Raw genomic sequence first — 54,911 nt, forward strand, 5'->3', positions numbered from 1 at the left:
CCCCCATCGATGGGTTTTCGGCGTGTCCTGCCGGGCCACACCCACCCGACCAGCCCTCAACTGCCCAGCGCTGCTCAGGGTGTTGACGCTGCCTCTGCAGGTGCAGGGCGCAGCCCTGCCAACCCCCATTCACCCAACATTCGCGGGCGCGGCCGGATCATCCGGCCGCCATGTCCCGTCGCCCCCTCCTGCTCGCGCTGTTGCTGCTGCCCAGCCTGTGGCCCGGGCTGGCTGCCGCGCGCACCGTCTATCGCTGCGTGCAGGGCAACACCGTCAGCCTGGCTACCGCCCCGGAACCCGGCTCACGCTGTACCGCCAGGGAGGTCGACGACAACGCCATCCAGACCCCCAACCTGTGGGGCAACATGGGCGTGTTCAGCGGCGTGCTGTACGAGCGCGAACAGGACGGGGCGCTGGTCTACTCCACGCGCAACCTGCCCGGCTCGCGGGTGTTCCTGAAGTTCACCGTGGCCACGCCACCGGGCGAGCCAGCGCATGAAGGGCTGGGCAAGGTCGGCAAGCCGCAGCTGGCGCAACACGCCAGGCAGTTCAAGGCCGCGGCCAAGGCCACCGGCGTCGATGATGCGTGGTTGCGTGCGATCGCCCACGCCGAAAGCAATTTCGACGCGCTGGCGGTATCCAGCAAGGGCGCGCAGGGAGTGATGCAGCTGATGCCCGATACCGCGCAGGAATACGGGGTGCGCGATCCGTTCTCGCCGCAGCAGTCGATCGAGGGTGGCGCGCGCTACATGCGCGCGCTGCTGCGCCGCTACAACGGCGATCGCCCGCTGGCGGCGGCCGCCTACAACGCGGGCATCGGGGCGGTCACCCGCTACAAGGGCGTGCCGCCCTACGCCGAAACCCTGGCCTACGTGGACAAGGTGATGGCGCTGTACGCGCGCTATCGTGAAGCGATGGGCATCCGCACGGAGGTGCCGGCGCGCTAGCCGGCACTCAGCGCGAGGTGGAGGTACTGACCAGCCCGTAGCGCTCGATGCGGCCGACGCGTGCCACCTCGGCCTGTACGTCGGCACGCTGCTTGAGTGCGCGCCAGGCGGCATCGATGCGCACATCGCCCGGCAATGACGGATAGGTCCGCATGTCCTGCAGGGCAGCCAGGGTTTCACCGCGTTCAACCGGCGAGCGCAGCTGTTCGATCAGCACGGCGGCTGCACCGTCCAGGTTGCCTTCCTCCAGCAGCATTTCGCGATGGAACAGGCGCGCGTCATCGCGCTGGGCCAGGATCACCGCGCGTGCCGCATCGCGCGCCTTGGCATCGCCGCGCTCGCGGGCGGCGGCGAACTGCAGCAGCGCCTGCGCGGCCTTGCCGTAGCCGGCGAGGCCCGGCATGTCATTCACTGCCTGCGCAGCGTCCTGCATGCGCCCCAGCGAACTGAACACGAAACCGACATTCATCTGGTGCTCGGCACCATCCGGGCCGAGCGCGCCGATGCGTGCGGCCAGCTTCGCGGTGGCCAGTGCCTCATCGGTGCGGCCCAGCCGGCGCAGTGCGGTGAGCCGGCTGTTGAGCAGCCAGGCCACCCATTCCGCTTCCGCGGCGGCAGGCGATTCGCCGTTGCTCGCCGCGCCGGCCATGCCGTCGGTCAACGAAAGCACTTCCTCGTTGCGGTCCAGCATCAGCAGGGTAGTGCTGAACTCGGCCATGCGCGCGTCCAGTGCGCGGTCGAGCAGGCCGGAGACGCGCAGTTGATCGAGGTGGCGCTGCGCCACCTGCACCGGATCGAAGCGCGCATCGCCGCGATCGACATAACGGTCGAAGCGTTTGTCGCTGCGCAGGCGGATGATCTCGGCCGGGCTGTCGATGCGCGCCAGCGTGGCTGGGATGTCGTCGCCACGCCCGTTGTCGGCCTGCAGCGTGGCCAGCGCCAGCCACAGCCCGGTGGGTTCCAGGCCGCCACTCTTCCAGCCGTTGTCGAACAGCGCCTGCAGCAGGTCCATGCGCTTCAGCGGCTGGTCACGCAGGCGGTACTGCAGGTAATTGATGGCGTGGTGATCGACCGGCAGCGGTGCGTCGGCATGCTTCAGTGCCTTGACCAGGAACGACGTGGCTGCGGCCGGCTGGTTGTCCGACAGTTCCACCGACACCTGGGTGAGCAGGACCTGGGCATCCTCCGGCAGGGCCTCCTGCGCCCGTTGCAGGTAGCGGCGGGCCTGGTCCGGCTTCTTCTGCATCAGCGCGGTCCAGCCGGCCACCTGCGCGGCGCGGCCACGATGCTCGGCATCGAAGTCGTCCAGCAGGGGATCCTCCATCAGCCGCTCCATGCTGATCAGTGCGCCCAGCGTATTGCCGCTGCGTGCCTGCTGGATCGCTTCGTCCCAGCGTATGGCGTACGCCGCATGCACCGCATCGGCGGTGGCAGAGGGCTTCTGCGGCACCACCGTGATCGAGGCGGTGGCCGGTGTGCTGGCCAGTGCCGCCAGCAGCAGGGCGGCGAGGGGGATGATGCGGGGCATGGAGGCTCTCCATCCGTGGGAACCGCATTGAACCTGCTGCAGGCAGCGAGAACAAGCGCGGCGCATGGAACTCTGGTATCCGGCAGTACGATTGGCCGTGGCGGATCGCAGCTTCACCGTCTATTGTCGGTGCCTCTTCAGGCAGGAGCAGCGCAGCACGATGGCACGGTGGCAATGGATGGCGGCAGGAGTGGCGTTGGCAACGGCGGTGGCATTGGCTGCAACCTGGTGGGAGACGCCGCTGCACACGCTGGCCGAACCTGCGGGCCCGGCGCCTACGCCACTGGCCTGGACCGCACAGATCGAGCCGTTGGCCGGCGATGGCCATCCCGGTGACCGCGACGGTGGATCCGCGCAGGCGCGTTTCGCCGACCCCTACGCGTTGCTGCGCGGCGCCGATGGCAGCATCTACTTCACCGATGCCGGCGATAACAACCGCATCCGCCGCCGCCTTCCCGATGGCCGCGTCGAAACCGTGGCCGGGCAGGGCGAGGGGCGCGTCGATGGCCCTGCGCTGCAGGCCAGTTTCAATACCCCCTCCGGCATTGCCGCTGATGCGCAGGGCAACCTGTACGTGGCCGACACTGGCAACCATGCGATCCGCCGCATCGGTACCGATGGCCAGGTGATCACGCTGGCCGGTGGCGAACAGGGCCATGCCGATGGCCCCGCCGCGCAGGCGCGTTTCGATGCGCCGATGGGCATTGCGGTGGACGCGCAGGGCCAGGTCTACGTGGCCGATACGTTCAACGATCGCATCCGGGTGATCGGTACCGATGGCAACGTGCGCACCCTGGCCGGTGGTGATCGGCCGGGCCTGGCCGATGGCACCGGCGTCGCTGCGCGCTTCGATACACCGGTGGCGCTGGCCTTCGATGCACACGGTGCCCTGCTGGTGGCCGACCTGTTCAACAACGCGGTGCGCCGTGTTGGCGCCGATGGCACGGTCAGCACCGTGGTCGCCGCCGGTGGCGTGATCAATGGTCCGCTGTCACTGGCCACCACGCACGACGGCGTGCTGTACGTGGGCGATCTCGATGGCCGCATCGTGCAGGTGACGCCGCAGGGCCACCAGATTGCGCTGGTCGGCAACGGGCGCCTGCCACGCCTGGCCCGCCCCAGCGGCCTGGCGATGGATGCCGATGGCAGCGTGCTGGTCGCCGACGCCGCCAGCTACCGCCTGCACCGCCTGCGCCCGCTGCCGGTGGGTGACCTGCCGGCGCCGGCGCTGGTTGGCCCGGCCGCCGATGCCGCGTTGCCGAAGACCGGGGGCCGTTGGCCGCTGGCGCCGCAGGAGGGCTGGCATGAAGTGGTCGGTACGCTGGGCGAAGTGCGTGGCAACTTCAAGGGTGAGAGTCGCCACCACCTGCACGGCGGCTTCGACGTGCGCGGTGACGTGGGCCAGACCGTGCTGGCGATCGCCGACGGCAAGATCAGCAGCCCGGTGGCGGCCTGGAGCCTGGGCGAGCAGGCCGAAGGGCTGTCGGTGGATCGCCTCAAGTACATCCACATGCGGGTCGGCCGCACTCCGCGCGACCAGCCGTTTGATGCGCGCTGGCAGGCGCTGTATGACGAGCAGGGCAAGCTGGAGCGGATGCGCGTGCGCCGCGGCATGCGCATCCACGCCGGCGACCGCCTGGGCAGCATCAACAACCAGGCGCACGTGCATCTGGCGGTGGGCACGGGTGGTTTCGAGACCAATGCGGTGGCGCTGGGCTTCCACAACTACGCCGACCACTTCGCGCCGCGCATCACCGATGTGGCCCTGCTGGACGACAACGACCAGCCGATGGCGGCGGGCAGCGACGGCGTAGCGGTGGTGGCGCGCCAGGGCCGCGGCGTGCAGATCGTGATCGAGGCCTGGGACCAGGTCGACAACAACCTGCCGCGCCGTCGCCTGGGCATGTACCAGGTGGGCTACCAGATCCTCGATGCCGCTGGGCAGCCGCTGCAGGGTTACGAGCAGCCGCGCTGGAACATCGTGTTCAACCGCATGCCGCCGCAGAAGGAAGCGGTGCGCGTGGCCTACGCACCGGACAGCGGCATCACCGTGCATGGCAGCGCGGTGACCCGTTTCCGTTACCTGGCCACCAACACCGTGCGTGATGGCCTGATGGAAACCGGGCGCTGGCAGCCGGCGGCGTTGCCGCCGGGCGAGTACATCGTGCGTGCCAGCGTGCGCGACTACAGCGGCAACGAAGGCGTCGGCCCGCGCGAGATCAGGGTACGGCTGCTGCCATAGCGGCAGCCGGGGCGCCGCAGCGTTCGCGCTCGGCGTCCATGTCTTCCAGCGGCCGCACCTCGATGCTGCCGAAGCGCGCCCAGGGGAAGTCGCGGGCGATGCGCATGGCTTCGTCACGGTCGCGGGCGACGATCAGGTTGAAGCCGGCCAGCAGTTCGCGGGTTTCGGCGAACGGCCCATCGAGCACGCGGCTGTGGCCATCGCGCACGCGCAGGGTCTGCGCGGTATCGACCGGCTGCAGCTTCTGTGCGGCCAGCAGCGTGCCTTCGGCCTGCAGTTTGTCGGCGTGGGCGAGGCAGTCGCGCATCAGCGCGTTGAATTCTTCGGTGGGCAGGGCCTGCAGCAGGGCAGGCTCGATATAGATCAGAAGCAGATACTGCTGCATGTCACGGTCCAGGCGGGGGCGGGGTGCCCATGATCGCGCAGGTCTGCGCGGGGGCATGTTGCAGCGCAGAAGCGCGCCTTCGGCGGGGATCGGCGAACGGCGGAGCCCCTCCGTGGTGGGTTTGGGTGGGTCGCTGAAAGCGGGTTTCCTGAGGGTGGGCCGGGCGGGTGGGATTGGCGGGGACGCCGTGAATCCGTCCCTGGAGGCTTAGCCGCGCCATCCATGGCGCGGATACCCCGCCAACCCCACCCGCCCGGCCCCAGACAGATTCCGGCGGCCGATCCACCACGGGAAATCAACAAGCAAGAGCAAAAGCGGGTCGCTTCGCTCGCAAAGCCGAGCCCGCCAGCCAACCGCCTTTGCTTTTGCTTTTGCTGTTGCCTTTTCTCTTGATCTTCCCGTGGTGGGTACCGGAGGCAGGAAACTGTCCAGGGCCGGGTGGGTAGGCGGGGCGGGGGTGTCCGCGGCATGGATGCCGCGGCCAAGCCCCCATGGATGGGTTTACGGCGTCCCCCGACCCGCCTACCCACCCGGCCGAACCCATGAACCCGAGCTTTCAGCGACCCACCCAAACCCACCACGGAGGGGCTCCGCCGTTCGCTGACCTCCGCCGAAGGCGCGCTTTCCGCGCAAGAAAATATTTCCAACCGACGTGTCGATTCCCCGCCCCCTGGTTCGTTGTACCCAGTGAAGGGCACGCACCACGCGTCCCCACGGGAGACCGCAATGAAAGTGATGGTGATCGTGAAGGCCAACGCCGACTCCGAAGCCGGCCGCATGCCCAGCGAACAGGAATTGTCCGAAATGGGCGCCTTCAACGAGCAACTGGTGGCCGCCGGCATCATGCTCGCCGGTGAAGGCCTGCACGCCACCCAGCGCGGCCGACGCATTCACTTCGGCAGCGGCGCGCCCAAGGTCGAGGCCGGTCCGTTCGGCCCCGCCGGTGAGCAGATCGCCGGCTTCTGGCTGTGGGAGGTGCGTTCGCTGGACGAGGCGGTTGAATGGGCGAGCCGTGCGCCGTTCGGCAGTGGTGGCACGCTCGAACTGCGCCCCTTGATCTCCGCTGAAGACTTCGGTGAAGCCTTCACTCCCGAATTACAGCAGCAGGAACAGCGTCTGCGTGCACAGCTGGAAGGTTGACCCGATTCATCTCCCTGCCGGGCACGACCCGGCGCTACCGCCCTGAACCACACCACGGAGTATTGCCATGAAACTGATTCCCTTCCTCGGCTTCAGCGGCCAGGCCCACGAGGCGATGGCGTTCTACGCCAAGGCACTCGGTGGCCAGGTCACCTCGGAAATGAAATACCGCGACATGCCGCCCTCCGATGGCTCGCCGGGCTGCAACGAGATGCCGCCGGAAACACTGGACCACGTCGCGCACAGCCAGCTGGAAATCGGCAACGCCATCGTGATGGCAGCCGACGGCCCCGGCGGCGGCGACGGCGGCTCGACCACCATCAATGTCGACGTCGACAGCATCGAGGAAGCCGAGCGCGTGTTCGCGGCGCTGGCCGAAGGCGGCCAGGTACAGGTGCCGATTGGCGAGACATTCTGGGCGCACCGCTGGGGCATGTTGATCGACCGTTACGGCAAGCCGTGGATGGTCAACTGCATGAAGCAGCCCTGATTCCTCTCTTTCTTTCATCCACAAGGAGCTTCACCGATGAGTGCACCGCAACCGCAGATGATCTTCGTCAACCTTCCGGTGAAGGACCTGGAGAAATCCAAGGCCTTCTTCACCGCGCTGGGCTACACCTTCAATCCAACTTACACCAACGATGACGCGGCGGGCATGGTCATCAGCGAGAGTATCTACGTGATGCTGCTGACCCAACCTTTTTTCCAGCAGTTCACCAACAAGCCGATTGCCGATGCGCATACCCACACGGAAGTGATCAACGCACTCTCGGCACCCAGTCGCAAGGCAGTTGACGAGCTGGTGGACAAGGCCCTGGCCGCCGGCGGCAGCGAACCGCAGCCGGCGCGCGACCTGGGCTTCATGTACCAGCGGGGCTTCCAGGACCTGGACGGCCATCTCTGGGAAATCGCACACATGGACGGCGAGCCGGGCTGACGGCCGCCGCAGGGAGAACCCTCATGGCTTACGTGGATGCTTACGTGCTGCCGTGCCCGCAGGACAAGGTGGCGGCCTACCGCCGCCTTGCCCGCAAGGCCGGCGCGGTGTGGAAGGACCATGGCGCGCTACAGTACATGGAATGCGTGGCCGACGATGTGGAACCGGGCAAGAGCACCTCGTTCCCGCGCGCGGTCAAGGCGAAACCGGGCGAAACGGTGATCGTCGCCTTCGTGGTGTTCCGCTCGCGCGCGGCACGCGACCGTATCAACGCCAAGGTGATGGCCGACCCGCGGCTGGCGTCGCTGGGTCCGAAGGACATGCCGTTTGATACCCGGCGCATGTTCTGGGGCGGCTTCAAGCCGATTGTTGAAGCGTGAGCCACGGCGCTTGTGCGGGCCGGGCGTGCGTGCTGTGATCGGCGCATGCTCGAGCCCGCACTGACGCAGCGTCTGGAAACCCTCTGGCGGATGGAGTCGCCAGTGCTGATCGCGCGCCTGGCGCGGCTGCTCGGTGGCGATGTCGGCCGTGCCGAGGAGCTGGCCCAGGACACCTGGCTGGCCGCGCTGGAGCGTTGGCCGGAGCAGGGCATCCCGGACAATCCCGGAGCCTGGCTGATGACCACTGCGCGCAACCGTGCCATCGATGTGCTGCGCCAGCACCAGCGGGTGGCGCAGCAGCACGCGCAATGGGGCGAGGAACTGCATCCGGCGGCGCTGCCGGCACCGGATGACAGCCAGGCACTGGAAGATGACCTGGGCGATGACCTGCTGCGGCTGATGTTCGTGGCTTGCCATCCCGTGCTGCCGGCCGACGCGCGGGTGGCATTGACCCTGCGCCTGCTTGGTGGCCTGACCACCGCCGAGATCGCGCGTGCGTTCCTGCAGCCGGAGCCGACCATCGCCCAGCGCATCGTGCGCGCCAAGCGCACGCTGGCGCAGAAGCAGGTGCCCTATGAGGTGCCGCGCGCGGATGCGATGCCGGAGCGCTTGGCCTCGGTGCTGGAGGCGATCTATCTGGTGTTCAACGAAGGCTACGCGGCCAGTGCCGGCGACGACTGGATGCGCCCGGCGCTGTGCGAGGAGGCACTGCGGCTCGCGCGCATCCTGGCGCACCGGTTGCCGGTACCGCCGGTGCTGGGCCTGCTGGCGTTGATGGAACTGCAGGCCTCGCGCGCTGCGGCGCGCGCAGATGCGCAGGGTGCACCGGTGCTGCTGGACCAGCAGAACCGCACGCGTTGGGACTGGCTGCAGATCGACCGCGGGCAGCAGGTGCTGGCGCGCGCGTTGGCCCTCGGCGGCGACCAGGACCCCTATGTGTTGCAGGCGCGCATCGCGGCCTGCCATGCGGCTGCGCGTCGCGCTGACGCCACCGATTGGCCGCGGATTGCTGCGCTCTATACACAGCTGCTGCAGGTGCAACCTTCACCGGTGGTGGCCTTGAACCGGGTGGTGGCGATCCTGCGCAGCGACGGTGCCTTTGCCGCGTGGGCGCAGCTGCAGCCACTGCTGGTCGACCCGCGCCTGCGCGATTACGCGCCGCTGCAGGTGGTGCGCGGCGAGCTGCTGCAGGCACTGGGGCGTGAGCAGGACGCGCGTGAGGCTTTTGCCGAGGCCGCCCGGCTCAGCCAGAACCAGGCCGAGCGCGGTCTGCTGCGGCAACGGGCGGGCCTGCCACCCACGGAGTGAACCGACAAAGGCAGCACTTGTCGGCGGGCCCGTGAGCGGCTATGTTTCGCGCCCAGCGGACGCATGAGCGTCTGCGATCCATGCGTATTGACCGAGGAGCGGTTGGATGTATTCAAGGACGAAGAGCGCATCGCGCGCTTTTGCGCGCCTGCTTGCCTGTGCGCTGAGCCTGGCCGCATGGCCGATGGCCGTGCAGGCCGCGGACAAGTCACAGCAGGCCTATTGGGCCGGTTTTGCCTATACCGCTGACGCTGCCGCCGTGCAGGCGACCACGCCGCATGCGCATGCGGTGCTGGAACGGCGTGGCCTGGTCCCGTTGAACCAGACGCTGGCGCAGTCGCTCAAACGCCGCGCACCGGCCCACCTGGAGCTGATCGACCAGCCGGTGGCGATGCTCGACGGCACCACCAGCGCCACCGTGCTGGCCGCAGCGCTGGACCGCGAACTGGTCTCGGTCGAGCCGATCGGCGACCAGTACAAGGTGCTGGTTGAAGTGGCGCTGCAGGCGTTGTTCTTCGACTTCCGCGAGCGCCAGGTGATCGCCTCCTATCCGCTCACCCTGCAGCGCATCGACGTGCAGGACTACCGTCCGGACAACGACGATATCGACGCGATCGTCGCCGATCTGCTGTACGGCGGCGCCGATACCAGCCTGTCGCAGGTACTGGCGGCCAGCCTGTCGCAGGCCCGGCTGCCCGACGCTGCGGTGCGTCGCCTGCAGGTGGGTGGGGTGACCCTGTCCGAGGCGGTGCGCGCCAAGCTGCCCGACCCGAAGTGGGACGCGCCGCTGCGCGCCACCCTGGCCCATGAACTGTCCAAGACGCTGTCGTCCAACACCGGCGTCGGCCTGCTGCCGCCGGCTTCGGGCCAGGCGATCGGTGGCGCGATGGCCGCCCGCTTTGCAGACGGCAAGGTCTACCAGCTGAAGATTCCCGAACCCGACTACGTCATCCACGTGCAGGTCGATGCACTGAAGAACGGCGTGATCGAGGAAACCCCGGCGATGAAGACGATGCTGTTCGGCGCCTTCTTCACCGCCAAGGTGACCGAGCCGTTCTCGGGCAAGGTTTATTTCGAACAGCCGCTGCGCAAGGGTGCCACCAAGGTGGTGCCGGTCACGCAGTGGCAGGTCGACCAGTGGTCGGCCAGCTACGAAACCCTGCTGGCGGGCTTCGACGCCTTCGCCGGCGCTGCCGCCAAGCGCGCCGATTCGCGCGCCTGGCTGGACGAACAGAAGCCGGGCGGCCGCCCGTTGCAGCAGCAGACCCAAGCCCTCCAGGAGTTGATCAAGTCATGTCGTTGATGCGTACCATCCTGCTCATCCTCATCGCGCTGGTGGTGGCCTCGCCGGTCGCTGCGCAGACCGCGAGTTCGCGCGGCACCGGCTCGGCCAGCTACGGCCTGCGCCTGAGTGCCGACACCCGCGCCCAGGCCCTGAACAAGGCCAAGGTCAATGCCCTGGAGGCGTACATCGCCGAATCCGGTGCGGCCAAGCTGCGCCTGTTCGAAGCGCGCCGCGCCGAGTTCATCGGCGAGATCGACCGCTACGTGCTCAGCGCGGTGCAGCTGTCGGATACCGAAGACAAGAAGGCCAAGACCTACAGCGTCACCGTCCGCGCCGAGATCAACACCACCCTGCTGCAGACCAAGCTGGATGCCGGTTCGGCCGTGGCCGGTGCCACCGCCGCGCAGCGCTCGCTGCTGACCTTCCTGTTCATGGCGCGCTCGCAGGACACCGTGCAGTCGTTCCAGGACAAGGAATACCGCCGCGTCGATGCCAGCAGCAGCTACAGCGAGAACACCCGTGAGGGCGACAGCTTCCGCGGCAACTCGGTCAGCACCAACGGCAGCATCAACCAGAACGGTTCGGTGTCGGTCACCAGCGGCGGCAGCACCACCGCGCGCGCCGACAACATCACCTGGAAGGTGGCCAACGCCGCCGAGGTCAACACCGCGATGACCGGTGCCTTCAGCGCTGCCGGCTACGAAGTGGTTGAAGCCGAATACGTGGAAGGCGAGTCGCGCGGCCTGCTCAGCATCGAGCGCATCCGCAAGGACTTCAGCACCGGCAACGACCTGGCCCCGGCCACCCTGCGCGACACCGCCAACGGTATCCGTGCAGCCAACATCCCGTACATCGCGGTGGGCACCCTCGACGTCGGCATGCGCGACCGCGATCCGGCCAGCGGCAACACCCGCGTGTTCGTCACTGTCACCGGCAAGGTGCTGGATGTCACCGGTCGTTTCCCGCGCACCGTGTCGTCGGTCGGCCCGGTGCAGTTCTCCGGTACCGGCCCGAATGAAACCGTGGCCCGTACCAATGCGCTGCAGCTGGCAGCCGAAAAGGCCGCCCAGCAGATGATCAACGAACTGAACGTCAAGGCGGTCCGCTGATCCGCCACCCCGGTGGGTGCCGAGCTCGCTCGGCATCGCCCCGGGGTTACCGATTTCCCACGTGCCGCACCGCGGCCGTCTCTCCCAAAGGACTCTCACATGATCCGCAATACCGCTCTTGTCCTGGCCATCGCGGCCGCCACCCTGTCGATGCCGGCCCACGCTGGCCTGGGCAAGCTGAAGGACCTGACGGGCGCCTCCACCGGCTCCTCCGGCAGCACTTCCAGCGCCGCCGCGCCGAACGAAGCCGCGCAGGAAGCACTGGTGCGTCGTTTCGTCAGCTCGCAGTCGCACTCGCTGCAGGCCCAGACCTCGTTCGCCCGTGCCTTCGGCCTGGCCGAGCAGGTGCAGCTGCTGGAAGCCGAGCGCCAGGCGCTGTCGTCCGGTTCGGTCAGCGTCGATGCGATGAAGAAGTCGGTGTCGGTCAGCGAAGCCGCCCAGGCCGCGATCGACGAGCGCCAGGCCGCGCAGCCGGAGCTGAACGCTGAATCCAAGCAGCACTACGCCGAAGGCCTGGTCTCGCTGTTGTCCTCGGCTGCCGAAGCGCAGAAGCTGGGTGGCGAAGCCAGCAACTTCACCGCCGGCATGAAGAACCTGGGCGCCACCCAGATGGCCACCGTCGGTCGCAAGCTGGCCGCTGGTGCATGGGTGGCCAAGGAATCGCCGGGCTTCATCCAGGGCCTGTACGGCTCGACCAAGTCGGCCGTGACCTTCGCCAAGAAGAGCAAGGTCAAGGTGCCGTCCAACGCCGACTCGATGCTGGGCCAGCTGGACAAGATGAACTGATCCGAGGCGAATCCCCATGCGTACGACCTCCCGTTTGATCGGCCTGGGCCTGGCTGCCGCGCTGCTTGCAGCCTGTGGCAAGCAGGACACTCCTGCCGAAGCGCCCGCACCCGCCAAGGACAAGGCAACCAGTGCACTGGCCAGCAATGCGCCAGTGGACGCAGCGCCCCTGCGTGGCACGCCGGATTTCGGCGGCACCACCCAGGTCGCGCGCGAGGCCGACGGCATCGGCAGCACCCCGGAACTGGCGGTGCTGGCGGCGCTGCAGTCGGCGGTGGCGCAGGTCAACGGCGTACGCGTGGCCAGCCAGATGCAGAGCCTGCGTGCAGGCCTGCATGTGGATGTGGATGACGAACACGTCGGCGATATCCGCGCCGACGCGTTCACCCAGCAGATGATCTCCGGCTCGCAGGGCGCGGTGCTGGGCTATGAAATCCTGTCGCAGGACGAAGTGCGGCAGCTGGACGAGGAAACCATCGCCCGCGTGCGCGCCAGCGATGAAGGCTGGAGCTTCAAGGGTTCGGCGTCTACCAGCGCTTCCGGCGAAGCCACGGCCAAGGGCGCCGGCGGCTCGGCCAGCGTCAGGGAAAGCTACGACGAGAAGGTCAGCGTCGATGCCAAGCGTGGCGCCAGCTCGTTCGACTCCGACGTGACCCATCGCAGCATGCGCAGTTACTGGAAGGTGCGCGTGCGTGCACAGATTGCCCAGTACCGTGCGCCGGACGAGCAGGGCAAGCCGAAGATCGTGGTCGCGCTGCCGCGCACCAAGGCCGGCAGCTATGCCGTGGGCGATGGCCGCGTGAGTACCGATGAAGTGGCCGACGCTATCCGCGCGCGCCTGTCCGACACGCTGACCCAGACCCAGCGCTTCATCGTGCTGGACCGCGAGTTCGGCGACGAACTGCAGGCGGAGATCGACCACATCAACAGCGGCAACGTGCGCCTGCAGGACACCGCCCGCGTCGGCCAGCAGCTGGCGACCGACCTGATCCTGATCCCGACCATCGAACGCTTCGAGTACCCGCGCAGCGTGCGCAACCTGCGCATGTCCGACCGCCAGGTGACCTCGTACGCCGGTGGCGGCCGCATCACCCTGCGCCTGATCAACGCCACCACCGGCCAGGTGGTGATGTCCGACAGCTTCGATCACCAGCTGGCCTCGACCGGACCGAGCACCCTGCCGCGCGTGGTCAACGGCCGCAACATGGCCGCGGCGATGATGGAATCACTGTCCGGCCAGATCGGTACCACCATCGTTACCACGCTGTTCCCGGTGTCGGTGGTTTCGGTGGACGGTGACCAGGTGGTGCTGAGCCAGGGCGGCGAAACCCTGCAGGCCGGCCAGCGCTGGCAGGCCGTGCGCCTGGGCGAGGAACTGAAGGACCCGCAGACCGGCCGCTCGCTGGGCCGCAGTGAACACCCGTGCTGCACCATTCGCATCGACCGCGTTGCTGCACAGACCTCGTACGGCACCATTGAGGACGGCGTCGACGCGCTGCGCGGCGGCTTCCGTCCGGGCCAGATCGAACTGCGCCAGAAGCTCGGCAGCAAGCCGGCTGCCGCCGCTGCTGGCGCAACGTCCTCGGCTGCACCGGCCGCCGCCGCGCGCCCGGCGGCCAAGCCAAAGCCCAAGCCTGCCGCCGCCCCGGCCGAAGATCCGAACTGGTAACAGGCCCAAGCAACACACCGATGGGGTCAGAGACCTTTCCCGCAGGGAAAGGGATCTGACCCCTTCTTGTTTCCGTTCGTGTCGACCAAGGTCGACACCCACCAACAGCAGCGTCCCCCGCAACCGGACCCACCCCGCCATGCCACGGAATGCCTGCGTCTGCTGTTGTTGTTGCTGTTGCTTCGGCCGTTGCCGTTGTTTCTGCGGGTGCAGGGCGCAGCCCTGCCGAACCCCTTACACTCCAGAAGGATTTCCCTGCTGGAGAGAGCAATGAAACGAGTGGTACTGGGCGTGCTGGCCCTGTCGGTGTCGAGCGCACTGATGGCGGCCACCCCGAAATTCGATGGCGCGCGGATCTCCGCCGACGTCAAGGAACTGGCCTCCGACGCCTACGAAGGCCGCTCGCCGGCCACTGCCGGCGAAGAGAAGACCATCGCCTATCTCAGCAAGCAGTTTGCCGACGCCGGCCTGCAGCCGGGCGGCGACCTCAAGGACGGCAAGCGCCTGTGGACCCAGGCCGTGCCGCTGCGCAAGGGCGACATCGTCGGCGCACCGCAGCTGGCGCTGCACCAGGGCGGCAAGACCGTTGCGCTGGAGCAGGGCAAGCAGATCGCCGTGCGTGCCGCCATGAACGGCGCCAGCAACGTCGACATCAGCAAGGCCCCGCTGGTGTTCCTCGGCTACGGCGTGAAGGCCCCGGAGCGCAACTGGGACGACTTCAAGGGCGTGGACTTGAAGGGCAAGATCGCTGTCGTGCTGATCAACGACCCGGACTTCGAAACCGGCCAGGGTGATTTCGACGGCAAGGGCATGACCTATTACGGCCGTTGGACCTACAAGTACGAGGAAGGCGCCCGCCAGGGTGCGCTGGGCGTGCTGATCGTGCACGAGACCGCGCCGGCGTCGTATGGCTGGGCCACCGTGGCCGGTTCCAACACCAACACCATGTTCGATGTGGTGCGCGACAACCCGGCCGAGAGCCATCCGCTGCTGGAAGGCTGGATCCAGCGTGACCTGGCGGTGGAGCTGTTCCGCTCCGCCGGGCAGGACTTCGAGGCGCTGAAGAAGAAGGCGCAGCAGCGCGACTTCACCCCGGTGGCGCTGACCGGCGCCAGCCTGGACGCGAAGTACGCGGTGAAGACCGAAGTGATCACCTCGCACAACGTCGCCGCGCGCCTGGAAGGCAGCAGTCACCCGGACGAGACGATCATCTACAGCGCGCACTGGGACCACATCGGCGTGGGTGAGCCGGACGCACGCGGCGACCGCATCTTCAACGGCGCACTGGACAATGCCAGTGGTACCGCCTCGCTGATCGAACTGGCCCGTGGCTTCGCCAAGGAAAAGCGCCCGCAGCGCTCACTGCTGTTCCTGGCGGTCACCGCCGAGGAGAAGGGCCTGCTGGGTTCGGAGTACTACGCCACCCATCCGCTGTATCCGCTGGAAAAGACCGTGGCGGTGATCAACATGGACGGCATGGCGCCGTTCGGCCCGTCGCGTGATTTCGGCATCTACGGTGCCGCGCGCTTCGAGCTGCTGGACCAGCTGAAGGACGTGGCCAAGGGCTGGGACATCCGCTACACGCCGGACCCGAAGCCGGAAGCGGGCCTGTTCTTCCGCTCTGATCACTTCCCGTTCGCCAAGCGCGGCGTGCCGGCACTGTCCTGGTCGGCTGGCCAGGACTGGGTGGACGGTGGCGTGGCCGCAGGCAAGAAGGCCTCCGAGGGCTACACCGCCAAGCGCTACCACCAGCAGGGCGACGAGTGGCAGCCGGACTGGGTGTTCGCCGGTGCCGCCCGCGACCTGGAAGTGCTGTACACGCTGGGCAACCAGCTGGCCAACGCGCGCAGCTGGCCGAACTGGAGCAAGGACGAGTCGTTCCGCGCCGTGCGTGACGCCAGCGCCGACCAGCGCAAGTAAGGCGCCTGCAACCCGCAGTAATCGCCCCCTGAGTCAGGGGGCAGCGCCGGAGGCGCGGGGGTGTGGAGGCTGCTGAGAGGGGCCCACGGCTTGCGCAGGCGAGTCCCCGGCTCTACCAGATGGCCTTCCATCCCCGCTTTCCAGGCCTTCGTCGCAGCCCGCTTGCTTGCCCGATGGGCCGCCCTATGCTCGGCTCACCCCCTTCCACCAAGGCGCCGCCGTGATCGCCAGCCTCTCCCTCATCCTCCGTCACTTGCTGGCCTGGGCCGCGGCACTGTTCGTGGCCGGCATGGTCTGGAGCGGTATTTTCAGCGGCATGAACGATGGTCCCGGCTGGGTATTCGGGCTGCTGGTGATGTTCCTGATGATCTCCGCGCTGGGCAGTGCGGTGACCCATGTGCGCCGGGTCTGGCTGGTGGCGGGCCGCCTCGATGGTGCCACCCTGTCCGGACGCCAGCGCCGGCAGATCGAACTGCCGATGGATGCCGGCCACGCCTTTGCCGTGGTCGAGGCGGCGGTGGGTGAACTGCCGCGGGTGGAAGAGGTGGAAAGCTCGGCCGGCAGCCTGCAGGTGCGCGCCTATGTACGCCGCGTCGACCTCTGGAACGGCCGCCAACCGTCGCGCTGGAACCTGCCGGCGCGGCTGGCGATCAAGCGCAACAGCGTGCTGGCCACGGTCACGCCAGGGCAGGGCACCAGCACCGTCACCCTGTTGTTCGAACCGGACGCCGGCTGGTGGGCCGACCTGCTGGCGCTGGACGAGGGCAGCAACTACGAGAACGCCGAAGCGGTCACCCGCGCGATCAGCCGCCGTGTTGCCGACCAGCGCCGCGACGAGCAGGCCGCGGCCGAGCAGACCCAGGTGGAAAAGGAACTGTCGGTGGCGCGGCTGAACCTGCTGCACGCGCAGGTGGAACCCCACTTCCTCTACAACACGCTGGCCAATGCGCAGGTACTGACGCGCACCGACCCGGCGCGTGCCGAACAGATGCTCGGCCACTTGATCCAGTACCTGCGCAGCTCGTTGCCGCAGGTGGACGAATCGGTATCCACGCTGGGCGTGGAGCTGGAGCGCACCCGCGCCTACCTGGAAATCCTGCGTATCCGCATGGGCGCACGCCTGGCGGTGGAAGTGCAGGTACCGAACGAACTGCACGGCGTGCACCTGCCGGCGATGGCACTGCAGACACTGGTGGAGAACGCGATCAAGCACGGCCTGGAACCCAAGCCCGGCGGTGGCACGATCTGGATCCTGGCGCGCGGCTTCGATGACCACGTGACCGTGACCGTGGCCGACGATGGGCTCGGCTTCGGCCAGGGCACCAGCGGTACCGGCATCGGCCTGAAGAACCTGCGCGAGCGCCTGCGCCTGACCTGCGGTGAGCAGGCCGGCGTGGCGATCGTTGCCAACTTCCCCAGCGGCGTGGCCGCGACCATGACCCTGCCGCAGTCGCACAAGGAGCGCAGCCATGCCGCTTGAAGCCCTGATCGCCGAAGATGAGGAACTGCTGCGGCAGTCACTGGTGGAGCAGCTGGGCCGGCTGTGGCCGGACCTCAAACTGGTGGCCCAGTGCGAGGATGGTGCCAGCGCGCTGGAGCAGCTGGCCGAGACGCAGCCGGACATCGCCTTTCTCGACATCCGCATGCCCGGCATCAGCGGCATCGAAGTCGCGCGCTCGCTGTCCGAGCTGAGCCCGCGCACCCAGGTGGTGTTCGTCACCGCCTACGACCAGTACGCCATCGATGCGTTCGAGCAGGGTGCGATGGACTACCTGCTGAAGCCGGTCAGTGACGAACGCCTGCTGGCGACCCGCGAACGCATCCTGTCCCGGCTGCCATCGACGCGCCAGGACGATGCCGTGCTGGAGCGGCTGCTGCAGCGGTTGGGTCCATCGCAGGGCGCTGCCGAGCGCCCGCCCTTGGCCTGGATCACCGCCAGCAACGGCCGCGAGACGCAGCTGATCATGCTGGAAGACGTGGCCTACTTCCGCGCCGACAACAAGTACACCACCGTGGTCACCGCCGCCGGCGAAAGCCTGCTGCGCACACCGTTGCGCGAATTGCTGGAAGTGCTCGATCCGCAGCACTTCCGCCAGATCCATCGCTCCACCATCGTCAACATGAAGGCGGTGGCGGCAGTGAGCCGCGACGACACCGGGCGCGGCGTGCTGCGCCTGCGCGGGCGCACGGAGACGCTGGTGGTCAGCCAGCCGTTCATGAGCCTGTTCCGCGGCATGTAGCCGCAGCTGCATCACCCCTGCACCGAGGAACGAACATGCCCCGTCTGCTGATTGCGTGCGTCGTCGTGCTGGCGCTGGCCGGCTGCGAAAAATCCCGCAACACCTCGATCACCCGCACCCAGGCCAACGGCGTGGATACGCTGTACAGCAAGGGCACCGTCGTCGATGGCGAGGCACGCTTCCAGTGCATTGCCAGCAGCAGTGGCGCCTGCCACTACCTGGTGCTCGATCCGGCCTGCAGCCCCGATGCCGCGTGTGCCACGCCGCCGCTGCGCCGGTTCGCGGTGGCGGTGGGAAAGACCGAGGCCATGCGTGGCCTGCCCGACGGCTTCCGCCAGTGCGTCAGCCAGGACCCGATAGAACAATGCCACCGTGAGTGATCACGGTGGCATTGTGGGTCCCCCCGCTTCCCTGAAGGGTCAGTAGGCAGGTTGCAGCGTCAGGTCGTGATGGTGTTCGGTCTCGCCCACATGGTTCAGGCGGCCGACCAGTTCGGAGTGCTGCTTCATCCGCCCGATCTCGGTCATGATGCGGATGTCTTCATGGCGCAGTTCGCGCTTGGCGGTAACCGCCTGCTTGTAGTCCAGCACTTCCGGGTAGTGCTCGGCCAGGTCCAGCGCCTCGGCCACGTGCTCGACGCTGTCAGCCTTGGAGCTGATGCGGGCGCGGCTGTTGAAGGCCTTCATCCAGCGCTCGAAACCGGCGGTACGGTCGAACATGTTGGCCATGAACCAGATCACGAACAGGATCGAGATCCACGAACCGAACACCACGACCACGCGGGTGAAGGTGATGTGGTAATCGTCGCGCCACAGGTAGTTGGTGATCAGGCCGAGGATCAGCAACGAGGCCGCCTGCCAGCCGACGATCGAGGCGATCAGCCACTGGCACTTGGCCTGGGCCAGCACAGCCACTTCATCGCGGATCTGCTGCTCGCTGAGGCTGCGCCAGTGCGCGACCTGTTTTTCGAACGGGCTGCTGTAGAGCTCGTTGTCGCGAAGCAGTAGTCCCAAACCCTTGAACAAAGCAATCATGGCTGGCTCCTTGTGGAACGTGCGTCGATCAGCGTTGGACGGTGTGGCGGGTTCAGTTCTAGCACTTCCAGCGAGCCGTGCAATGGGCGCAATGCCAAGCGGCGCAAGGGTTTTGTCTGAATGGGTGAATCTTGTTGCATGGCAGCATCGCGGTCGTAGCCTGCGACAGGATGTCGCAGGGTGAAACGTGCTGCAGTCGCACATGAAATCGTAGCTGAGCGCGGAGACTCGCCGCCGCCGTCGTGATCGCCCAGAATCGGTGTCGACCGCGCAACGTGCGGCCGTTCCTCCGCCTTTCCTGGATCTGCAATGCCGGCTCTGCTGCAGCGACTCTCCCGCCCCGTCACCGCGCCGATCCGGCGTTGGGTACTGGAGGCCTTCCCGCGTGGCCAGAGCGGCATCGATTACGACCATCCGCAGGGCGACCCGGGCTGGTTCGGCCCGGACAGCGTGACCTGGCGGCTGCACGCCGAATTCCCCTCGATGCTTGCCGGTGGCCTGTGCGCGCTGATGCTGCAGACGCTGCACCCCCGCGCGCTGGCCGGGGTCTATGACCACTCCAATTTCCGCCAGGACCTGGTGGGGCGCCTGCGCCGTACCACGGCCTTCGTTGCCGGCACCAGCTATGCGCCCACCGGCGAGGTGGAGGCGCTGGTGGCCAAGGTACGCCGCATCCATGCGCAGATCCGCGGGCAGACCGCGCAGGGCGAACCCTACGCCGCCGATGATCCGCAGCTGCTGACCTGGGTGCACGTGACCGAAGCATTCGGGTTCCTGCAGGGTTTCCGTCGTTACGGACGCGAGGTGCCGGCACCCATCGCCGATCGCTACTACGACGAATACCGCTGCGTGGCCGAGGCGCTGGGCGCGGTGGATGTGCCGCGCAGCGAAACGGAAGTGGCGGCGTACTTCTGTGCACGGCAGCCGGAGCTGCGCGTCGACGAACGCTCGCGCGAGGTGCTGGAGGTGCTGTCCGGGGTGCGCCTGCCGGTACCGGTGCCGGGGTTGTCGCGCGAAGTGTTCCTGGGTGCGGGCGCGGCACTGCTGCCGGACTGGGCCGAAGGCATGCTTGAACGCAATGCGCGCCAGCGCGCGCAGGCGGCAGCTTCAGCGAAGCTGATGCAGGGCATGGCGCCGCTGTTCCGCCGCGCGCTGCCCGATGGCCTGGCCAGCCGCGCCTGTGCGCGCATGGGCGTGCCGGTAGACGTCCTGCGCGAGTGGCCCGCGGTTGCCGGGTAGGTGCCAACCTTGGTTGGCACGTGTTTCACGCGGTGCCGCAGAAGCGAGCGGCTTCCGCAGTAGATCCACGCCATGCGTGGATGGGCGTTACCCGGCCACCTTCAACCCACGCAACAGCATTCCCAATGCCGTCGTTGCTTTGCGCAGGCGCGCATCACCGTCCTCGCCGTCGGCGATCCAGAACGCGGCCTCGGCCAGGCTGCCGTAGATCAGCGATGCCAATGCCTGCGCATCCACGGGTGCCACCACGCCCTGCGCGATCAACTGTTCGATCAGCTGCTGCATCGAGTGCACGCAGTGGCGCTGCGATTCCGGTGAGGCGCCACCGAGCACCGCGCGCGCGTCGCGCAGCACGATGCGCTGGATCTCCGGTTCCAGCGCCAATTCCAGGTAGGTGCGGCAGCGTTGCACGAAGCCGTGCCAGGCATCGTCTGCGCCGTCGCTGATCGCCTGCAGGCGCAGGTCGGTCTCGGCGTCGAGCTGGGCGACCACGGCTGCCAACAGGCCCTTCTTGTCACCGAAGTGGTGGTAGAGCGCACCCCGGGTCAGACCGGCCTGGGCAGTCAGGTCATCCATCGAGGTGGCGGCATAGCCATGCGCGCTGAATACCCGGCGGGCGGTGGCCAGCAGGCTGGCGCGGGTTTCTTCCATCTCGGCGCGGGTGCGACGGACCATTCGGAGCTCCTTACATACGCGGTGCATGATTATTTACATACGAGACGTATGAATGTAGCCTCTTATTCATACGCTCTGTATGTATTGTCGTGGCGCCGCGTGCGCCAGGCAAGCCGCTGCCCTGGAGAATTCGATGGCCACCCCCTACCGCGACCTGTTCGCCACCCCCGGTACCGCTGGCCTTGCCCTCGCGGGTCTGCTGGCACGCCTGCCATTGCCGATGACCGGCATCGGCATCATCACCCTGCTGTCGCAGCTGCGCGGCAGCTATGCACTGGCCGGCGCGGTGTCGGCCACCTTCGTGCTGACCTACGCGCTGCTGTCGCCGCAGGTGTCGCGCTGGGTCGACCGGCGTGGGCAGGGCAGGGTCCTGCCCTGGGCCACGGCGGGCAGTGCCACCGGGTTGCTGGCTCTGCTCGCCTGCACGCTGCTGGCCGCGCCGGACTGGAGCCTGTTCATTGCGGCGATGCTGGCCGGCTGCATGCCCAGCGTGTCGGCGATGGTGCGTGCGCGCTGGACCGCGATCCACCGCGGTCGCCCGCAGCTGCAGACTGCGTATTCGCTGGAAACTGTTTTCGACGAGGTCACCTTCATTGCCGGGCCGCCGTTGTCAGTTGGATTGTCGGTGGCGGTATGGCCACAGGCCGGCGTGTTGGCGGCCGCCCTGTTGCTGGTGGTCGGCGTCGCCGCACTGGTGCTGCAGCGGGGCACCGAGCCACCGCTGCGGCACTACGAAGGCGCAATACCCTCGCGCTCGCTGCTGCGGCAACCGGAGATCCGCCTGTTGGCGTTGCTGATGCTGGCGATGGGTGTGATCGTCGGCACTGTCGACATCACCAGCGTGGCCTTCGCCGAACAGCGGGGGCAGCCGGTGGCCGCCAGCGCGGTGCTGTCGGCCTATGCGCTGGGCAGCTGCGCAGCGGGCCTGCTGTTCGGTGCGTTGAAGCTGCAGGTGCCGTTACCGCGCCTGTTGCTGACCGGCGCTGCGGCCACCGCGCTGACCACGCTGCCGTTGCTGTGGGTCGGCAGCCTGCCGGCGCTGGCCGTGGCGGTGCTGCTGGCCGGGTTGTTCTTCGCGCCGACGATGATCGTGGCGATGTCGCTGGTCGAACAGCGCGTGCCCGAATCGCGCCTTACCGAAGGCATGACCTGGTTGCTGGCCGGACTGAACATCGGCGTGGCGCTGGGCGCGGCGCTGTCCGGGCAGAGCGTCGATGCGGGGGGCGTGCGCAGCGGCTTTGTCGTTGCGCTGGTGGCAGGCGGCGGCGTGCTGCTGTTCGCCGTGCTCGCGCAACGTGCACTGCGCCCGTCTGCCGCATCCACATCCCCTGAAGGAATCATCCCGTGAGCGCATCATCGCCTGCGCACGCCGCGCCTGTGCCCCGTCCGCCGTGGTGGGCGGTTTCCGCCGTCGGCCTTGCCACGTTCTCGGTGGTCACCACCGAAATGCTGCCGGTGGGCCTGCTGACCCCTATCGCCGACGATCTGGGTGCCTCCACCGGCACCGCCGGGCTGATGATCTCCCTGCCGGCGATGCTGGCGGCGCTGTTCGCACCGCTGGTGGTGATCGCAGCCGGTGGCATCGATCGTCGCCGCATCCTGTGCGTACTGCTGGGCCTGCTGCTGATCGCCAACCTTGCGTCGGCACTGGCACCGGGCATCGGCTGGCTGCTGGCCGCGCGCGTACTGGTGGGGTTCTGCATGGGCGGCATCTGGGCCATCGCCGGTGGGCTGGCAGCGCGCCTGGTACCTGCGCAGCGCATCGGCCTGGCCACCTCGATCATCTTCGGCGGCGTGGCCGCAGCATCCGTGCTGGGCGTGCCGCTGGGCGCGCTGATCGGCGACGCACTGGGCTGGCGCTGCGCGTTTGCGGCGATGGCGCTGTTCAGCGCGGCGGTGATGCTGCTGCATCTGCGCGTGGTTCCGGCGTTGCCGGTCACCACGTCGGTGCGGCCGCGGCAGTTCGTGCAGCAGCTTGGCCAGCACGACCTGCGGCGTGGTCTGTGGCTGACTGTGCTGCTGGTGTCCGGGCACTTCATCGCGTTTACCTATGTGCGGCCGCTGCTGACATCCGTCTCCAGCGTGGAACCGTCGTGGATCGATGCACTGCTGTTCGCCTACGGCCTGGCCGGCATCGCTGGCAACTTCATCGCCGGGCCGATGGCCGCGCGGCATCCACGTGGCACGCTGCTGCTGATCGCATCGGGCCTGCTGCTGACGCCGCTGTTGTTCCTGTGGCTGGGCGGCACGCCGGCCGGCGGCATTGCGGTGCTGTTGCTGTGGGGCCTGGCCTACGGCGGCGTGTCGGTCGCCCTGATGAGCTGGATGATGAAAGCGGTGCCGCAGGCCGTGGAGATCGCCACGGCGTTGTATGTCGCAGTGTTCAACATCGGCATCGCACTGGGCGCATGGGGCGGTGGCCGGCTGCTCGATGGCATCGGGCTGCACGCCACGCTGTGGGCGGCGGCGGTGTTGGCTGCGAGCGCTCTGCTGATGGCGGCCACCACCCGCAGGTAGATCCATGCCGTACCAACCAAGGTTGGCACCCACCAGAGCGGGGCATGTGCCAACCAGGGGTGGCCGCTACCGGGAAATGAAACGGGCGCCTTGCGGCGCCCGTTCGATTCACATCACCACACCTTGACCCGCTTGTCCGGGGCCAGGTACAGCTTCTGGCCTTCCTTCACTTCGAACGCCGGGTACCAGGCGTCGATGTTGCGCACGGTCAGTGCGCGGAACTGGCCCGGTGCATGCACATCGGTCAGCAGCGAATTGCGCAGGGCCTGCTCGCGGCTCTTGCTGCGCCACGCCTGGGCGAAGCCGAGGAAGAAGCGCTGGTCCGGGGTGAAGCCTTCCAGGGTCTGGCCCGGCTTGCCCTGCAGCGACAGCTGGTAAGCGTCGTAGGCGGTCCCCAGGCCGGCCACGTCGGCGATGTTCTCGCCCAGGGTCAGCTTGCCGTTCACGTGCACGCCGGGGAACGGCTCGTAGCTGCTGAACTGCGCGGCCAGCGCATCACCGGCCGCGTTGAACTGCTTCAGGTCTTCGGCGGTCCACCAGTTGTGCAGCTTGCCGGTCTCGTCGAACAGCGCGCCGGCGTTGTCGAAGCCGTGGCTGATCTCGTGGCCGATCACCGCGCCGATCGCACCGTAGTTCACCGCATCGTCGGCGGCGCCGTCGAAGAACGGCGGTTGCAGGATCGCGGCCGGGAACACCAGGCGGTTTTCCAGCGGCACGTTCATCGCGTTGATGGTCTGCGGCAGCATCGCCCACTCACTGTGGTCGACCGGCTTGCCCAGCTTGGCGATGTTGCGCTGGTACTCGAACAGCTCGGCGCGCTGTGCATTGCCCAGCGGGTCATCGCGGCGGATCTCAAGGCCGGTGTAGTCGCGCCACTTCTCCGGATAGCCCATGCCGACGGTCAGGCCGTTCACCTTGGCCTTGGCACGTGCCTTGGTCTGTGGCGACATCCACGACAGTGCATCGATGCGCTTGGCGAAGGCGGCGATGATGTTCTTCGCCATCTCGTCCGCGCGTTCCTTGGTCTTGGCGTCGAAGTGCTTCTCGACATAGCGCTTGCCGATGGCTTCGCCGACCGCATGGTTGGCGTCGTCCACCGCGCGCTTCCAGCGGTCGCTCTGCTGCGGCGTGCCGCTCAGCGCGGTGCCGTGGAAGGCGAAGCGGGCATCGGCGAATTTCTTCGGCAGGTAAGCGGCGGCACGGTCCAGCGCGTGGAAGGCCAGGTAATCCTTCCAGACATCCAGCGGCTCGGTGGCGACCAGCTTGGACAGGCCGGCCACGGCCTTGGGCTGCCACACGATGAAGTCCTGCTGCTTGGCCAGCGCGGCTGCGTCGAGGAAGGCGTTCCAGTCCATGCCCGGCGCCTTGGCAGCGAAGTCGGCCTGGGTCCAGGGGTTGGCACCCTTGGTCACGTCGTTGGTTTCTTCCTGGGTGGCGTGCGCCTGCGCGATCTTCGTTTCCAGCGCGAGGATGCGCTGCGCCTTGCCGGCCGGGTCGGCGACGCCGGCCAGCTGCAGCATCTGCGCGATGTAGGCCTGGTACTGCTTGCGCAGTTCGGCCATGCGGCCGCCGCCCAGGTAGAAGTCGCGGTCGGGCATGCCCAGGCCGCCCTGCACCAGGTAGGGCGCGGTGCGGTCCGGCTGCAGCAGGTCCACCGACACCCACAGGCCGAACAGCCGGTCGGTGTAGAAGTTGGTGGCGTTGAGCAGGTCGACGTCGGCGCGCAGGTCGCCGCCCAGGGCGCGGGCCAGGCCGGCCTTGTCGGCAATCGCATCGATGGCCTTCAGCTGCGGCTGCACCGGCGCGATGCCGTGCTGCTCGATGCCGGCTTCGTCCATGTAGGCGGCGTAGTAATCGCCGATCAGCTTGTCGTCACCGCTGGCCTGGGTGTTGCCGGCGGCCCCTTCAAGGATGGCGCGGGTATCGGCCAGGGTCTTCTCGGCGATGACGTTGAAGCTGCCGAAGCGCGAACGGTCGGCCGGAATCTCGGTGTTCTTCACCCACGTGCCGTTGGCGAAGCCGAAGAAATCATCGCCGGCGGTGATGCTGCGGTCCATGCCGCTGGCATCGAAGCCGAAGCTGCCCAGCATCGGCTTGGCCGCTGCGGGTGCGGCATCGGCCGGCGCGGCGGTACCGGCGGCCGGTTCGGCCGGGCGGTCGCAGGCGGCCAGGGACAGGCTGGCAACGATGGCCAGCGCCAGGGTGGGACGGCGCAGCTTGGACATGGACTTCTCTTGCAGCGGAAAACCCCAAGTCTAATCCGCTCCGGCGCCACTGGCCGCCCCCCCTGCAGGTCCCGCCCCGTGCAGGATCTGGCTGAACGCGCAGACGCGATCTTCACGCCGTCACCGGGGTGGTGCATGCTGGACCCCGGAGCCCTGCGCGGACACGGGGAGGTGGCCATGCAGGACGGGGTCAGGCGTCAAGAATGGCGTCCGCCGGCCGTTGAGGTCGGGGACGTGGAGGATTCGTTCGCGCATGAAGCCAGCCGACTGCACAAGGAAGATCAACCGATGCCCGCGCTGAAACGGGCGTTGGCCCGGCCGCTGCGCGCCATCACCTGGGGCGGCGTGCTGCTGGGCGTGCTGCTGGTGGCCGGCCTGGCCACCATGCTGGCCAATGACCACCACCGTCGCCTGGAAGCGGCGCAGCGGCAGAGCCGTGCGCTGGCGGTGGGCAGCGAGCGCCTGCTGGCGCTGGAGCTGCGCAACCTGGAGCGGGCCATGTCCGGCATCGCCACCGACGCCGCCGAGCTGTTCCGCAGCGTGCCGGCACAGGCGCCGGCCCTGCTGGATGCCTCCATCGGCGGCGTGCTGCGCCGGCACGCCGAGCTGCACAGCATCGTAGTGCTCGACAGCCATGGCCGACCGCTGACGGCCGGCAAGGGCGACCTGCAGCTGCCGCTGTGGACCGACCCGCAACGCCGAGGCCAGGGCAGCGCGCTGTATATCGGCCCGCCGCAGCGGGCCAGTGATGGCGGCTGGGTGGTCCCGCTGGCGCTGCCGATGGCCGGCGACCGCTGGCTGCTGGCGCGGCTGCGCTGTGGCGAACTGCAGCGCATCGTCGGTGGCCTTGATGTCGGCCCCAACGGACTGGTCTCGATCAGCGACGCCGAAGGCTACATGCTGGCCCGCGTGCCCGACCCGCACGGCACGGTGGGCCGCCGCTACGATCTGCCGCGCCGTGACCTGCTCGGCAAGCAGGCGGTGGTCGAGCTGGGCAGCCTGCCCGGCGTGGTCGACGGCGTGCCGCGCATCATCACCATCAGCACGCTGGAACGCAGCCCGCTGGCGGTGCAGGTCGGCTTGGCCGACGAGGACGTGCTGGCGCCGTGGTGGCCGTACCTGCAGGCGTCGGTGGCGATCATGCTGGCCTACATCGCGGTGTTGCTGGTGCTGCTGTACGCCGTGCGCCGCAGCACCCGCAGCCAGCAGGCGATGGCCGAGGAGCTGAAGACAGGCCACGCCGAGCTGCGCCTTGCGCATCAGGTCGGGCGTGTCTGCACGTGGTACGTGGACGAGGATGCCGCACTGCTGCGCTGGTCGCCGCTGGCGCGCGAGATCTTTGGCGTGCAGACCGATGCCCTGCCGGTCGCCGATTTCTTCGCACGGGTGCATCGCGATGATGCCGCGCGCCTGCAGCAGGCCTTCGACCAGGCCTTCGCCGGTGGCGCGGTGCTCGACCAGGTGTTCCGCTTGGTATTGCCCGGGGGTGCAGTGCGCTGGGTGGGCGCGCGCGGGCAGCGGGTGGAGGTGGCCGACAGCGAGCGCCGCATGATCGGTGCGCTGACCGATCTGAGCGAGCGCTACCAGGCCCGCGAGCAGATGAGCGAGGTGGAACGCCGCTTCCGCCTGTTGTTCGACCGCAACCCGGCGCCGTTCTGGGTATTCGACCCGGACACGCTGCGCTTCATCGAGGTCAACGATGCCGCGGTGCGCCAGTACGGCTACAGCCGCGACGAGTTCCTGGCGATGAGCATCCTCGACATCCGCCCGCGCGAAGGCTGGGATGAGGTGAAGGGGGCGATCGCCAAGGCCCGCGTCGGCGAGCTGCAGGACGCCACCGTGCGCCTGCACCGGCGCAAGGACGGCAGCGTGTTCGAAGTGCGTGCCCACCTGTCCAGGCTCGACTTCGATGGACAGCCCGCGTGCCTGGTGCTGGCCGAGGACGTCAGCGAACGGCTGGCCTACGAGCGTGACCTGGCCTACCAGGCACGGCACAACCCGGCCACTGGCCTGCTCAACGTGCGCGCCCTGACCGAGCAGCTGGACGAGCAGCAGGAGGGCTACACCATCGCCTTCGTGCAGCTGCGCGGCCTGCAGCTGGTGGCCGATACGCTGGGCCGCGAGATAGGCGATGCGGTGCTGCAGTCGATGGCGACCCGGCTCGGTGGCCTGGGCGCGCGCTGTGGCACGCTGGCATTCCAGCCGGCGGAGGACTTCGTGTTCGCCATCGGTGCCGAGCACGATACCCAGCGCGTGCTGGACGACCTGCTGCAGATCGTGTCGGCGCCGATGCGTGGCAAGGACTCGCTGCATCAGTTCGAACCGCGCATCGGCGTGGCCGTGCACATCGCCGGTGACGGCCACAGCGCCGAACAGGTGATCGGCATGGCTGCACAGGCCGCGCACGCGGCGCGCGCCGAGGGCAACGTGGTGGTCTGGTTCGACGCGGCGGTGACCACGCGCCTGGCCGATCGCCTGCGCCTGGCCGGACGCATCCACGCCGCCATCGACAACGAGTTCCAGCTGTATTTCCAGCCGATCCGGCATGCCAGCGATGGCAGCCCGGCCGCGCTGGAGGCCCTGCTGCGCTGGCCGCAGGCCGACGGCAGCTTCATTCCGCCCAACGAGTTCATCCAGCTGTGCGAGGACACCGGGCTGATCCTGGCGCTGGGCCGCTGGGTGATCCGCGCGGCGGCGAAGGCGCAGCGCCGGCTGGTCGAGGCCGGTTGGGGCGAGCTGCCGATCGCGGTCAATGTATCGGCGGTGCAGTTCTTCAACAGCGACCTGGTGGCCGAGTTCACCCGCGCCCAGCAGGACTTCGGCCTGGCCCGCGGTGCGCTGCACGTGGAACTGACCGAGAGCAGCCTGATGCGCAAGCCGGCGCAGGCGATGCAGACCATGCAGCGCCTGCATGAGCAGGGCATCAGCGTGTCGCTGGATGACTTCGGCACCGGCTATTCCAGCATGTCCTACCTGCAGCACCTGCCGCTGGACATCCTGAAGATCGACCGCAGCTTCGTCGCCGACGTGGAAACCAATCCACGCAATGCCTCGATCTGCCGCGCGCTGCTGTCACTGGGCCACAGCATGGGCCTGACCATCATCGCCGAGGGCGTGGAAACGCCGGGGCAGCTGGACTGGCTGGCTGCGCACGGCTGCGACCAGGTGCAGGGCTACCTGCTGGGGCGGCCGGCACCGCTGGAACGGATCATCGACGCGCTGGATGAAGTTCCTGCCTGAGCGGGTTTCGCATCTGCCGGCCGCTGGCTGGCAGACGCCAGACTCGGCTATACCCCGGCTTCCACCAGATGGTCGATGAAACTGCGCACTTTCGGTGCCAGGTGGCTGCGGCTGGCATAGACCGCGAAGATGCCGATCGGCGAGGCCTCCCACTCGGGCAGCACGCGCACCAGGCGGCCATCGGCCAGCGCGTCTTCCAGCAGGAAGTCGGGCTGCAGGATCACGCCCATGCCGGCGATCGCCGCTTCGCGCAGCACGTCGCCGTTGTTGGCGTGCAGCAGGCTGCTCACCGAGACCTTCACTTCGCCGCCCGGCCCCTGCAGCGGCCAATGGTCGCCGGCGGCCCAGTAGCTGTAGCTCAGGCACGCGTGCGCCTGCAGGTCCTGCGGTGTCTGTGGGGTACCGCGTGCGGCCAGGTAGGCCGGCGCGGCGCACAGGCTCACCCGCGATTCGCCCAGGCGGCGCGCGATCAGCGTCGGCCCGGGCTCGCGGGTGATGCGGATGGCCACGTCGTAGCCTTCCTCCACCATGTCCACCAGGCGGTCGGACAGGGCCAGGTCCAGCTCCACCTGCGGGTAGCGTTCGCGGTAGCTGGCCAGCAGCGGGCCGAGGCGGGCGATGCCCCAGCTGACCGGTGCGTTGATGCGCAGCGTGCCGGAAGGCTCCAGCGCCTGCGCACCGATGCTGGCCTCCAGCGCGTCGAACTCGGCCAGCAGGCGCACGCACTGGGCGTAGTAGGCGGCGCCGGCACTGGTCGGGCTGACCCGTCGCGTCGTGCGGTGAAGCAGGCGGGTGGACAGGCGCTTTTCCAGCGCGGCGACCTGGCGGGTGACGCCGGCAGTGGACAGGTCCAGGGCCTGGGCGGCGGCGCTGAAGCCATTGCGATCGACCACCGCCACGAACACGCGCATCGCCTCGAGGGTGTCCATTGTTGCGCCTTTTGAAATAAATACGGTCAATCCATCGTATTTATCGGCTCGCGGAGGCGCAATAACCTGTGCCCACTCCCTTCAAGGTGGTTCCCCATGCACACCACGACCGCTCCGGTTTCTCCGCTGGCCCCCTACGGCGCCACCCTGCTGCGCCTGGCCCTGGGCGTGCTGTTCCTGGTCCATGCGCTGACCAAGCTGCTGGTATTCACCCCGGCCGGTACGGCGGCGTTCTTCGAGTCGCTGGGGCTGCCCGGCGTGCTCGGCTACCTCACCATCGGCGCCGAGCTGGTGATCACCGTCGCGCTCCTGCTGGGCGTCTATGCGCGCTGGGTGGGCCTGGTCGGCGTGCCGCTGCTGCTGGGCACCATCGTCACTGTGCACGGTGCCAACGGCTTCGGTTTCGCCAATGCTGGCGGCGGCTGGGAATACCCGGCGTTCTGGGCGCTGGCGCTGGTGGTGCTGTTCCTGGTCGGCGATGGCAAGTGGACCCTGCGTTCGCGCTGATCGCGGCCTGACCCTGCAACTGGAGGATTCCATGTCCCGCCTGCCTTCGCTGTACATCTCCCATGGTTCGCCGATGACCGCCCTGCATCCGGGCCAGGTCGGCGTGCGCCTGGCCGAGCTGGCGCGTGACCTGCCGACGCCGCGCGCCATCGTGATGGCCGCGGCGCACTGGCTGGGCCGCCAGCCGCGGGTCGGCGCGCATCCGCAGCCACCGACCATCCACGATTTCGGCGGCTTCCCGCGTGCGCTGTTCGAACTGCAGTACCCGGCACCGGGTGATCCGGCGCTGGCCGAAGAGGTGGCCGGCCGCATCGCCGCCGCTGGCCTGCCGGTGGCGCTCGACCCGCAGCGTGGCCTCGACCACGGTGCCTGGGTGCCGTTGCGGCTGCTGCGCCCGCAGGCCGACATCCCGGTGGTGCCGGTGTCGATCCAGCCACTGCTCGGCCCCGAACACCAGTTCGCGCTCGGCCGCGCGCTGGCACCGCTGCGCGAGCAGGGCGTGCTGCTGGTCGGCTCGGGCAGCATCACCCACAACCTGCACGACTGGGGCGACTACCAGGACGGCAAGGAAGCGCCGTACGTGCGGCCCTTCATCGAGTGGGTGGAGCAGCGCCTGGCCGCCGATGACCGCCAGGCCCTGCTCGATTACCGCCGGCAGGCGCCGTTCGCCGAACGTGCGCACCCGACCGACGAGCACCTGTTGCCGCTGTTCTTCGCGATGGGCGCGGCCGGTGAGGGCGGATTTGGTGCCCGCCGCATCGACGCCGGCATCGATGCCGGATTCCTCGCCATGGACCTGTACCGCTTCGACGGGGCATGAGCCGGGGCTGACGCGCGACGGCCCCGGCCGTCGCGGTTGCGGCCGCGTGTGGTAGTTTTTTCCGGGTTTCCGGCGCTGGCTTCCGAGCCTCCCCGCGCGCCGCTTCCTGGAAGAAGCATGCATACCATTGAAGTCGTCCTGGCGATGCTGGTGGCCGTTGTCGCCAGCGGCTACCTGGTTCGCGTCCTCCCGTTCTCGTTGCCGCTGCCGCTGGTGCAGATCGGCCTGGGCGCGGTGATCGCCGGCGTGTTCAACCGCGGCCATGCGCTGGAGCCGGAGGTGTTCTTCCTGCTGTTCCTGCCGCCACTGCTGTTCCTCGATGGCTGGCGCATTCCCAAGCAGGGGCTGTTCCGCGACAAGGGCGCGATCCTCGAACTGGCGTTCGGCCTGGTGGTGTTCACCGTGATCGGTGCCGGCCTGCTGATCCACTGGATGATTCCGGTGATGCCGCTGGCGGTGTGCTTCGCGCTGGCGGCCATCGTGTCGCCGACCGACCCGGTGGCGGTCGGGGCGATCGCCTCCAAGGCACCGATCCCCAAGCGGCTGATGCACATCCTGGAAGGCGAGTCGCTGCTCAACGATGCGTCCGGCCTGGTCTGCTTCCGTTTCGCGGTGGCGGCGGTGATGACCGGCTCCTTCTCGCTGGCCACGGCCTCGCTGACTTTCCTGTGGGTGGCGGTGGCCGGCCTTGCCGTGGGCGTGGCGGTCACCCTGGGCGTGTCCACGTTCCAGCGCTGGTTGTGGCGCCGGTTCGGCGAAGAGCCGGGTGCGGCGATGCTGGTCAACCTGCTGATCCCGTTCGCGGCCTATCTGCTGGCCGAAGAAATCCATGCCTCGGGCATCCTTGCCGCCGTGGCGGCCGGTATCGCGATGAGCTACGTCGAGCTGACCGGCCGCGTCTCCGGCAGCATGCGCGTGCAGCGTGCGGGGGTCTGGAACATGCTGCAGTTCAGCTTCAACGGCATCATGTTCGTGCTGCTGGGCGAACAGCTGCCGGGCATCGTCGAACGCGCCACCACCACCATGAACGAGTCCGGCCACCAGAGTGCGTGGTGGCTGGTGGTGTACGTGGTGGTGATCAACCTGGCGTTGATCACGTTGCGCCTGCTGTGGGTATGGCTGTCGCTGCGCTGGAACCTGCTGCGCGCGCGCCGCCGCGGCCTGGAGCGGGGCGAGGCGCCGAACTGGCGCATCGTGGTGGCGACCTCGGTGGCCGGCGTGCGCGGTGCGATCACCCTGGCCGGTGTGTTGACCCTGCCGCTGTTCCTGCCCGATGGCAGTGCGTTCCCGGCGCGCGACCTGGTGATCTTCCTGGCGGCGGCGGTGATCCTGTTCTCGCTGATCGGCGCCAGCGTGGCGCTGCCGCAGCTGCTGAAGGGCCTGCAGCTGCCAGCCGATTCGGGCGAGCGCAAGGAAGAGGACCTGGCACGCAAGCTGTCCTCCAAGGCCGCGCTGGCTGGGGTCGAACGCATGCGCCAGCAGCTGGTGATGAACCAGAACACCGAGAACGTGCAGCTGTACAACGACGCCGCCTCGCGGGTGAGCCTGCTGTACCAGCGGCACCTGGAGAAGGACAACGATGGGCCCGACGTGGACCCTGACAAGGTACGGCGCATGGAACTGGGGTACCGCCAGCTGCGCAGCGCGGGCCTGAATGCCGAGCGCGAGGAACTGTTCCGCCTGACCCGGCGCGGGGTGATCTCCGACGAGATCTCGCGGCGCCTGATCCGCAACCTGGACCTGCTGGAATCGCGCAAGCGCGAATGATGCTGCGGTCGGGCGCCGTCGATCGGGGTCAGATCCCTTTCCGCAGGAAAGGGATCTGACCCCAGGATCCGGGAGCCGCGCTTATTCCGGCTTCGTTTCCAGGAAATACACCTCGACCTTGCCCTTGACCTTGATGGTCATCGGGTTGCCGCGGCGGTCGCGGGCCTTGCCGGCCTGCACGCGGATCCAGCCTTCGCTGACCGAGTATTCCTCGACGTTGTCGCGCTCGACGTCGTTGAAACGCACGCCGACGCCGCGCTCCAGCGCCTGCGCATCATGGAAGGGGCTGGCAGGGTTGATCGCCAGGTGGTCGGGAGGGGTATCGCTCATCGTTTCATTCACAGTGACGGCCACCAAGGCCGGCTTCAGCGGCACAGGATAAACCGTAGAATGCCGGCCTGCCCCAGAGGACGTTCCGCCATGCCCGACAACAGCGACTATTTCGACTTCGAGGAAGACATCCACGACTTCGACGAGGAGGGCTTCGAGGCGCGGGTCTGGAACCTGCTGGTGCTGATCAACCCGGGCGACGAAGAGCTGGCGCTGCAGCAGTTCAACCGCTGGCGCGAGCACCTGGCCGAGGACGGGCAGCCGCTGGAGGCGGACAGCGACTGGCTGCCGGCGTTGTTCACGGCCATTGCCTGGCAGTCCGGTTTCGAGGTCGAGCGTGACGACCTGGAATCGCTGCAGTCGGCGGTGAACGAGCTGTCGGCGCGCTTCAACCTGCAGCTGGACTGGGGCGGCGACCTGGACGACGAGGACTTCATCGCAGACCTGGACGGCGTGCAGCTGATGTCCACCGCCTTCGACCGCCTGCGCGAGCACAACTACACGCTGTGGAGCGTGGATGCCGGCAGCGACGGCTTCACCGGCGTGATGGCGCTGACCCGCGACGACGACGCGATGCTGGCGCTGTGTTCGCTGCTGAACGTGGAAATCCGGCTGGGCAGCGACCCGTTCTGAGCAGGGTAGGTGGGTGCGGAGCCCGCCCATGGGTGGATGCCAACCCTGGTCGGCATGCCCTGTGCCTGGTGGGCGGACCACGGTCCGCACCCACCCCAGCACGCGGCAGCCGCCGGCGCCTGCCTACGGCCGGTATTGCGCCCTGGCGTTGGCGATCACGGCTTTGACCAGCCCGCGGTCGGTGTGACGGGAAATCGCCCGCGCACCGAGCGCGATCGCCTGCGCGCGCAGCTCGGCGGTGACGTCGTAGTGGGCACCGCTGGCCTTGTTCTGGAAGGCCCGCGGGGGAATGCCGAGCTGCGCCGCCATCGCGTGCAGCTCGGCCAGGGTGTCGGCCATCAGGTGCGCCCAGCGCTGTCCGCGCCAGGGATGCACCGCGTCATCGACGTAGACCGTCACCGCCGCGGCCGGTTCAGGCCTGCGGCTTGCTGTCGCTGTCGGCGGCCGGGGTGGCCTCGGCAGCGGCTTCTTCGGCCACGTTGCCCTCGGCGGCTTCGCCTTCCTCGCCTTCAGCAGCGTCGACGCCTTCGAACTCGGCGACCAGCTTGTCCAGGTACTCGTCAGCGGTCTGCTCGGATTCGGCCGCCAGGGTGTCGAGCAGCTTCTGCAGCAGTTCGGAGTACTCCAGGTTGACCTTGCGGCCTTCCTTCTCCTGCACGTTGGCCAGGTGCTTGAGCATGGCCAGCATCGGCACCGGGTTCTCGGCGTTGCCCATGGTCTGGCCGCCGATGGCCAGCAGCCACTCACGGCCCTGCAGGCCGATGGCCGCGACCACCTGGCCGTCTTCGTTGGTCAGCACGGCATGGTTCTGCACCTGCTGCTGGGCGTTGAGGCGGAGGAACGGGCGCTTGGCCTGCTGCTTCTTGCGCTTGTCGCGCTTGGCCTTGGAGTTCTGGGACATGGGGTGGGGTCACCTGGAAACGGAAAGACCGCCATTGTAGCGGCGGCGTGCAGGTGGGGTCAGATCCCTTTCCCATGGAAAGGGATCTGACCCCGATTCAGCGCGCAGGCCCCTGCGCGGCCTGCACGTCCGGGTCGGCGGTGGGGGCCGACAGCCCCACCTGCGGGCCGGCACCGGCCAGGGCCGCCGCTTCGGCGGCCTGGGTCATCACCACGATGCTGATGCGGCGGTTGATCGGGTTCTGCGGGTCGGCCTTGTCGAACAGCACCGACGACGACAGGCCGACCACGCGGGTGATCTTGCTGTCCTCCAGGCCACCGTCCACCAGTGCGCGGCGTGCGGCGTTGGCACGATCGGCACTCAGTTCCCAGTTGCCGTAGCCGCGCGCGGCCGAATAGGCGGTGATGTCGGTGTGGCCGGTCAGGCTGATCCGGTTCGGCACATGGTTCAGGTAGTTGGCCAGCTCGTGCAGGATCTGCTGCGTGTACGGCTTCAGCGTGGCGCTGCCGAGGTCGAACATCGGCCGGTTCTGCTTGTCCACGATCTGGATGCGCAGGCCTTCCGGGGTCAGGTCCAGCAGCAGCTGGTCCTTGAACGGCTCCAGTGCCTGGCTCCTGCTGATCGCTTCCTGCAGTTCCTTCATCAGCGCTTCCAGCTGCTGCTTGTCGCGCTGCTGCGGGTCCACCGGCTGCGGCACCGCTTCCTTCTGGTTCTGGAAGGGATCGTTGCTGCTGCCCCGCGAGATGTCGGTGGCACCGCCCAGCTTGATCATGGAGGTGCTGGCGCCACCCGGGCCGGCCATGCCGGGCGCCGGCGTGGCGTTCTGCCCGCTCAGCGGGCTGGGGTTGCGGAAGTACTCGGAAATGGCCGCACGGTCGTTCTTGTTGGTGGTGGCCATCAGCCACAGCACCAGGAAGAAGGCCATCATCGCGGTCACGAAGTCGGCATAGGCCACCTTCCACGAACCGCCATGATGGGCGGCGTGGCCGGCCTTCCTGACCCGGCGGACGATGACGGTGGGCTTGGTCTCGGCCATGGCTTACTTGACCGTCTTCAGGTGCTGCTCGAAATCGGAGAAGGCCGGGCGCACGTTCGACGGCAGCGTCTTGCGGGCGAATTCCAGCGCGATCTTCGGGTTGTAGCCGCGCAGGCAGGCCAGCAGGGCGGTCTTGACCGATTCGTAGATGCGGCTGTCCTGCTCGGCGCGGGCCTCCATCGCGGCGGCCATCGGGCCGACGAAGCCGTAGCCCAGCAGGATGCCCAGGAAAGTGCCGACCAGCGCGCCGGCCACATGGCCACCGACCTCGACGATGTCACCGCCGATCGAGCCCATGGTGATGACGATGCCGAGCACCGCCGCCACGATGCCGAAACCGGGCAGTCCGTCGGCGACCTTGGTCAGCACCTGCGACGGTGCCATGGCCTCGGCATGGTGCTTTTCCAGCTCCAGTTCCAGCAGCGGCTCCAGCTCATGCGGCTCGATGTTGCTGCCGATCATCAGGCGCAGGCAGTCGGTGATGAAGTCGATCAGGTGGTGGTCGGCCTGCACCTTGGGGTAGTTGCCGAACAGCGCGCTCTCGGCTGGGCGTTCGACATGGTCTTCCAGCGCCATGAAGCCTTCGCGGCGGGCCTTGTTGAGCAGTTCATAGAGCAGGCTGAGCACATCGATGTAGTCCTGCTGCTTGTAGCGCGGGCCCTTGAACACGCCAACCATGGCCTGCAGGGTCTGCTTGACCGTCTTGGCCGGCGTGCCCACCAGGAAAGCGCCGAGCGCGGCACCGCCGATGATGACCAGCTCGTAGGGCTGCCAGAGGGCACCCAGGCGGCCGTGGGCACCGAGGTAGCCCCCGATCACGCTGATGATGACGACCAGGAATCCAACGATGATGAGCATGGGGCGACGCAAGGAGAGGGGATATCTCCTTGTCGGCCCGTCGCCCGGATTTCTGAAGAGGGAATTCTGTGAAATCGGTCAGCAGGGTGTTTCAGCCCGCCACGCCGCTTTCTGCACCGCCACGCTGCAACGGGTCGGGCCAGGGCTCGCCATTGCCGGTGAACGAAAGTGAGACGGAGTTCAGGCAGTGGCGCTCGTAGGTGGGCGGCGGACCGTCCGGGAACACGTGGCCCAGGTGGCTGCCGCAGCGCGCGCAGGTGATCTCGGTGCGCACCATGCCATGGCTGGTATCGCGGATCTCGCGCACGTGCGCCGGGTCGAACGGGGCGAAGAAGCTGGGCCAGCCGGTACCGGAATCGAACTTGGTGCTGGAGCGGAACAGCGGCAGCGCGCACAGCCGGCAGCAGTAGACGCCTTCGCGCTTGTTGTCCAGGAACACGCCGCAGAACGGCGCTTCGGTCCCGTGCTGCAGCAGCACGCGGCGTTCTTCGCTGCTGAGGCCGGCGATCAGCGCCTCGGTCTGGGTGGCAGTGGGGGGCGTCAGGTCGAAGGCAGTCATGCCGGCTCTCCGTGGGGTCGATGGCCTGGGATGCCGGAAAACGTGGGGGTGCCGGCGCGCGCTTGCAAGTGTGACGGCCGTTCATGGGCGGCACACGGGTGCAGGCGCAAGGTACATATGATCCACGCCGGAGCGTGCCATGAAAGCGACCCTTCCCCTGCTGTTGATGGCCCTGTTGCCCACGTTGGCGCTGGCCCAGGTGCCCACTGCCGACCCGACGGCCACCCGCAGTGCGAGCACCGTGGCACCGGCGCCGGTGGTACCGCCGCCACAGCCTGCCCGCCCGCAGCCGCAGGTGCTGCCGTCGCCGCAGCCGGCGCAGCCGATCAGGTCCACCGGTCCTGCCCGGATTGCGCCCGCCCCGGCGCCGAAGCCGGCCGACAAGGTCTATGACCGCAATGGCCGCATCGTGCCTGGTGTGCGCCCGGCTGGCCCGAACCGCGTGTTCGATTCGCGCACCGGCCGCTACTACGACAGCGTGCCGGCCGGCGACGGCCAGCAGATCAAGCGCTGACTTCGGGTGCCAGCCAGGGCGGGCGGCGAGACCACGCCGTACGGCCTGAACGCACGAAAACAACGTCGTGCCGATCACTGCTTTTTCGCCTGCGATTAACCGTTCCGGGACCACCGTGGCCCTGCGCCGGCATTCCGCCGCCGCATGTCCTTCGTCCACTGGATCGCGATCATGAAAAACCAGCAGAACCGTCATCCCGGCAAGGAACCGCAGGGTCGCAACCCGCAGCAGCAACAGCAACAGATGGAGCCGCAGCAGCCGCACAAGGGCGGCAAGCAGCAGGAGCAGCGCTCGCAGAAGCACCCGCAGCAGCGCTGACTGTTGCCATGACCGGGGTCAGATCCCGCACAGCGGGCTCTGACCCCATCCTGCTGCAAACGCCTCAATCCGGAATCGGCAGGCTCAGCGTCTCCTTCACCTCTTCCATCACGATGTAGCTCTTCGATTCACGCACATGCGGCAGGGTCAGCAGGGTGCTGCCGAGCAGCTTGCGGTAGGAGGCCATCTCGCTGATCCGCGCCTTCAGCAGGTAATCGAAGTCGCCCGAGACCAGGTGGCACTCCAGCACGTTGGGCAGCTTCAGCGCGGCGCGCCGGAACTCCTCGAAGATGTCACCGGACTTGTAGGCCAGGCTGATCTCCACGAACACCAGCAGGCTGGCCTTCACCGCCGCCGGGTCGAGGTGGGCGTGGTAGCCGGTGATCACCCCTTCGCGCTCGAGCCTGCGCACGCGCTCGGTGCATGGGGTGGTCGACAGGCCGACCCGCTCACCCAGTTCGGTGAAGGAAATGCGGCCCTCGGCCTGCAGGATGCGCAGGATCTTGCGGTCGATCTTGTCCAGTTCGCGGGTACGGGTGGCCATGGCCGTCAACCTTGGGGAATGAATTACAGGAGAACATCCTGCCGCTTGATTTCAAATCAGGCAAATCAACTGGTATTGGCTGTCTATACTTCCCCAATTGTGGTCCCGGCACGCTCCAGTGCAGGGAATGATCGGGTTGGAGAAGTCCCATGCGAGTCCTAGTTCTCGGCAGCGGCGTGATCGGCACCACCAGTGCCTGGTACCTGCGACAGGCCGGGTTTGAAGTCACGGTCATCGACCGCCAACCCGGCCCGGCGCTGGAGACCAGCTTTGCCAATGCCGGCCAGCTGTCGTTCGGCTACACCTCGCCGTGGGCAGCCCCGGGCGTGCCGAAGAAGGCCATCGGCTGGCTGTTCGAGAAGCACGCGCCGCTGGCGATCAAGCCGGGCATGGACCTGGCCCAGTACCGCTGGCTGTGGCAGATGCTGCGCAACTGCACCCACGAGCGCTACGCGATCAACAAGGCGCGCATGGTGCGCATGTCCGAGTACAGCCGCGACTGCCTGAACGAGCTGCGCGCGCAGATCGGCATCGAGTTCGAAGGCCGCGACCTGGGCACCACGCAGCTGTTCCGTACCCAGCAGCAGCTGGATGCCTCGGCGCAGGACATCGAGATCCTGGCCCAGTACGGCGTGCCGTACGAGGTGCTGGACCGCGCCGGCATCATCCAGGCCGAACCAGCCCTGGCCCACGTCGATGGCCTGGTCGGCGCGCTGCGCCTGCCGCGTGACCAGACCGGCGACTGCCAGCTGTTCACCCGCCGCCTGGCGCAGATGTGCGTGGATGCCGGCGTCGAGTTCCGCTTCGACCAGGACATCACCGGCCTGGAGTTCGATGGCGATCGCATCACCGGCGCGCGCATCGACGGCAAGCTGGAAAGCGCGGACCGCTTCGTGGTCGCGCTGGGCAGCTACTCACCGGCGCTGGTGGCTCCGCTGGGCATGCGCCTGCCGGTGTACCCGCTGAAGGGCTATTCGCTGACCCTGCCGATCACCGACCCGGCGATGGCGCCGACCTCGACCATCCTCGACGAGAGCTACAAGGTGGCGGTGACCCGCTTCGACGACCGCATCCGCGTCGGTGGCATGGCCGAAGTGGCCGGCTTCGACCTGTCGCTGTCGCAGCGCCGTCGCGAGACCCTGGAACTGGTGGTCAGCGACCTGTACCCGAAGGGCGGCGACCTGTCGCGCGCGCAGTTCTGGACCGGCCTGCGCCCGGCGACGCCGGACGGTACGCCGGTGATCGGCGCCACGCCGTTCCGCAACCTGTACCTCAACACCGGCCACGGCACCCTGGGCTGGACCATGGCCTGTGGCTCGGGCCGTTACCTGGCCGACCTGATGAGCGCGCGCCAGCCGCAGATCAGCACTGAAGGCCTGGATATTTTCCGCTACGGCCAGTACGGTCACGCCCCGCAACAAGAGAACCGCACATGCGTCCTGCCCGCGCGCTGATCGATCTGGGCGCCCTGCGCAGCAACTACCGGCTCGCCCGTGAACTGGGCGGTGGCAAGGCCCTGGCGATCATCAAGGCCGATGCCTATGGCCATGGCGCGGTGCGCTGTGCGCAGGCGCTGGAAGGTGAGGCCGATGGTTTCGGCGTGGCCACCATCGAAGAAGCACTGGAGCTGCGCCAGGCCGGCATCCGTGCGCCGATCCTGCTGCTGGAAGGCATCTTCGAGCCCAGTGACATGGCGCTGGTGGCCGAACACGATTTCTGGTTCGCGGTGGGCTCGCCGTGGCAGCTGGAAGCGCTGGTCGCGTTCGACAGCCCGCGCCCGTTGACGGTGTGGCTGAAGCTGGACAGCGGCATGCATCGCCTCGGCCTGGACGTGGACAGCTTCCGCGCCGCGCATGCGCGCCTGTCGGCGCTACCGCAGGTCGAGCGCATCGTGCTGATGACCCACCTTGCGCGCGCCGACGAGCTGGACAGCGAGCGCACCCACGAACAGGCGGCGACCTTCGCGCGCGCCATCGATGGCCTGCAGGGCGAGACCAGCGTGTGCAACTCGCCGGCGCTGCTGGGCTGGCCGGATGTACGCAGCGACTGGGTACGCCCCGGCCTGATGCTGTACGGCGCCAATCCGCTGCCGGACAACACCGTGCTGACCGGGCGCCTGCGCCCGGTGATGACGATGCAGTCCAAGGTGATCGCCGAGCGCTGGATCGAGGCCGGTGAGCCGGTGGGCTATGGCGCCCGCTTCGTGGCCAAGGCGCGCACCCGCGTGGGCGTGGTCGCGCTCGGCTATGCCGACGGGTATCCGCAGTTCGCCCCGAATGGCACCCCGGTGCTGATTGACGATCAGCCCGGTGCCCTGATCGGGCGGGTGTCGATGGACATGCTGACCGTGGACCTGACCGCGCATGCGCAGGCCGGCATCGGCAGCGTGGTGGAGCTGTGGGGATCTGCGCCGACGCTGTCTGAACTGGCGCCGCGCTGTGGCGTGAGCGCGTACCAGTTGCCGTGTGCGGTCAAGCGCGTGGCGAAGGTGTACGTGTAGGGCCGAGCCCGCGTTCGGCTCTGGTGGCGGCTGACCTTGGCCGGTGCCGTGAATGGGTGTCGACCAAGGTCGACACCTGCCGATGGGCTTATCGCGCAGCGGTCGCCTCGCTGGCCAGCTGGCGCTTGACCCAGTCATCGATCAGGCGCTTCTCGTAGCGAAGCGGATCGCTGTCGCTCTTCAGGCCGACGTTGTGCAGGTAGCCGGTGTCGCTCAGGCGCGCATCGCCCTCGCTGACGATTCGTCCGTTGGCGTCCTTCAACGTGTACTGCAGGCTGATCCGCGGTGGGTAGATGTCGCGCATGATCCGGATGTCGCGGCCGCGCGGGCCGTGCCATGGCTCGTAGTCACCGGCGCGCTTGATGTCGACCAGGGTCACATCGAGCGTCTGCCCTGGCTGCAGCGGCTTGGCGGCGGCGGTCTGCAGGTAGCGCGCCAGCTGCTGCACCCAGTCGCCACGCTCGGCCTCGAAGCGGTTGGTGCTTTGGCGGATCTCGGTGAATTTGGCCGGATCGTCCCACTTCACATTGACCGGGCCATCGGCCTGCAGTGCGCGCGGCGCTTCCGGGTCGGTCACGGTGCGCGGTGCCGCGTTGGCGCCGCCCGCCACAAGAGCCCCTGCCAACAGGGCAATCGCGATTGAGCGTTTCATGACGGTCTCCTGCGTCCCCTCGATGGGGCGATGTTGATCACAGATCGAGTGTGATCCTGCTTTCAGGCGACAGCAATGGCCTGATGCGTCGGGCACAAGGGTGGTTGCCGCCAATTCATCGTCGTCAACCATGACTGACGGCGCTTGACGCTGTGAATACGCCCTCTGGAAGATGCTGTGCCTCCAACCCGGCCCGCACAGACGCCCTTGTCCACACTGCCGCCCCTCGTGGAGCGCCCACCGATGATGGTGCCGGCGCCCGAACCTGACCTGCATCATGGCGTGCTTGAGCGCATCAACGCCGGTTTCTGCGTGATCCAGGTGCTGTTCGAGGGCGATCGTGCGGTCGACTATCGTTTCATCGAGGTCAACGACGCCTTCGAGCGCCACACCGGCCTGAAGGATGCGTGCGGCCAGCGCATGAGCGTGCTGGAACCGCACCATGAGGAAGACTGGTTCCGCATCTACGGTGAGGTCGCACGCAGCGGTCGCCCCGCCCAGTTCGAGATGGAAGCGCGCGCGCTGGGCCGCTCGTTCGCGGTTGACGCGGTGCGCGTGGGCCGGCCGGGCGAGGACAAGGTCGGCATCCTGTTCTTCGACATCACCGCGCGCAAGCAGATGGAAGTGGAGCTGGGCGAGAGCGAAGCCCGCTTCAGCGCGCTGGCCGATGGCCTGCCGATGCCGGTGTGGGTGCTCGACGAGCGCGGCCATGCCCGATTCGTCAACAGCGCCTTCAGCGAGTTCTTCGGCGGTGACGAGACGCGTGTGCCGGAAGACGTCTGGCGTGGCCTGGTGCACCCGGACGATGCGTCGGTGTTCGAGTACGAACTGCAGGAAGCGCTGAAGGCGCAGCGCTCGATGCATGCGCTGGTGCGCGCGCGCCGTGCCGACGGGCAGTGGCGCTGGCTGGAGATGAATGCCCGCCCGCGCTTCTCGCGCATGGGGCGCTTCATCGGCCTGGCCGGCAGCAGCCCGGACGTGACCGAACGCCGCGAGATCGAACTGGCCCGCGAGGAACTGCTGCAGTCCGAGCGCGCTGCGCGCAGTGCGGCGGAAAACATGGCGCGGCTGAAGGATGAATTCCTGGCCACGCTGTCGCATGAGCTGCGTACGCCGTTGACCACCATCCTCGGCTGGAGTGAGCTGCTGCTGCAGCGCGTGGACAACACCAGCCCGCTGTACAAGGGCCTGAACGTGATCGCCAACAGCGCCGGCGCGCAGAAGCGGCTGATCTCGGACATGCTCGACCTCAGCAGCATGCTGCTGGGCAAGGTGCAGCTGGAGGTGGAAGTGCTGGACCTGAGCACGGTGCTGGGTGAGGCCCTCGGCGCGCAGGAACTGGTGGCCGAAGGCAAGGCGCTGGACGTGCACCTGCAGCTGCCCGGGCAACCCAGCCTGGTGCTGGGCGATGCCACGCGCCTGCAGCAGGTGTTCTGGAACCTGCTCTCGAACGCGATCAAGTTCACCCCGGCTGAAGGCCGCATCGACCTGCAGCTGCGGGCCGATGGCAATCACTGGGAGATCACCGTGCGCGATACCGGTGATGGCATCGCGCCCGAATTCCTCAATCATCTGTTCAGCCGCTTCCGCCAGGCCGATGGCACCACCACCCGACGCCATGGTGGACTGGGACTGGGCCTGGCGATCGTGCAGCAGCTGGTCGAACTGCATGGCGGCACGGTCGCCGCGGCCAGCGAGGGCCACGGCCACGGCTCCACCTTTACCGTGCGCCTGCCGAAGCACATTCCCGATGCCGAGCGGCGTCCGCTGCGCGAAGTGATCAGCGGGCCGATCCTGGAACCGGTGATCGTCGAGCCGTACCCGCTGCGCGGCATGCACGTGCTGGCGGTGGAAGACCAGCCGGAAGTGCTGGAGTACCTGCGGCGCATGCTGGAAGAGCAGGGCGCCAGCGTGTCCGCGGCCAGTTCGGCCGGTGAGGCGCTGGCGCTGCTGGCCGATACCGGCCATCTGCAGTACCACGTGATGTTGACCGACATCGGCATGCCGGGCATGGATGGGTATGGCCTGGTGCGTACGCTGCGCGAGGACATGGGCGTGGACGCCATGACCCTGCCCGCGGTGGCCGTGACCGCGCTGGCGCGTGCCGATGACCGCCGGCGCGCGCTGGCGTCGGGCTTCCAGGAACACGTGGCCAAGCCGTACTCGGTGGCGCAGCTGGTGGCTGCGGTGCGCAAGGTGCAGGTACCCCGGGTGGACAGCGCGCTGCACTGAGCATTCACGGCTGATCGGCGACCCTGCCTGCAGGAGGTCGCCGATGTCCCGCATAGCTCCCCGCATCCATACCGACCCGGCGCAGATCGCGCGCCTGGAAGCCCTGCTGCCGCAGCTGGAAGGCGAAACGCAGGTGGAACTGACCCTGCACGATGGTCGCCGCCTGCTCGGCACCGTCGCGGTGAGACCGACGGTGCAGCAGTACCGCAACGAGGCCGGTGACGAAGGCAGCAATGGCCAGCTGCGCCTGGATGACTACGATACGCCGGTGCAGCAGCACCATGTCTGGCTGGACGAGATCGCCAGCATCCGGCAGTTGCCACCGAGGACCGCGTAAACCGGTAGCGCCGGGCCATGCCCGGCGACCGGTTGCCGATCCCTCACGCTCAATGCTCGAACAACGTCGGCGTCGCTTCGAACCGGCGCGCGTAGGCACGTTCTTCAGCGACCCGGGCCACCTCGTCATCGGCCAGGTCCGGCGCGCCGTACACCGCATACGCCACGCTGCCGTCGGCGCCATGGCCGACCTGGTGCAGCCGGTAGCGTGAGTGGCCGCCGCCGGTGTCCTCGGGGTAATGCACGGGCGGATGGCTGCCTTCCAGGTCCATTTCGCTGTTATCGACCACGCCACCGACGAACAAGGCTCGCATGCAGGTTCTCCTGGGTTTCCGGGGGAGCCTCTACCCTGAACGTTTCAATGTTTCTGGCACATCAAGGCCCCGTTCGGGTTTCGCAAAGCGACCAGCCGGGGCCGGCGCGGCCAAGCCGGTACAATGGACGGCCCTCACGCTTGAAGTACCCGCGCCGATGGCCTCCAGCGACGACGCCCCCCTGCAGACCCTGCTCCTGCCGTTCTCCCAAGGCGCCCTGCGCTGGCCGGAGGGCCCGGTGGCGTTCCTGCGTGCCCGCGATGGCTGGCCGCTGCGCGAAGCGGCCGGCAACCGCGAGGTGCACTGCGAACAGAGCTTTGCCCCGTTCGCGCAGCCACTGCAGCAGGCCGCCGGTTGGACCGTCTGCGGCCAGCTGGATGATGTGGCGGGCAAGGGCCGTTACCCGCTGGTGCTGGTGCTGCCACCGCGCCAGCGTGAAGAAGCCCGTGCGCTGTTCGCCCGCGCGCTGGCGCTGGTCGCCGAAGGCGGCCGCATCGTTGCCTGCCAGTCCAACAATGAAGGCGCGCGCTCCGGTGAAGGCGACCTCAAGCAGCTGGCCGGCCTCGGTGGTTGCCTGACCAAGAACCACTGCCGCGTGTACTGGACCGCCCCGCTGCAGGGCCAGCACGACGCCGACCTGGCCAAGCGCTGGTCCGCGCTGGATGCGGTGCGCCCGATCGTGGGTGGCCGCTTCCTCAGCCGCCCGGGCGTGTTCGCCTGGGATCGCATCGATCCGGCGTCGGCGCTGCTGGCCGAGCACCTGCCGGCCGATCTGGCCGGACGCGCTGCCGACCTGGGCGCTGGCTACGGCTATCTGTCGCGCGAGCTGCTGGAACGCTGCCCGAAGATCACTGCGCTGGACCTGTACGAGGCCGAGCAGCGTGCGCTGGCGCTGGCCGAACTGAACCTGGCGCCGCCGCCGCGCGCGCTCCCGCTGCGCTTCCTGTGGCAGGACGTCACCGCCGGCATCGAGCCAGGCTACGACGTCATCATCAGCAATCCGCCGTTCCACACGCCGTCGCGTGCCGACCGCCCGGACATCGGCCAGCGCTTCATCGCCGTGGCCGCGCAGGCACTGCGCCCGGGCGGGCGCCTGTACGTGGTGGCCAACCGCCACCTGCCGTACGAGCACACTCTCAACGACAGCTTCGGCGCGGTGCGCGTGGTCGCCGAGCGCGACGGCTTCAAGCTGGTTGAAGCCGTGAAGGGGAAGGGCAAGTGAAGCTGGTCAAGCACATCGCCAACCTGGGCTATGGCAGTCGCAAGCAGGTGCAGTGGATGTTCCGCGAAGGCCGCGTCACCGACGCCGACGGCGAGGTGCTGTATGCCGACGACCAGGTGCCGCACGAGGCGATCCGGGTCGATGGCGAGCCGCTGGACCCGCCGGTGGGGCTGTCGATCGCGCTGCACAAGCCGGCCGGCTACACCTGTTCGACCAAGGACACCGGCCGCCTGATCTACGACCTGCTGCCGCCGCGCTTCCGCGACCGCGACCCGGTGCTGTCCACGGTGGGCCGCCTCGACCGCGAGACCAGTGGCCTGCTGCTGCTGACCGACGATGGCAGCCTGCTGCACCGGATCATCTCGCCGAAGTCGAAGCTGCCGAAAGTCTATGAGGTCGAGTTGAGCGACGACCTGCGCGGCGATGAGGTAGCGCTGTTCGCCAGCGGTACGCTGATGCTGGAGTCCGAGAAGACGCCCCTGCTGCCGGCTGAACTGGAAGTGCTGGAGGCGCGTCGCGCGCGGCTGGTGCTGCATGAAGGCCGCTACCATCAGGTACGCCGCATGTTCGCCGCCACCGGCAACCACGTGCAGGCCCTGCACCGCAGCCGCGTCGGCGGGCTGGACCTGCAAGGGCTGGACGAAGGGCAATGGCGGCAGCTCACTTCCACCGACCTGGATACGCTGTTCGCTCCATGACCACCATCGCTGCGCTGCCGTTCCTGCCCGACGCCGTCATCTTCGACATGGACGGCCTGATGATCGACAGCGAGCGCGTCTCGCTGGCCTGCTGGAGCGAGGCCGCCGACGAATTCGGGCTGGGCCTGGAAGAAGCCGTGTTCCTGCGCATGGTCGGCCTCGGTGACCGTGATACGCACGCGTTGCTGCGCGCGCAGGGCATCGAGGACAGCGTGATCGAGGCGGTGGCGGCACGTTGTCATGAGCTGTACGAAGCACGCACGCAGACCGGGCTGCCGCTGCGACCGGGCATCCTGGAGCTGCTGGAGCTGCTGAAGGCGCACGCGGTACCGCGTGCGGTGGCGACCACCACGCGGCAGCCGCGCGCCAACCGCAAGCTGGCGGCCGCAGGCCTGCTGCCGTACTTCGATGCCGTGATCACCAGTGGTGACGTGGCGCGGCCGAAGCCGGCGCCGGACATCTACCTGCTGGCCGCGCAGCGGCTGGGCCAGGTGCCCGAGCGCTGCCTGGCGCTGGAAGACTCACCGGCCGGCACGCGCGCCGCACTGGCGGCCGGCATGACCGTGATCCAGGTGCCGGATCTGGTGCATCCGGATGAAGAGCTGCGCGCACTGGGCCACCGCATCGTCGGCTCGCTGGTGGACGCGCACGCGCTGCTGCTGCCGCTGCTGCCGAGGTAAGGTGGGTGCCGACCGCTGGTCGGCACTCTTTACTGCTATGGGGTGTGCCAACCTTGGTTGGCACACCCCCTGCCCAGGTGGGTGCCGACCGTTGGTCGGCACACCTGCCCAATCACACCCGCCCGAACACCAGCGCTGCGTTGGTGCCACCGAAGCCGAAGCTGTTGGACATCACCGTATCCAGCGTCTGCTCGCGGCTCTCGCGCAGGATCGGGAAGCTCTCCACCTTCGGGTCCAGTTCGCCGATGTTGGCCGAACCGGCAACGAAGCCATCGCGCATCATCAGCAGGCAGTAGATTGCCTCGTGCACGCTGGCCGCGCCCAGCGAATGGCCGGACAGCGCCTTGGTGGAGGACAGCGGCGGCATCGCGTCGCCGAACACTTCGCGGATTGCGTTGAGCTCGGTGACGTCGCCCAGCGGCGTGGAGGTGCCGTGGGTGTTGAGGTAGTCCAGCGGGCGATCGACGCCCTGCAGCGCCATCTTCATGCAGCGCACCGCGCCTTCGCCGGACGGGGCGACCATGTCGGCGCCATCGGAGGTCACGCCATAGCCGATCAGCTCGGCATGGATGTGTGCGCCGCGTGCGACGGCGTGGTCGTAATCCTCCAGCACCAGCATGCCGCCGCCACCGGCGATGACGAAGCCGTCGCGGTCCTTGTCGTACGGGCGCGAGGCACTGGCCGGGGTGTCGTTGAAGCTGGTCGACAGCGCGCCCATCGCGTCGAACATCACGCTCATCGACCAGTGCAGGTCTTCACCGCCACCGGCGAACATGATGTCCTGCGCGCCATGGCGGATCATGTCCGCGGCGGCGCCGATGCAGTGCGCCGAGGTCGCGCAGGCGGCCGACAGCGAATAGCTGACGCCCTTGATCTGGTAGGCGGTGGCCAGGCAGGCGGAGACCGTCGAGCACATCGTGCGCGGCACCATGTACGGGCCGACCTTGCGCACGCCACGTTCGCGCAGCAGGTCGACCGCGCCGATCTGCCACTCGCTGGAGCCGCCACCGGAACCGGCGATCAGGCCGGTACGCAGGTTGCTGACCTGCTCGGGGCTGAGCCCGGCATCGGCGATGGCATCGCGCATGGACAGGTAGGCGAAGGCCGCCGCATCGCTCATGAAGCGCTTCTGCTTGCGGTCGATCAGCGCCTCCAGATCGAGGTCGACGCGACCGCCGACCTGGCTGCGCAGGCCCGCTTCGGCGTGGTCGGCCAGGGCGGTGATGCCCGAGCGCCCTTCGCGCAGCGCAGCCGAAACGGTATCCAGATCATTGCCGAGGCAGGACGTGATGCCCATGCCGGTGATGACGACGCGACGCATCAGAAGCTCCCGGTTTCAGTGAACAGGCCGACGCGCAGGTCGCGCGCGCTGTAGATTTCGCGATCATCCACGTACATGCGGGCGTCCGACTGGGCCATCACCAGCTTGCGGTTGATGACCCGGCTGATGTCGATCTCGTAGCGCACCCGCTTGGCCTCCGGCAGGACCTGGCCGGTGAACTTCACCTCGCCGCAGCCCAGTGCGCGGCCCTTGCCCGGGGCGCCCAGCCAGGTCAGGAAGAAGCCGGTCAGCTGCCACATGGCATCCAGGCCCAGGCAGCCGGGCATCACCGGGTCACCGATGAAGTGGCAGCCGAAGAACCACAGGTCCGGGCGGATATCCAGCTCGGCGCGTACCATGCCCTTGCCATGCGGTCCGCCGTCCTCGCGGATGTCGGTGATGCGGTCGAACATCAGCATCGGATCGTTGGGCAAACGGCCGGCGGCGGTGCCGAACAGTTCACCGCGTGCGCTGGCCAGCAGCTGTTCGCGGTTGAACGCGTGGAGACGGGTCATGAAGCACAATCCTGGAAGCGGGGAAACGGGAAAACAAGTCCTCGAGGATGCCCGTGGAAACTGTGCCGATCAAACATTTCAACCGTACGCAACCGTAGTGTTTTCAAGGGAATACGCGCATCCTGTTGATGTGCAACGACCATACTTCGGCGTGTGGCCCGTTCGGCACGCCCCCGCCTTTTCCGCCTGACATGACCCGACTGCGCAAGATCATCCACGTTGACATGGACGCGTTCTACGCGTCGGTGGAGCAGCGCGACGATCCGTCACTGCGCGGCAAGCCGGTGGTTGTGGCATGGCGCGGCGCACGCTCGGTGGTGTGCGCGGCCTCGTACGAGGCACGCGTGTTCGGCGTGCGTTCGGCGATGCCCGCCGTGCGTGCCGAGCGCCTGTGCCCGGACGCGATCTTCGTGCCGCCGGACTTCGCACGTTACAAGGCGGTGTCACAGCAGGTACGCGGGATCTTCCTGCGCCATACCGACCTGGTCGAGCCGTTGTCGCTGGACGAGGCCTACCTGGACGTGACCGAGCCGAAGAGCGGCATCGAACTGGCCACCGACATCGCCCGCACCATCCGTGCGCAGATCCGCGAGGAGACGAACCTGACCGCTTCAGCCGGGATCGCGCCGAACAAGTTCCTGGCCAAGATCGCCTCGGACTGGCGCAAGCCCGACGGCCAGTTCGTGATTCCGCCGCAGCGGGTGGACGCCTTCCTGCTGCCACTGCCGGTGAGCCGGGTGCCCGGCGTCGGCAAGGTGATGGAAGGAAAACTTGCCGCACGTGGCATCGTCACCTGCGGCGATCTGCGGCAGTGGGCCTTGATCGATCTGGAAGAGGCGTTCGGCAGTTTCGGTCGCAGCCTGTACAACCGTGCACGTGGCATCGACGAGCGGCCGGTGGAGCCGGACCAGCAGGTGCAGTCGATCTCCTCGGAGGACACCTTCGCCGAGGACCTGCTGCTGGAAGACCTCGGCGAGGCGATCGTGCAGCTGGCGGAGAAGACCTGGAATGCCACGCGCAAGACCGAGCGTGTCGGCCACACCGTGGTGCTGAAGCTGAAGACCGCGCAGTTCCGCATCCTCACCCGCAGCTTCACCCCCGAGCGCCCGCCCGAGTCGATGGAAGAACTGCGCGACATCGCCCTGGCCCTGCGCGCCCGCGTCGACCTGCCGGCGGAGACCCGCTACCGGCTGGTGGGTGTCGGCCTCGGTGGCTTCCGCGAAAAGGAGCCGGTGGTGCAGGGGGAGTTGTTCGAGCACGACATGAACAATCCCACAGATACCTAATCATCAAACAGTGGGGTCAGAGCCCGTTGCGTAGCAACGGAATCCGACCCCGTGCCGACCAACGGTCGGCACCCACCATCAGCAGCAGGTTCCGACAGTTAGCGGGAAACTATCGAAGGCGGGGTGGGTCCGGTTGCGGGGGGCGTGAGCCGCATGGATGCGGCGACCGAGCTTACATGGACGTACTTGCAGCGCCCCCCGCAACCGGACCCACCCCGCCCACCCTCAGGAAACCAGCTTCTGCTGTTGCTTCGGCTGTTGCTGTTGCCTCTGCCGGTGCAGGGCGCAGCCCTGCAAAAGAAAACCGCCTAGCTCATGGCCACTGCATCTCGCCCTTGGCCACCTTCGCACTCAGTTCCAGCGATGCCGCGCCGTCCAGCTTCGGGTAGCGTGCCTGCATTGCTTTCACCAGCGCCGCACTGTCCTTGGCCTTTGCCGTCTCGGCGTCGAACGCACGGATGTAGTCCGCGGTGAAGCGCAACGCACTGGCATCCAGCGCCGCACCCGGCGCGTAATGCCCCGGCACCACCACCTTCGGTTTCAGTGCCTGCAGCCGCTGCAGGGTCTGCAGCCAGTCGGTGTGCGACTTCGGCGTCTGCGTGTCGGCCATCCACACGTGTTCACCGGCCACCACCGGAATGCCACCGACGATCGCGCGCAGCGACGGCACCCACAGCACCGTGCGGTCCGGGGTCGGGCCATCCAGGCCGATCAGCGGCAGGCGCTGGCCCTCCAGCTGCAGGGCATCGTCGTCCAGCACCTGCGGCACCACGATGCGCGCGGGCACGTCGGTACCCATCTTCGGCCCCCAGTAGGCCAGCTTGCCGGCCTGGGTCTGCTGGATGTGGGCGACGGTCTGCGCGGTGGCGACGATGCGTGCCTGCGGGAACGCGTCCTGCACGGTGGCTAGGCCGAAGTAGTAATCCGGATCACCGTGGCTGATGTAGATCGTGGTCAGCTGCTTGCCGCTGGCGCGGATCAGCGCGACCAGCTTGCGCGCGTCACTGGCACCAAACTGCGCATTGACCAGGATCGCGTCGTGGCGGCCTTCGATCAGCACCGAGGACACCGAGAACATCGCCTGCGGGCCGGGATGGAAGGTCTGCAGGTGCAATTGGGATTTCGTCGCCGTGGCCGGAGCGGCAGCGGCCGGCGCCGCCAGCAGCGGCGCACTGGCGAAGCCAGCGACAAGGGCGAGGGGAAGCAGCAGGGCAGCGGTACGCATCGGAATTCCTTGTGTAGCGCCGAGCCAATGCCCGGCTGCAGGTTCGCGTAGCGCCGAGCGCAGGCTCGGCACTACAAGGGACGCACGTGGATCAATACGCCGCGGTGATGATCTGCTTCGGGTACGCGTGCGCTTCCAGCTCAGCGACGAACGCGGCGCCGTAGTCGGCGTAGCTGATGCGGCTATGGCCGCTGGCATCGGCCAGGAGCGCCTTGGGCTGCACGCGGTACTGGCCACGCTCTTCACCCGGGCCGATTTCGGCGGCCGGCGAGAAGAAGGTCCAGTCCAGGTCATCCACCGCCTGCAGGCGGTTGAACGCTTCGCGGTGGGCCAGTGCGTACGGCTTGTAGGCCTCCGGGAAGGTGGGGGTATCGACCAGCTGCACGCCGGGGGCCACTTCCAGGCTGCCGGCACCACCGACCACCACCAGGCGCGGTACACCGGCCTTGCATGCGGCGGCGGCCAGTTGCGCGGCAACCTCGCCCACGCGTCCGATGTCATCGCCCGGGCGCGGGCCGTAGGCGCTGGCCAGTACGTCGTGGCCGGCGATGGCGGCGACCAGCGCGTCCAGGTCATCCAGCGAAGCGATCACCGGGTGGGCGCCGGCCAGCTCGGCCGGAAGGTCCTGTGCGCTGCGCACGATGACGGTGAGTTCGTGGCCGCGGGCCAGCGCGTGGCGGGCGATCTGGCGGCCGATGTTGCCGGTGGAACCAACGAGGGCGATCTTCATGGCAGGACTCCGTGGGGCGGTGTGGGGTGGGAATGGGGCCACTCTAGGCCGCTGCAGTCGATCGAAAAACAGCGTATAACGCGCTTGTTTGTTGCATGGATCGAGCATATGGACCGACTGACCGCCATGACCGTGTTCGTCGAAGTGGCCGAGCGCGGCAGCCTCACCGCTGCCGCCGAGGTGCTGGACATGTCGCGGGCGATGGTCAGCCGCTACCTGGCCGAGGTCGAGGGCTGGCTGGGTGCGCGCCTGCTGCACCGGACCACGCGCCGGGTCAGCCTGACCGGCCCGGGCGAGGCGGCGCTGGCGCGCTTCCGTCAGATGCTGGCGATTGGCGAAGAACTGCAGGGCGAGCTGGCCAGTGATGATCCCGAGCCGCACGGCACGCTGCGGGTGACTGCCAGCGTGTCGTTCGGGCAGAGCCACCTGGCGCGGGCGGTGGCCGGCTTTGTTGCGCGTCATCCGGCGGCACGCATCGAACTGCTGCTGGTCGACCGTACGGTGAACCTGGTGGAGGAGCGGGTGGACCTGGCGGTGCGTATCGCGCGCCAGATCGACCCCAGCCTGATCGCACGGCGGCTGGCCACCTGCCGCTCGGTACTGTGCGCGACGCCGTCCTACCTGCAGGCACGCGGCACACCGACCGCCCCCGAGCACCTGGCCGCGCACAACTGCCTGACCCATCACTACGTCGGCAGAAGCCTGTGGCAGCTGCACCGCGATGGCCGTTCGTTGTCGGTGGCGGTAGGCGGGAACATCAGTGCCAACGAGGCCTCGCTGCTGCTGGAGGCGGTGCGCGCCGGTGCCGGCATTGCCATGCTGCCGACCTACCAGGTGGCGCCGCTGCTGCGCAGTGGCGAGCTGATCGAACTGCTGCCCGGATTCAGCCTGGATGAGCTCGGCATTCATGCCGTGTACGCGTCGCGGCGCCAGCAGCCCGCTATCATGCGGCGATTCCTGGACTACCTGGCCGAGTGTTTCGCCAGCCCGGCCTTCCAGGATCTGGATTGGCGCCCACCGGGCAAGGAGAACACATGAACCATGGACAGGCCTTGATCGACCACAACCGTGCTGCCTGGGACCGCCAGGCCAGCGAAGTGCGCGAATGGTCGCGCCCGGTGGAGAGTTCAACCATTGCCGCCGCGCGCGAAGGCCGCTGGCAGGTGCACCTCACGCCCCGCGCGTTGCCACTGGACTGGCTGGGCGACGTGCGCGGCCGTCGCATCCTGTGCCTGGCCTCGGGCGGGGGCCAGCAGGCGCCGGTGCTGGCGGCGGCCGGCGCCGACGTCACCGTGTTCGACCTGTCCGACGGGCAGCTGGAACAGGACCGCCGGGTCGCTGCGCGCGACGGCCTGCAGCTGCGCACGGTGCAGGGCGACATGCGCGACCTGCACGTGTTCGCCAACGACAGCTTCGACGTGGTGTTCCACCCGATCTCCAACCTGTACGTGCCCGACGTGCGTCCGGTGTGGACCGAATGCCGCCGTGTGCTGGCGCGCGACGGGATGCTGATGGCCAGCTTCTACAACCCGGTGCTGTTCGTCGGTGCACGTGATCCGCAGCTGGATGCACAGGGCCTGATCCGGCCGCGGTACGCCATTCCCTATTCGGACCTGGAAGACCTGGCGCCGGCCGAGCGCGAGGCAAAGCTGGCCCGTGGCGATGCGCTGACCTTCGGCCACAGCCTGACCGAACTGATCGGTGGGCAGCTGGATGCCGGCTTCGTCATCGACCGCTTCATGGAAGACTGGCAGCCGCAGCCGCGCTTCCTGATCGACCGCTATCTGCCCACCTTCCTCGCCACCCGCGCACGCAGGATCGGCTGAGGCACAGCGGCAGAAGGGTCTGCGGAAAAAGCGGCGGCGTACAATGGACGGCCCCACGTTCAACAGGTGCCGTCCCTTGTCGTATCCCTATCCGCTGGTCGTGTTCGACCTCGATGGCACGCTGGTCGACAGCGCGGCTGATATCGCTGAAGCGCTGAACCGCACGCTGGAGGCCATCGGTGTGGCACGCGTGCCGGAAACCACGGTGCTCGGCTGGATCGGCGACGGTGTGCGCCGCTTGGTCGAACAGGCCGTGCATGCGGCCGGCCGCGAGGTCGACATGGGCGAAGTGATGCCGGTGTTCATGGTGCACTACCGTGAGTGCCTGCTGCGCAGCCCGCGCCTGTTCGATGGCGTGGCCGAGGCACTGGCCCAGCTGCGTGCGCGCCATGTGCCGCTGGCAATCTGCACCAACAAGCCCGAAGCGCTGGTGCCACCGCTGCTGCAGCACCTGGGCATCGGTGATGCGTTCGCGCTGATACTGGGCGGCGATTCGCTGCCGCAGCGCAAGCCCAGCGGTGAGCCACTGCGGCACATCGCCGCGCACTTCGGGTTGCCGGTGGATGCCTGCCTGATGGTGGGCGATTCGCTGACCGACTACCGTGCCGCCGAAGATGCCGGCATGCCGATCGCGCTGGTGCGCTACGGCTATCCGCGCGGCCTGGACCTGGCCACCGCGCATGCGGTGGCGGTGATCGACGACCTGCGTGAGCTGCCGGGGTTGGCCACGGGCATTCCGGTATAGAGCCGAGCCCACGCTCGGCTCACAGTAGATCGACGCCATGCGTCGATGGCGTCAGGATGCGCCGGGCAATGCCCGGCGCATTTCCTTACTTCGGCTGGTAACGCACG

The 54,911-nt window shown here is 68.0% G+C and carries 56 protein-coding genes (1 of these 56 only partly in view); 36 read left to right on the top strand and 20 right to left on the bottom strand.

The genetic code is table 11. The features are described 5' to 3' along the window. Positions 1–170 precede the first annotated feature (170 nt). A complete protein-coding gene (locus tag ACYKG1_RS02140; RefSeq protein WP_478471708.1) occupies positions 171–947 on the top strand; it encodes a lytic transglycosylase domain-containing protein in 777 nt (258 codons plus the stop codon). Between the two features lie 7 nt (positions 948–954). On the opposite strand, the gene ACYKG1_RS02145 is transcribed toward ACYKG1_RS02140, so the two are convergent. Further along, positions 955–2,475 (bottom strand): tetratricopeptide repeat protein, encoded by a 1,521-nt coding sequence (locus ACYKG1_RS02145; RefSeq protein ID WP_478471710.1) that lies wholly within the window; start codon positions 2,473–2,475, stop codon positions 955–957. 160 nt (positions 2,476–2,635) lie between these two features. On the opposite strand from ACYKG1_RS02145, the gene ACYKG1_RS02150 reads away from it, so the two are divergent. Continuing rightward, entirely contained in the window at positions 2,636–4,717 is a 2,082-nt protein-coding gene (locus tag ACYKG1_RS02150) for an NHL repeat-containing protein (protein ID WP_478471712.1), read from the top strand. Here the strand turns inward: ACYKG1_RS02150 and ACYKG1_RS02155 are convergent. Further along, positions 4,695–5,102 carry a YciI family protein gene (locus ACYKG1_RS02155; RefSeq protein ID WP_004153945.1) on the bottom strand — a complete coding sequence of 136 codons (408 nt, stop codon included), beginning with the start codon at positions 5,100–5,102 and terminating at the stop codon, positions 4,695–4,697. The two genes, ACYKG1_RS02150 and ACYKG1_RS02155, sit on opposite strands and share 23 nt — an antisense overlap. Positions 5,103–5,828: 726 nt before the next feature. Here ACYKG1_RS02155 and ACYKG1_RS02160 point away from each other — a divergent pair. The 13 genes from ACYKG1_RS02160 to ACYKG1_RS02220 all read left to right on the top strand — a co-directional run bounded on the left by ACYKG1_RS02160 (position 5,829) and on the right by ACYKG1_RS02220 (position 18,256). Beyond that, on the top strand, positions 5,829–6,242 hold the full coding sequence (locus ACYKG1_RS02160; RefSeq protein WP_100471129.1) for a YciI family protein: 414 nt from the start codon (positions 5,829–5,831) through the stop codon (positions 6,240–6,242). Positions 6,243–6,309: 67 nt separating this feature from the next. Continuing rightward, positions 6,310–6,732 carry a VOC family protein gene (locus ACYKG1_RS02165; protein WP_100471130.1) on the top strand — a complete coding sequence of 141 codons (423 nt, stop codon included), beginning with the start codon at positions 6,310–6,312 and terminating at the stop codon, positions 6,730–6,732. Positions 6,733–6,768: 36 nt separating this feature from the next. Continuing rightward, positions 6,769–7,179: a VOC family protein gene (locus ACYKG1_RS02170; protein WP_100471131.1), complete on the top strand. Its 411-nt coding sequence runs from the start codon at positions 6,769–6,771 to the stop codon at positions 7,177–7,179. A 23-nt stretch (positions 7,180–7,202) separates the two neighbouring features. Continuing rightward, positions 7,203–7,559, top strand: a complete 357-nt coding sequence (locus ACYKG1_RS02175) for a DUF1428 domain-containing protein (protein ID WP_014645774.1) — start codon at positions 7,203–7,205, stop codon at positions 7,557–7,559. 45 nt (positions 7,560–7,604) lie between these two features. Then, entirely contained in the window at positions 7,605–8,867 is a 1,263-nt protein-coding gene (locus tag ACYKG1_RS02180; RefSeq protein ID WP_262083001.1) for an RNA polymerase sigma factor, read from the top strand. Between the two features lie 106 nt (positions 8,868–8,973). Then, positions 8,974–10,170, top strand: a complete 1,197-nt coding sequence (locus tag ACYKG1_RS02185; RefSeq protein WP_100471133.1) for a hypothetical protein — start codon at positions 8,974–8,976, stop codon at positions 10,168–10,170. Next, positions 10,161–11,261, top strand: coding sequence for a hypothetical protein (locus tag ACYKG1_RS02190; protein WP_262083003.1), 1,101 nt, complete (start codon positions 10,161–10,163; stop codon positions 11,259–11,261). Before ACYKG1_RS02185 ends, ACYKG1_RS02190 begins: the two co-directional genes overlap by 10 nt. 99 nt (positions 11,262–11,360) lie before the next feature. Beyond that, a complete protein-coding gene (locus ACYKG1_RS02195; protein WP_262227214.1) occupies positions 11,361–12,047 on the top strand; it encodes a hypothetical protein in 687 nt (228 codons plus the stop codon). 16 nt (positions 12,048–12,063) lie between these two features. Continuing rightward, positions 12,064–13,716: a CsgG/HfaB family protein gene (locus ACYKG1_RS02200; RefSeq protein WP_478471715.1), complete on the top strand. Its 1,653-nt coding sequence runs from the start codon at positions 12,064–12,066 to the stop codon at positions 13,714–13,716. A gap of 270 nt (positions 13,717–13,986) precedes the next feature. Next, positions 13,987–15,636, top strand: coding sequence for a M28 family metallopeptidase (locus ACYKG1_RS02205; RefSeq protein WP_478471717.1), 1,650 nt, complete (start codon positions 13,987–13,989; stop codon positions 15,634–15,636). 220 nt (positions 15,637–15,856) lie between these two features. Continuing rightward, positions 15,857–17,116 carry a sensor histidine kinase gene (locus ACYKG1_RS02210; protein ID WP_088023868.1) on the top strand — a complete coding sequence of 420 codons (1,260 nt, stop codon included), beginning with the start codon at positions 15,857–15,859 and terminating at the stop codon, positions 17,114–17,116. Beyond that, entirely contained in the window at positions 17,106–17,876 is a 771-nt protein-coding gene (locus ACYKG1_RS02215; protein ID WP_262083006.1) for a LytR/AlgR family response regulator transcription factor, read from the top strand. The genes ACYKG1_RS02210 and ACYKG1_RS02215 overlap by 11 nt, the downstream gene beginning before the upstream one ends. Before the next feature lie 35 nt (positions 17,877–17,911). Further along, the gene (locus ACYKG1_RS02220; RefSeq protein ID WP_100471140.1) at positions 17,912–18,256 is read left to right on the top strand and encodes a hypothetical protein; all 345 of its coding nucleotides are present in this window, start codon (positions 17,912–17,914) and stop codon (positions 18,254–18,256) included. Between the two features lie 39 nt (positions 18,257–18,295). On the opposite strand, the gene ACYKG1_RS02225 is transcribed toward ACYKG1_RS02220, so the two are convergent. After that, positions 18,296–18,910, bottom strand: coding sequence for a hypothetical protein (locus ACYKG1_RS02225; RefSeq protein WP_014035825.1), 615 nt, complete (start codon positions 18,908–18,910; stop codon positions 18,296–18,298). A gap of 309 nt (positions 18,911–19,219) precedes the next feature. Here ACYKG1_RS02225 and ACYKG1_RS02230 point away from each other — a divergent pair, with 309 nt between their 5' ends. Beyond that, positions 19,220–20,149, top strand: a complete 930-nt coding sequence (locus ACYKG1_RS02230) for an oxygenase MpaB family protein (RefSeq protein WP_478471719.1) — start codon at positions 19,220–19,222, stop codon at positions 20,147–20,149. 87 nt (positions 20,150–20,236) lie between these two features. Here ACYKG1_RS02230 and ACYKG1_RS02235 read toward each other — a convergent pair whose 3' ends face one another. Continuing rightward, entirely contained in the window at positions 20,237–20,824 is a 588-nt protein-coding gene (locus tag ACYKG1_RS02235; protein ID WP_478471721.1) for a TetR/AcrR family transcriptional regulator, read from the bottom strand. Positions 20,825–20,957: 133 nt separating this feature from the next. On the opposite strand from ACYKG1_RS02235, the gene ACYKG1_RS02240 reads away from it, so the two are divergent. Together ACYKG1_RS02240 and ACYKG1_RS02245 are read left to right on the top strand one after the other, a co-directional pair. Next, positions 20,958–22,172 (top strand): MFS transporter, encoded by a 1,215-nt coding sequence (locus ACYKG1_RS02240; RefSeq protein WP_478471722.1) that lies wholly within the window; start codon positions 20,958–20,960, stop codon positions 22,170–22,172. After that, positions 22,169–23,341 (top strand): MFS transporter, encoded by a 1,173-nt coding sequence (locus tag ACYKG1_RS02245; RefSeq protein ID WP_478471724.1) that lies wholly within the window; start codon positions 22,169–22,171, stop codon positions 23,339–23,341. Before ACYKG1_RS02240 ends, ACYKG1_RS02245 begins: the two co-directional genes overlap by 4 nt. A gap of 113 nt (positions 23,342–23,454) precedes the next feature. Here ACYKG1_RS02245 and ACYKG1_RS02250 read toward each other — a convergent pair whose 3' ends face one another. Next, positions 23,455–25,566 carry a M13 family metallopeptidase gene (locus ACYKG1_RS02250; RefSeq protein WP_100471145.1) on the bottom strand — a complete coding sequence of 704 codons (2,112 nt, stop codon included), beginning with the start codon at positions 25,564–25,566 and terminating at the stop codon, positions 23,455–23,457. Positions 25,567–25,743: 177 nt separating this feature from the next. Between ACYKG1_RS02250 and ACYKG1_RS02255 the strand changes: the two genes are divergently transcribed. Continuing rightward, complete coding sequence (locus ACYKG1_RS02255; protein ID WP_262083013.1) at positions 25,744–28,806, top strand: bifunctional diguanylate cyclase/phosphodiesterase; 3,063 nt, start codon at positions 25,744–25,746, stop codon at positions 28,804–28,806. A gap of 47 nt (positions 28,807–28,853) precedes the next feature. On the opposite strand, the gene ACYKG1_RS02260 is transcribed toward ACYKG1_RS02255, so the two are convergent. Next, a complete protein-coding gene (locus tag ACYKG1_RS02260; protein ID WP_100471147.1) occupies positions 28,854–29,735 on the bottom strand; it encodes a LysR family transcriptional regulator in 882 nt (293 codons plus the stop codon). Positions 29,736–29,831: 96 nt separating this feature from the next. Between ACYKG1_RS02260 and ACYKG1_RS02265 the strand changes: the two genes are divergently transcribed. The 3 genes from ACYKG1_RS02265 (at position 29,832) to ACYKG1_RS02275 (ending at position 32,829) form a co-directional block, all read left to right on the top strand. Continuing rightward, a complete protein-coding gene (locus tag ACYKG1_RS02265) occupies positions 29,832–30,242 on the top strand; it encodes a DoxX family protein (RefSeq protein ID WP_100471148.1) in 411 nt (136 codons plus the stop codon). 31 nt (positions 30,243–30,273) lie between these two features. After that, positions 30,274–31,062 carry a dioxygenase family protein gene (locus ACYKG1_RS02270; RefSeq protein WP_478471726.1) on the top strand — a complete coding sequence of 263 codons (789 nt, stop codon included), beginning with the start codon at positions 30,274–30,276 and terminating at the stop codon, positions 31,060–31,062. Between the two features lie 117 nt (positions 31,063–31,179). Beyond that, positions 31,180–32,829, top strand: a complete 1,650-nt coding sequence (locus ACYKG1_RS02275; protein ID WP_100471150.1) for a Na+/H+ antiporter — start codon at positions 31,180–31,182, stop codon at positions 32,827–32,829. Between the two features lie 81 nt (positions 32,830–32,910). On the opposite strand, the gene ACYKG1_RS02280 is transcribed toward ACYKG1_RS02275, so the two are convergent. Next, on the bottom strand, positions 32,911–33,159 hold the full coding sequence (locus tag ACYKG1_RS02280; protein WP_049456360.1) for a DUF3297 family protein: 249 nt from the start codon (positions 33,157–33,159) through the stop codon (positions 32,911–32,913). A gap of 90 nt (positions 33,160–33,249) precedes the next feature. Here ACYKG1_RS02280 and ACYKG1_RS02285 point away from each other — a divergent pair, with 90 nt between their 5' ends. Continuing rightward, a complete protein-coding gene (locus tag ACYKG1_RS02285) occupies positions 33,250–33,792 on the top strand; it encodes a DUF6630 family protein (protein WP_100471151.1) in 543 nt (180 codons plus the stop codon). 123 nt (positions 33,793–33,915) lie between these two features. Here ACYKG1_RS02285 and ACYKG1_RS02290 read toward each other — a convergent pair whose 3' ends face one another. The 5 genes from ACYKG1_RS02290 to msrB all read right to left on the bottom strand — a co-directional run bounded on the left by ACYKG1_RS02290 (position 33,916) and on the right by msrB (position 37,146). Then, the gene (locus tag ACYKG1_RS02290; RefSeq protein WP_262227223.1) at positions 33,916–34,191 is read right to left on the bottom strand and encodes a DUF4031 domain-containing protein; all 276 of its coding nucleotides are present in this window, start codon (positions 34,189–34,191) and stop codon (positions 33,916–33,918) included. Between the two features lie 13 nt (positions 34,192–34,204). Further along, positions 34,205–34,693, bottom strand: coding sequence for a hypothetical protein (locus ACYKG1_RS02295; RefSeq protein WP_478471729.1), 489 nt, complete (start codon positions 34,691–34,693; stop codon positions 34,205–34,207). Between the two features lie 97 nt (positions 34,694–34,790). Further along, positions 34,791–35,729, bottom strand: coding sequence for a flagellar motor protein MotB (motB, locus tag ACYKG1_RS02300; protein WP_100471154.1), 939 nt, complete (start codon positions 35,727–35,729; stop codon positions 34,791–34,793). A gap of 3 nt (positions 35,730–35,732) precedes the next feature. Continuing rightward, positions 35,733–36,587 (bottom strand): flagellar motor stator protein MotA, encoded by an 855-nt coding sequence (gene motA / locus ACYKG1_RS02305; RefSeq protein ID WP_005407915.1) that lies wholly within the window; start codon positions 36,585–36,587, stop codon positions 35,733–35,735. Between the two features lie 91 nt (positions 36,588–36,678). Continuing rightward, positions 36,679–37,146, bottom strand: coding sequence for a peptide-methionine (R)-S-oxide reductase MsrB (gene msrB / locus ACYKG1_RS02310; protein WP_005415117.1), 468 nt, complete (start codon positions 37,144–37,146; stop codon positions 36,679–36,681). Between the two features lie 139 nt (positions 37,147–37,285). Between msrB and ACYKG1_RS02315 the strand changes: the two genes are divergently transcribed. Then, positions 37,286–37,660 (top strand): classical arabinogalactan protein 4, encoded by a 375-nt coding sequence (locus ACYKG1_RS02315; protein WP_478471731.1) that lies wholly within the window; start codon positions 37,286–37,288, stop codon positions 37,658–37,660. Between the two features lie 144 nt (positions 37,661–37,804). Continuing rightward, the gene (locus ACYKG1_RS02320) at positions 37,805–37,978 is read left to right on the top strand and encodes a lana protein (protein ID WP_088023914.1); all 174 of its coding nucleotides are present in this window, start codon (positions 37,805–37,807) and stop codon (positions 37,976–37,978) included. 64 nt (positions 37,979–38,042) lie between these two features. Here ACYKG1_RS02320 and ACYKG1_RS02325 read toward each other — a convergent pair whose 3' ends face one another. After that, the gene (locus ACYKG1_RS02325) at positions 38,043–38,522 is read right to left on the bottom strand and encodes a winged helix-turn-helix transcriptional regulator (protein WP_005407919.1); all 480 of its coding nucleotides are present in this window, start codon (positions 38,520–38,522) and stop codon (positions 38,043–38,045) included. Positions 38,523–38,671: 149 nt separating this feature from the next. On the opposite strand from ACYKG1_RS02325, the gene ACYKG1_RS02330 reads away from it, so the two are divergent. Together ACYKG1_RS02330 and alr are read left to right on the top strand one after the other, a co-directional pair. Then, positions 38,672–39,976, top strand: a complete 1,305-nt coding sequence (locus ACYKG1_RS02330; protein WP_100471156.1) for a D-amino acid dehydrogenase — start codon at positions 38,672–38,674, stop codon at positions 39,974–39,976. Next, positions 39,955–41,022 carry an alanine racemase gene (gene alr, locus ACYKG1_RS02335; protein WP_100471157.1) on the top strand — a complete coding sequence of 356 codons (1,068 nt, stop codon included), beginning with the start codon at positions 39,955–39,957 and terminating at the stop codon, positions 41,020–41,022. The genes ACYKG1_RS02330 and alr overlap by 22 nt, the downstream gene beginning before the upstream one ends. Positions 41,023–41,110: 88 nt before the next feature. Here the strand turns inward: alr and ACYKG1_RS02340 are convergent, their stop codons facing one another. Further along, a complete protein-coding gene (locus tag ACYKG1_RS02340) occupies positions 41,111–41,674 on the bottom strand; it encodes a DUF3016 domain-containing protein (RefSeq protein ID WP_100471158.1) in 564 nt (187 codons plus the stop codon). A gap of 243 nt (positions 41,675–41,917) precedes the next feature. Between ACYKG1_RS02340 and ACYKG1_RS02345 the strand changes: the two genes are divergently transcribed. After that, positions 41,918–43,906: a hybrid sensor histidine kinase/response regulator gene (locus ACYKG1_RS02345; protein ID WP_478471734.1), complete on the top strand. Its 1,989-nt coding sequence runs from the start codon at positions 41,918–41,920 to the stop codon at positions 43,904–43,906. A gap of 43 nt (positions 43,907–43,949) precedes the next feature. Further along, complete coding sequence (locus tag ACYKG1_RS02350) at positions 43,950–44,243, top strand: DUF3247 family protein (protein WP_100471160.1); 294 nt, start codon at positions 43,950–43,952, stop codon at positions 44,241–44,243. A gap of 49 nt (positions 44,244–44,292) precedes the next feature. On the opposite strand, the gene ACYKG1_RS02355 is transcribed toward ACYKG1_RS02350, so the two are convergent. Continuing rightward, complete coding sequence (locus tag ACYKG1_RS02355) at positions 44,293–44,556, bottom strand: hypothetical protein (protein ID WP_005407925.1); 264 nt, start codon at positions 44,554–44,556, stop codon at positions 44,293–44,295. A 157-nt stretch (positions 44,557–44,713) separates the two neighbouring features. Between ACYKG1_RS02355 and ACYKG1_RS02360 the strand changes: the two genes are divergently transcribed. From ACYKG1_RS02360 to ACYKG1_RS02370, 3 genes are read left to right on the top strand one after another with little or no spacing between them, the layout of a single operon-like run. Next, positions 44,714–45,778 carry a class I SAM-dependent methyltransferase gene (locus ACYKG1_RS02360; RefSeq protein ID WP_100471161.1) on the top strand — a complete coding sequence of 355 codons (1,065 nt, stop codon included), beginning with the start codon at positions 44,714–44,716 and terminating at the stop codon, positions 45,776–45,778. Next, entirely contained in the window at positions 45,775–46,476 is a 702-nt protein-coding gene (locus tag ACYKG1_RS02365) for a pseudouridine synthase (RefSeq protein WP_262083021.1), read from the top strand. The genes ACYKG1_RS02360 and ACYKG1_RS02365 overlap by 4 nt, the downstream gene beginning before the upstream one ends. Then, positions 46,473–47,156: an HAD family hydrolase gene (locus ACYKG1_RS02370; protein ID WP_262083022.1), complete on the top strand. Its 684-nt coding sequence runs from the start codon at positions 46,473–46,475 to the stop codon at positions 47,154–47,156. The genes ACYKG1_RS02365 and ACYKG1_RS02370 overlap by 4 nt, the downstream gene beginning before the upstream one ends. 112 nt (positions 47,157–47,268) lie before the next feature. Here the strand turns inward: ACYKG1_RS02370 and fabB are convergent, their stop codons facing one another. Then, positions 47,269–48,477: a beta-ketoacyl-ACP synthase I gene (gene fabB, locus ACYKG1_RS02375; RefSeq protein ID WP_100471164.1), complete on the bottom strand. Its 1,209-nt coding sequence runs from the start codon at positions 48,475–48,477 to the stop codon at positions 47,269–47,271. Then, positions 48,477–48,992 carry a 3-hydroxyacyl-[acyl-carrier-protein] dehydratase FabA gene (fabA, locus tag ACYKG1_RS02380; RefSeq protein ID WP_100471165.1) on the bottom strand — a complete coding sequence of 172 codons (516 nt, stop codon included), beginning with the start codon at positions 48,990–48,992 and terminating at the stop codon, positions 48,477–48,479. Before fabA ends, fabB begins: the two co-directional genes overlap by 1 nt. A 191-nt stretch (positions 48,993–49,183) precedes the next feature. Between fabA and dinB the strand changes: the two genes are divergently transcribed. Continuing rightward, on the top strand, positions 49,184–50,278 hold the full coding sequence (gene dinB / locus ACYKG1_RS02385; RefSeq protein ID WP_478471737.1) for a DNA polymerase IV: 1,095 nt from the start codon (positions 49,184–49,186) through the stop codon (positions 50,276–50,278). Positions 50,279–50,591: 313 nt separating this feature from the next. Here the strand turns inward: dinB and ACYKG1_RS02390 are convergent, their stop codons facing one another. Both ACYKG1_RS02390 and ACYKG1_RS02395 read right to left on the bottom strand, forming a co-directional pair. Beyond that, positions 50,592–51,503 carry an MBL fold metallo-hydrolase gene (locus ACYKG1_RS02390; RefSeq protein ID WP_478471739.1) on the bottom strand — a complete coding sequence of 304 codons (912 nt, stop codon included), beginning with the start codon at positions 51,501–51,503 and terminating at the stop codon, positions 50,592–50,594. 91 nt (positions 51,504–51,594) lie between these two features. Further along, positions 51,595–52,233 (bottom strand): NAD(P)-dependent oxidoreductase, encoded by a 639-nt coding sequence (locus ACYKG1_RS02395; RefSeq protein ID WP_262083026.1) that lies wholly within the window; start codon positions 52,231–52,233, stop codon positions 51,595–51,597. Between the two features lie 108 nt (positions 52,234–52,341). On the opposite strand from ACYKG1_RS02395, the gene ACYKG1_RS02400 reads away from it, so the two are divergent. From ACYKG1_RS02400 to gph, 3 genes are all read left to right on the top strand, one after another. Beyond that, positions 52,342–53,271 (top strand): LysR family transcriptional regulator, encoded by a 930-nt coding sequence (locus tag ACYKG1_RS02400; protein WP_262083027.1) that lies wholly within the window; start codon positions 52,342–52,344, stop codon positions 53,269–53,271. Continuing rightward, positions 53,268–54,059 carry a class I SAM-dependent methyltransferase gene (locus ACYKG1_RS02405; protein ID WP_100471170.1) on the top strand — a complete coding sequence of 264 codons (792 nt, stop codon included), beginning with the start codon at positions 53,268–53,270 and terminating at the stop codon, positions 54,057–54,059. The genes ACYKG1_RS02400 and ACYKG1_RS02405 overlap by 4 nt, the downstream gene beginning before the upstream one ends. 76 nt (positions 54,060–54,135) lie before the next feature. Beyond that, positions 54,136–54,804, top strand: a complete 669-nt coding sequence (gene gph / locus ACYKG1_RS02410) for a phosphoglycolate phosphatase (RefSeq protein ID WP_262083028.1) — start codon at positions 54,136–54,138, stop codon at positions 54,802–54,804. An 85-nt stretch (positions 54,805–54,889) separates the two neighbouring features. On the opposite strand, the gene btuB is transcribed toward gph, so the two are convergent. Beyond that, a protein-coding gene (btuB, locus tag ACYKG1_RS02415; protein WP_478471740.1) for a TonB-dependent vitamin B12 receptor crosses the window boundary here: on the bottom strand, positions 54,890–54,911 show its final stretch. Its footprint extends 1,820 nt past the window's final position; the window shows 22 of its 1,842 coding nt (coding positions 1,821–1,842); the start codon falls outside the window, past its right edge; the stop codon is at positions 54,890–54,892.

The sequence above is a fragment of the Stenotrophomonas sp. 85239_Sma genome (genome assembly GCF_056481725.1).

Coding starts and splice junctions, on each gene's coding strand:
- ACYKG1_RS02140 (WP_478471708.1), top strand. CDS start 171: ATGTCCCGTCGCCCCCTCCTGCTCGCGCTGTTGCTGCTGCCCAGCCTG.
- ACYKG1_RS02145 (WP_478471710.1), bottom strand. CDS start 2,475: ATGCCCCGCATCATCCCCCTCGCCGCCCTGCTGCTGGCGGCACTGGCC.
- ACYKG1_RS02150 (WP_478471712.1), top strand. CDS start 2,636: ATGGCACGGTGGCAATGGATGGCGGCAGGAGTGGCGTTGGCAACGGCG.
- ACYKG1_RS02155 (WP_004153945.1), bottom strand. CDS start 5,102: ATGCAGCAGTATCTGCTTCTGATCTATATCGAGCCTGCCCTGCTGCAG.
- ACYKG1_RS02160 (WP_100471129.1), top strand. CDS start 5,829: ATGAAAGTGATGGTGATCGTGAAGGCCAACGCCGACTCCGAAGCCGGC.
- ACYKG1_RS02165 (WP_100471130.1), top strand. CDS start 6,310: ATGAAACTGATTCCCTTCCTCGGCTTCAGCGGCCAGGCCCACGAGGCG.
- ACYKG1_RS02170 (WP_100471131.1), top strand. CDS start 6,769: ATGAGTGCACCGCAACCGCAGATGATCTTCGTCAACCTTCCGGTGAAG.
- ACYKG1_RS02175 (WP_014645774.1), top strand. CDS start 7,203: ATGGCTTACGTGGATGCTTACGTGCTGCCGTGCCCGCAGGACAAGGTG.
- ACYKG1_RS02180 (WP_262083001.1), top strand. CDS start 7,605: ATGCTCGAGCCCGCACTGACGCAGCGTCTGGAAACCCTCTGGCGGATG.
- ACYKG1_RS02185 (WP_100471133.1), top strand. CDS start 8,974: ATGTATTCAAGGACGAAGAGCGCATCGCGCGCTTTTGCGCGCCTGCTT.
- ACYKG1_RS02190 (WP_262083003.1), top strand. CDS start 10,161: ATGTCGTTGATGCGTACCATCCTGCTCATCCTCATCGCGCTGGTGGTG.
- ACYKG1_RS02195 (WP_262227214.1), top strand. CDS start 11,361: ATGATCCGCAATACCGCTCTTGTCCTGGCCATCGCGGCCGCCACCCTG.
- ACYKG1_RS02200 (WP_478471715.1), top strand. CDS start 12,064: ATGCGTACGACCTCCCGTTTGATCGGCCTGGGCCTGGCTGCCGCGCTG.
- ACYKG1_RS02205 (WP_478471717.1), top strand. CDS start 13,987: ATGAAACGAGTGGTACTGGGCGTGCTGGCCCTGTCGGTGTCGAGCGCA.
- ACYKG1_RS02215 (WP_262083006.1), top strand. CDS start 17,106: ATGCCGCTTGAAGCCCTGATCGCCGAAGATGAGGAACTGCTGCGGCAG.
- ACYKG1_RS02220 (WP_100471140.1), top strand. CDS start 17,912: ATGCCCCGTCTGCTGATTGCGTGCGTCGTCGTGCTGGCGCTGGCCGGC.
- ACYKG1_RS02225 (WP_014035825.1), bottom strand. CDS start 18,910: ATGATTGCTTTGTTCAAGGGTTTGGGACTACTGCTTCGCGACAACGAG.
- ACYKG1_RS02230 (WP_478471719.1), top strand. CDS start 19,220: ATGCCGGCTCTGCTGCAGCGACTCTCCCGCCCCGTCACCGCGCCGATC.
- ACYKG1_RS02235 (WP_478471721.1), bottom strand. CDS start 20,824: ATGGTCCGTCGCACCCGCGCCGAGATGGAAGAAACCCGCGCCAGCCTG.
- ACYKG1_RS02240 (WP_478471722.1), top strand. CDS start 20,958: ATGGCCACCCCCTACCGCGACCTGTTCGCCACCCCCGGTACCGCTGGC.
- ACYKG1_RS02250 (WP_100471145.1), bottom strand. CDS start 25,566: ATGTCCAAGCTGCGCCGTCCCACCCTGGCGCTGGCCATCGTTGCCAGC.
- ACYKG1_RS02255 (WP_262083013.1), top strand. CDS start 25,744: ATGCAGGACGGGGTCAGGCGTCAAGAATGGCGTCCGCCGGCCGTTGAG.
- ACYKG1_RS02260 (WP_100471147.1), bottom strand. CDS start 29,735: ATGGACACCCTCGAGGCGATGCGCGTGTTCGTGGCGGTGGTCGATCGC.
- ACYKG1_RS02265 (WP_100471148.1), top strand. CDS start 29,832: ATGCACACCACGACCGCTCCGGTTTCTCCGCTGGCCCCCTACGGCGCC.
- ACYKG1_RS02270 (WP_478471726.1), top strand. CDS start 30,274: ATGTCCCGCCTGCCTTCGCTGTACATCTCCCATGGTTCGCCGATGACC.
- ACYKG1_RS02275 (WP_100471150.1), top strand. CDS start 31,180: ATGCATACCATTGAAGTCGTCCTGGCGATGCTGGTGGCCGTTGTCGCC.
- ACYKG1_RS02280 (WP_049456360.1), bottom strand. CDS start 33,159: ATGAGCGATACCCCTCCCGACCACCTGGCGATCAACCCTGCCAGCCCC.
- ACYKG1_RS02285 (WP_100471151.1), top strand. CDS start 33,250: ATGCCCGACAACAGCGACTATTTCGACTTCGAGGAAGACATCCACGAC.
- ACYKG1_RS02295 (WP_478471729.1), bottom strand. CDS start 34,693: ATGTCCCAGAACTCCAAGGCCAAGCGCGACAAGCGCAAGAAGCAGCAG.
- motB (WP_100471154.1), bottom strand. CDS start 35,729: ATGGCCGAGACCAAGCCCACCGTCATCGTCCGCCGGGTCAGGAAGGCC.
- motA (WP_005407915.1), bottom strand. CDS start 36,587: ATGCTCATCATCGTTGGATTCCTGGTCGTCATCATCAGCGTGATCGGG.
- msrB (WP_005415117.1), bottom strand. CDS start 37,146: ATGACTGCCTTCGACCTGACGCCCCCCACTGCCACCCAGACCGAGGCG.
- ACYKG1_RS02315 (WP_478471731.1), top strand. CDS start 37,286: ATGAAAGCGACCCTTCCCCTGCTGTTGATGGCCCTGTTGCCCACGTTG.
- ACYKG1_RS02320 (WP_088023914.1), top strand. CDS start 37,805: ATGTCCTTCGTCCACTGGATCGCGATCATGAAAAACCAGCAGAACCGT.
- ACYKG1_RS02325 (WP_005407919.1), bottom strand. CDS start 38,522: ATGGCCACCCGTACCCGCGAACTGGACAAGATCGACCGCAAGATCCTG.
- ACYKG1_RS02330 (WP_100471156.1), top strand. CDS start 38,672: ATGCGAGTCCTAGTTCTCGGCAGCGGCGTGATCGGCACCACCAGTGCC.
- alr (WP_100471157.1), top strand. CDS start 39,955: ATGCGTCCTGCCCGCGCGCTGATCGATCTGGGCGCCCTGCGCAGCAAC.
- ACYKG1_RS02340 (WP_100471158.1), bottom strand. CDS start 41,674: ATGAAACGCTCAATCGCGATTGCCCTGTTGGCAGGGGCTCTTGTGGCG.
- ACYKG1_RS02345 (WP_478471734.1), top strand. CDS start 41,918: ATGATGGTGCCGGCGCCCGAACCTGACCTGCATCATGGCGTGCTTGAG.
- ACYKG1_RS02350 (WP_100471160.1), top strand. CDS start 43,950: ATGTCCCGCATAGCTCCCCGCATCCATACCGACCCGGCGCAGATCGCG.
- ACYKG1_RS02355 (WP_005407925.1), bottom strand. CDS start 44,556: ATGCGAGCCTTGTTCGTCGGTGGCGTGGTCGATAACAGCGAAATGGAC.
- ACYKG1_RS02360 (WP_100471161.1), top strand. CDS start 44,714: ATGGCCTCCAGCGACGACGCCCCCCTGCAGACCCTGCTCCTGCCGTTC.
- ACYKG1_RS02370 (WP_262083022.1), top strand. CDS start 46,473: ATGACCACCATCGCTGCGCTGCCGTTCCTGCCCGACGCCGTCATCTTC.
- fabB (WP_100471164.1), bottom strand. CDS start 48,477: ATGCGTCGCGTCGTCATCACCGGCATGGGCATCACGTCCTGCCTCGGC.
- fabA (WP_100471165.1), bottom strand. CDS start 48,992: ATGACCCGTCTCCACGCGTTCAACCGCGAACAGCTGCTGGCCAGCGCA.
- dinB (WP_478471737.1), top strand. CDS start 49,184: ATGACCCGACTGCGCAAGATCATCCACGTTGACATGGACGCGTTCTAC.
- ACYKG1_RS02390 (WP_478471739.1), bottom strand. CDS start 51,503: ATGCGTACCGCTGCCCTGCTGCTTCCCCTCGCCCTTGTCGCTGGCTTC.
- ACYKG1_RS02395 (WP_262083026.1), bottom strand. CDS start 52,233: ATGAAGATCGCCCTCGTTGGTTCCACCGGCAACATCGGCCGCCAGATC.
- ACYKG1_RS02400 (WP_262083027.1), top strand. CDS start 52,342: ATGGACCGACTGACCGCCATGACCGTGTTCGTCGAAGTGGCCGAGCGC.
- ACYKG1_RS02405 (WP_100471170.1), top strand. CDS start 53,268: ATGAACCATGGACAGGCCTTGATCGACCACAACCGTGCTGCCTGGGAC.